Origin of the sequence: Sphingopyxis sp. JAI128 (genome assembly GCF_014207235.1) — a bacterium.
Classification (GTDB): Bacteria; Pseudomonadota; Alphaproteobacteria; order Sphingomonadales; family Sphingomonadaceae; genus Sphingopyxis.
Genome location: NZ_JACHDA010000005.1, coordinates 1 through 57671 on the forward strand (window position 1 = coordinate 1; position 57671 = coordinate 57671).

Below are 57671 nucleotides of genomic sequence, written 5' to 3' on the forward strand. Positions count from 1 at the left end.
CCACCCGCTATGACAAAACCCTGCTCTCGTTCGAGAGCTTCCTCAACCTCGCCGCAACGCGCCTATGGCTGAAGTCTTTTGTCAACACGACCTAGTCCTTAGTGAAATCGAGATCGAAGGCCTGCCTGCCAAGCATTTTGAGTGCGCGTTCGAGAAGAAAGGATGAATATGGCGCGCGGATACGGCCCTCTCTTCGCAAATGCCATGTGACGCGATCAGGCAGCGGCTGGAGAGCGTGTCCCGGACCGGGGTTGAACGGAGCCAAACGCTTGCCCACGCGAACAGAGTTCCACGTCCTTGTTTCGCTCATTGTAAGAAGAAGGCGATCGTCTAGCGGCAAGCGGGCTCCCTGCTGCGGCGGCGCGGGTACCGGTGCTTGTAATGAAACGTCAGCGGCGGCGGTGCGGTCCGCGTAAATCAGCGAGCAACCCGCCAACATTCCCACCGGAGGGCCGTGGCCAGCGTCTACTTTGATGCATCCATCCGAACGGAAGCAGGCCAAATCCAGGATGGACAGCCGGACATACGCCAGATCCCGGAGATTGAATCTGAAACGCTTGCCATTCAACCGAAACGGCAGCTCGGGCATCTTTTTTGACGCGTCCTCATCCAGCTCATCAGGATCTGGCATCGGCACAGCATTATCGGTATATTCATGCAACGGCACCAACATGCCCATATCGGATTGCCGCTCCCCCTTTGGGCGCAACATGATGTCGCAGGGTTGGCCAAGCAGCACAAACAGCTTCGACGATGGTGGCGCGGCCGGTTCCGTATCGTCAAAGCAAAACACATCGCCGTTCGCCAAGGGCGACAGTGCGGCGTTGATGACGCTTGCGCCGTCCCAAATCTCGGCATTGTGCAGTTCTGTAAGAATGGGCCCCGCATCAAGCGGCTTATTGTCCAGCGTGATGGTTTGGAGAGCGCGAAGCGACTTAACCGCTTGGTCGATTACAGCATCCGTTGCGAAAAAATTACGCATCTCTGCCGATGCGCCAGCGGTCAAAGCTCGCTCGACAACGCTCAGTTCGGACACACCTTCTTTCCGCCCTCTGTCGTAAACATACTGCTCCAGTCTTTCAGGTTCGACTTTAGAGAGCGATGTTGCTGTTATTTCATATGCTTTCGCCGCCCGTGACGCTGCAGTGCTAAGAACCTTATACAATACCTTCCGAAGACCAGCGCGCTTTAGCGCTATGGATAGAGATGCCTCAACATCTGCGGCATTCCCGGAAAGACGTTCCTTCGAGATGACAGTGATGCATGGTGAGAAATCCGCTGCCTCTTTGATCTCATCCTCTAGCGCGTTTTCGAGTTCCGCCTCATTGGCCGCGGTGCTCTCATGGGTCAGGATGAACGCTACGCCGTTTGAATTGTTCTTTCTCAACTGCGACAACACATCGAGTCCGCGCCGGCTAGAAACTTTGCCCTCCTTCAGGTCAATCAAATAGGCCGTATTTGCGTCCTGACCGTCGCCATTTTTCAGTTGCGCGTCGGCTTTCTCGAATGTCCAGCGGTCTTCGTCCAATACGCCCAGTTGTCCGCAAATATCGTCTATCATCGCCTTTTCGAGCTCAACCGCGGGAGACTTTTCCGCGTCAATTTGCAGCAAGCTTAGCTGGAGCTCTTCACGGCCCTTCGCCTCCATTTCGCTCACCACCTGCTGAAGCTCAGTATCGACGTCGCCAAACTCCCCGATTGCGAACGCAGGCGACAATTCGGGGAAAGTCTCCTGAATCTCGGGATGTTCACGCGCAAGCATCGCGAGATCGACGACGGGCTCTCCGAATACGTCATCTATCCAGATCACCCGCTCTACGCCGAGAGCATGCTTTATCTCAGCCAGAGCCATGTCCCTACCCCTGACGAACAGCCGATAAGTCGATCACAAACCGATATTTTCGACCGCCCTTGTTACGCTCGGGTAAGAGCGCGATGCTCGCACTCTCAAGAGCAAGAAGCTCGCTGGATATAAATAGCCCCAAACCTTGCCCTCCCTCTTCATGATGGCGCGAGGTTACAAATAGGTCAAAAAGCGTTTCTTCGACAATGGGGTCAACACCAGGTCCGGTGTCCGAGAAGATCAATCCAGACGACGATACTATAACCTCTATCTTTTTCTTCCTCCCTTTAGGGAGCTGACCAAGCCAAAAAATACTGTTTCTCGTGAGATTGTCGAGTGTTTGTAAAAGTCGTGCAGGGTTCATGCGGACCATCAGGCTCTGGCCGCCGACCTCCACATCAATGTCCGTAGAAGTGAAAACACCAGCACGCTGCTCAAAGTAAGAACTCACAATCTCAAGAACATCGAAATTGCTTTTGAGGTCCCGTGACCGCGGCATCATCGGATCGACTTGCGCAGCAGCTTGGGCGATGGCTGTGCAAGATCGCCTTATCGCGGTGAGATGAACAACCGCATCGCGTCCCAGCTCTCCGCTCCGTTCCAACGATGTAACCCTGTGCCGAATCTCGGCAAGATGGGCGCGCAGTTCATGCATGAGACCGCGCGACGCAAGCCCGATTGCGGCGCTCTCGACCAATGCAGCGGATCGTTCCCGTCCATCATTTATCTCGCGCTCGATCCGATCGACCAAAACGGCGGGTGTGTCGCCAGAGTCAATGCTCTGGCTCGCGACTTGGACGAGCTGGTCGGTTAGCGCCGCAACACGTTCGCGGCGCTCCGGATCTGCGTCGGCAGCATCACCTAGATTCTTCAACTCGTCGCTGAGCGCTTCTGCAAGTTTTCCAACTTCCAAGGTAGCGGCCGCCATGGAGCCCACGCGCTCGAGATCTCCACTCGATGTTTTACCTTTTGCCTCATCCTTCGGGTGCGACTTTTTATCGTACTCGTCTAAAGATCGACGCACGGCCACGATCGCACCATTTGCGAAATCTCGGCAGGTGCGCGCGAGATTTAGAAATCCGCGATAAGCCGCGTTGTCAACGAATCCTTCCCGATCAGACTTTTCGACGAGCTTGTAATTGCGTTCACCAGATAGCGCGAAATAGCCGAGCGTATTCTCAGGACGCAGGTTATACGTACTTCCTGACGTCATCCCTACGGAGAGGCCGAGCCAATCTCCACGGTTCCGCACTTGGAAACCGTCTCTGAGAATGGATATTCCTGCTAAGTCTCGGACCGCTTGAAGACTTGCGCCGGTCCCGGTTGCCGCGCCCAATTCTTCTTCTTCGTCTCCAACGAAATGGAAAAAATAAAACGCTCCGGAAAAGGGACCGGGATTCTCAAATGTTTGCTCTTGCTTCGCCATGAGCTGAGTTCCATCAAAGTGATGCTCAACTTCCGCGAACCAAGCCCCTTCAGCGTCGATGCGCGTCTCATCGTACCCCTTCAACCGCGGACTGTTCTTCAAATACTCTGCAAACGCTTTTCCGCCATCTTGGCCGAAGACGCGCGCGGTACGATCGCGCAGAGCACGCGTTCGCTGCGACGTAAGAAGACGACGACGCAATCGCGCCCGAACCGTCAGGCCAGGTTTGCCCTCGACGGTCTGCCATTTGAAAGAAAAATCGGCCATCGCACGCGACAGCAGTTCTTCAGTCACGAGAGCAAGCGATTGCTCACCAACATCGAGCTGCACGGTAACCGGAAACGTCGTAGCGGCCTCGAACGGTGAGATGAGTCGAGCCATGCTGCGGGTGATTTCGCTGAGCCGGTCCTTTCGCTTCCATTCTTGCAGATCGCGGATGCCCAAGACAGATACGCGGGTGCCTTTGAATCCTTGGCTATTTGGGTTGCGCGAGAGCTTCACCGGAATTTCGTCGACGGTCCTTGCTTTTTCGCAATCCGCCCATCGAAACCATGCCGAAGATATTTCTGCTGTCGCCGCGGTGGCCGATTCCACGAGCAAAATATCGCCCAGCTTCATCGTTCCCAAGCGGCCCAGTCCCTTATCGCCAAGAGGGGTCCGCCCCAACAAGGTCTTCTTCTTAGGTCCGTCTTCATCGCCGCGCTTCAACGATGCACTTATTACCAACCAAGATTTGCTCAAGTTTTCGAAAGGAATTCCTACGCCCGTGTCTTCGATGGAAATTCGACCCCGATATTCCAAGGTCCGGCGCACAAGTTCATCGTCGGCGTGGTCTTTCCGAAGCTGGCGCCCTTCTTCCGTTTCGAAGCGGACAGCAACATTTTCGGCCGGCACGTTGAATTTCAATAACTCACTTGCTGGTGCTGTCTCGTCCAATGCTCCCGTCGCTTCGGTGTCGATGACGATTCGGCAACCAGGTGAGTCGGCGTCATAGGCGTTCTTCACGCATTCCAGCAGCGCCTGCTCGACGTCTGTCACGAGTTCGCTGCCAAGCTGGACAAGAACATGCGCTCCGACGCGCAGTTCGCCGCGCTGATCAGTCACTCAACATCATTTCTTGATCATTCATGGCTGTTAACTAGCCACGCAATATCGGATCCGCAACGATTCAACCAAAGAGAGATTGCTCTCGATCGTCCCGACGCCGGGACCGTGGCAACATTGCCTTAGAAGTTTGCGCGCTCTTTTGGAGAGATTGCGCATGTCCCGACGCAACGCCTCCAGGAAATCGACGCGTTCTGGAGGCGAGCAACGTATCCTCCACGACCCAATCCACGTCCATTTTCGACAAATGCGAACGGCGGGTTTGAGGAGCCTATATTGCGCTCGCCTATGACGTATATCGGGCGCGTAGCAGCCGACGATCGCCAGCAAATCCAACGTCCGCTTTCGGGTGCTAACCGGCGCTGGTCGCAATGGCCGACATCAGGCGCTTTGCGGCCTGTTTCTATCTCTCATTCAACCTCTGTTCTGCGATCGCCTTCACCTCGGCCTGGAGCAGCTCGATGCGCTCGACGAGCCATTCGAGTTCGGGGCCGGTGATCTTGTAGTGCGGCGAGTAGCGGGCGTTGACATAGGCCTGCTGCAGTAGCTCGAAGCAGCGGCGGCCGAACTTGCTGTCGCGGGGCCATACCGGGATCAGGTCGCGCGCGATGTCCTCGGATTTGTCGCGCAAAAAATTGATCTTGTGCGATTTCGGTGAGTAGAGCGTGATGACGTGCAGCACGGTATGGTAGAAGTGCTCGGTTGCCTGATGGAGTTGGAACGCCGCGATATTATTGTAGCCTTGTGAGATGCCAAACTTGGCCATCTCCAAAAACTGGCTCGCGGTTACAAACCATTTGTCGAAATATACCCGCGCCTCTTCCCGCGCTTCCTGGGCCGTCAGAGGCTTCGGCGTATCGAACGCCTGCGTCCCGAGCTCGTACAGCACAATCCCGTCGCGCACGATATCGATGAAGAAGGGCCGCCCCCGCGAGAGCTGCTGGTTCACATCGGTGAGACTGTGGACAATTAGCCCTACCGGCGCCGACAGCTTCTTGGTCACGCCGTAGTCGCGCAGGAAGCGATCCTCGGCCTTGTACCAATAGTCGACCGGATCGGTCAGCCGCTCGTCGTTGACGACGACGAGGATATCGTAATCCGAGTAGTAGCCGCCGACCGGATCGGCGACCCAGTCGCCGCGAGCGTAGCTTCCGTAGAGGATGACCTTGAGGATGCGGCCCTGCTTCTTCCATTTCTGGGTCGCGAGGGATGTTGCGTCCTCGAACTCGGCGAAAAGGATTTCGACGATACGCGCGAGGTCTTGCTGCTTGCTGCTGGGAAGATGATCGAGATCGGTTTTCATGTGCATGAATCCTAGCCGAATATTACGGTGTGACAACGAAAAGGGTGAGCCCCGCGCCCGCCGAAGCGGACGCGGGGTCCGGCTGTCAGTCGGCCGGGTTCCAGATGACGGCGTAGGTGTCGTCGTCGTCCTGCCCTGCGGCGCGGCCGAGGTTGGCGTAGAGCCGGCGTGGTCCGAACTCGGGTGCCGCGAGGCTCAGCGACACATAGGTCTTGCCGGACACCTCGCCGGTGCGGACCCAGCCGGCGCCGATCTCGACGCCTTCGGAGAAGACCCGGAAATCGGGCTGGACCTCGTTGCCTTTGTTGCGGTTGGGGGTGATCTCGATGCTCGCGCGGATCGAGAGGGTCTTGAGCTGGCCAACGAAACCTTTTTCGATGGTGCCGTTCACAAAGCCGATAGCTGCCATTGTTCGTCTCCTTGATTGCTGCCGGAGACCGTCCCCGGAGCGTGAGCAGGAAAAGGACGGGCGCACGGAGACGGCGCGCACCCGCAGGGCCGGAGCGTCAGCGAAGGACGGACGGCCCAAGCTTTTTTGGACGCGGCACGCGTCGGCGCGAGGAGCCCACGCAGCGGGCGGGGAAAAAAGCGAAGGGCCGGCCGTTGCGCGGTGTATCGCGCCCGGCCACACGGCTCACTCCAGCACCGGGACTATCGCCGGCGGGGCCAGGTGACGCATGGCGGCGGAGGGTGAACGCACAGGCCATCGAAACGGACATGGCCGGCACCGCCCCGCGCCCGTCGCAAAGCGCTTGAAGTTTCTTCCTCTCGCATAGGCAGCGGCCCAGTCTATGCGGAAGACCGACGGAGGCGCGATCGGAAACCGGTGTATCTGCCCATGCGGTCGGCACGCGCTCCAAGTCGCATGCGGGCACCGCGGCTCGAACCTGTTCCGGCGGGGCAGCGCTCCGACCGATCGCGATCGATATCAGGAAGGCGCGACTCGCTCCGTCATCTTCTGATTGTCGGCAGTAGGTCAGCCCACTGTTCGGATCGATCGACGTACGCGAGCGCCCGGTTTCGCGTCATCAAAATAGTCCATTTCGGACGCTTCATTGATATCAGGCCATGAATAGGCGCCGATCTTCATTGTCGGATTTCGAAGGCGCACGTATCTCTATGGCAAAAGGGCAAAGATCGCGTGCGATCCAAAGGAGGCGATGAATAGACGGGTCGGCCAGCCGAAACGACCAGAAGGGCTTTATCTCGATCGAATGGTGGCGAGACGATTTTCTGGCCATACGCCGCGCGGTGAAGCGCGGGATCATCGTGGTGGAGGCGGCCGGGAACGGCGCCGAGAATCTCGACGACGCGCTATATGACGTGCCTGGCCCCCGTTTCCCGGGCGATTGGGAAAATCCTTTCAAACCCGGCGCAGATTCGGGAGCGATCATCGTCGGAGCGGGCGCGCCGCCGCGTGGAAATCATGGCCCTGCCCGCTCGCGGCTCGGCTTTTCGAACTACGGTCAGCGGGTCGATTGTCAGGGATGGGGCCGCGAGGTGGCGACAACCGGCTATGGCAACCTTTATGCCGGTTCGAGCGAAGACGAGTGGTACACCGACAGCTTCAGCGGCACCTCCAGTGCGTCGCCGATCGTGACGGGCGCGATTGCGGTTCTTCAAGGGATCGCGAAGGAAGCAGGTACGCTTCTTACGCCGGACAGCGCACGCACCAAACTGAGGTCGACCGGCACACCGCAACAGGCGAGCCCGACCGCCCCTGTCAGTCAAAGAATAGGATCGCTGCCCGATCTGGAGGCGCTTATCGCGACCTTGTAGCGGCGCCGATCAGGAGCAGCCAAGTTTGCCCCGCGAACGGTTGAGCTCGAAACGCGCTAGCTGACGAGCCCATGATTTACACGCGCGAGCGACAATGACGTCATACGGACGTCAGGCGAATGGCGGACCGCAGTCAGTTTCATAGCCAGCCCGCTTCACCCGTACAGACTGATATCTGTCGATAAAGCGCTAAAGCGATTTCGTGAATTGCTTATAGGCATTGGTGTCCACGCCGAGCGCGTCCGCGACGTCGCTGATCTGGCGATGGTCCAGCGTCGAGCGGCCCCGGCCGTAGGTCTGATCATTGTCTTCGATAGCGGCGAGGAGCTCGGCCATGGTCACAGGCGTGAAATGGGGCAGAGCCGGCTCGATGAAGCGACCGAAACGCGCGTCTGCCGTGTCGTAGCTACGGCTTCCCGTATAGGCCTTGATGCAAGGCGAACTGCCCCGTCGGCTTCGCCCTCGCCGCTCGCGTCGGCCAGGAGGCGACGCCATACATGATCGTCGAGCTTGCCCAGTTCATCATGCTCCTCGGCCAATAGTGCGGCCAGATGCGCAGCCATGTCGGGGCTCTTGAAGCGGCCTCGCGCCCGGTTGTTGATGTCGGCCGCGAGCCGGCCGTCGACCTGAATCTGGGCGGCGGGGTCGAGGAGGCCGAACAGATCGCCATGATCCGCCAGGAAGGCGACCAGCGCGTCGAGCGGTTCGGCGTCCGGGCCGACATTACTGAATACGGGACGCTCCGCGCCGATCATGGCCCTCACCGCCGCCGGATCCCGGCTGAACAGGATTGCGAGCGTGTCCGCGTTGATCGCGCGGTTCGCCTCGGTGTCGGCGTTATTGAGTCTGAAGCAGAATTTCCAGAGGACGCGGAAAAGTTCGCGTTCGATCGCCGAGGGCATGTTCGGGAGATAGCGGGCCTCCAGATAGGTTTTCAATTTCTCGCGCGAGATCAGGAGCGCCTTGTTCGCGGCTATGTCCTCGACGAGCGTGTCGATCACCCGCTTCGAGAACAAGGCGGGCTTGAGCAGCACCGCTTCGAGCGCCATGCGGATTTGCGCGCGCGTGTCCTCTTTGGTTGGCCGAAAGAGCAGGTCCGCTGCCGTCAGGACGGGATGCGCCGACAAATGCCTCAACTTCTGCAGGTTCTGGAGCTGAACGAACTCGGATGTCTCGAGCATCTTCGTGCGCTTCGATATCTCGTCGAGAAGGTAGATCTCCCAGTCCGGACTGTTCGGATTGGCGACGCGCTTGATCTCGACATCGTCGAGCAGCTTGCCGGCGGCCGCATCGTTGTAAGGTCTCGCAGCGTCTGGAGCTTGTACACGAGATCGCACACGACCACGGTCCACAGCATGACCAGCGCGCTGCGGAAGCATTCGTTCGCATAAGACCGTGCGACTTCTTCGAAGTAGCTGCGGGTGCGAGGGTCGACGATGCGGTCGGCTGCGAGGTCGATGGAAAATGCTGACATATTAGTTCCCGTCTAGCGCTCGGCGTGCGCATAGGCCGATCGGCGGAGGGACGTCGTCATTGACGCATCTCTCGCGGCACCTTTGCCGGGCAAGCTTCAATACGTAAAGCCATTCGGACACTCTAAGATATCGCTGCCAGCGCTTCAGGCCATGCGTAGATCTCGTTCCGCCCCCGGTACCGGCGCCGTGATCATGAGGAGAGATATGGCCTATAAAGAAATCTTGTCGCACGATTCATCGAAATTGGCATGGTCAGACGAGCCCGGCCGTAGCAAGGCGTGAAAGATCACTGACCGGATTCGCGGACGGGCGGCCCGCGACCTCGGCTCGTTAACCGCGCCAGAAGAACGCGCACCAGGGGAATATGCAATGGACGGCAGGGCCGAGCTACTGATCGCGCGCGAGCCTGGCGATCTTACGGACCTTGCCGCGCGCAGCGCCGGTATCTGGATCGGGCTGTCGATCGACGACGCCGCGCACGCCGCGCTTCGACGCGATGGGTTCGATCCCGCCTCGGTCCGGCTGACGGGCCTCCATCCCTTCGAGTTCGCAGCCGCCCCCGATGGTGGCCTCGAGATCGTTGCGCACGCGAGCGATAGCGAGACGGCCGAAGCACTGCTCGATCTCTTCCGCATCTATTTCCTGCGAAGGTTGTTCGCCTAAGATCGGACGCCTCGGGCCCGGCAACTCACTGGCCTCCCTTCGAAACAGCCGACATTCGCCAGAATCACGGGAGGAGAACGTACAGCGACCAAGTGTCACCGCAGGCGGTCCGGACCAGCGACACCGACACCGCCTTGGCCGATCTACCGGCGTACCTCCGTCGCCATGCGGACGGCCAAGCCAGCGAGTACCGTCCCCATCAGCCACCGCTGCACAAGTGCAACCGTCGGGCGTCTTGCGAGGAGCAGCGCAATCGATGCGGCAGAAACGACGATCAAGGCGTTTACAATCAGACTAATGACGATCTGTACCGTTCCGAATATAACAGCCTGCCCAAGCACGCTGCTGCTTGCCGGATCAATGAACTGCGGCAACAGGGACAGGTACATGACAGCGATTTTCGGGTTCAGCAGATTGGTCAGGAACCCCATGAGGAAGAGTTTTCGCGGACTATCCTCTGGGAGGTCTTTGACCTGAAAAGCAGAGCGCCCGCCAGGTCTGATCGCCTGCCATGCAAGCCACAACAGATAGAGAGAACCTGCGATGCGCACGGCGTCATAAGCGAACGGTACCGCCAGCAGCAGGGCGGTAATACCGAACGCGGCACATAGCATGTAGAAGATGAAGCCGAGCGCAACCCCGCCGAGCGAGATAAGACCGGCAGTTCTGCCTTGGCAGATCGACCGCGAAATAAGATAGACCATGTTAGGCCCCGGAGTCAGGACCATCCCGAGGGCTATAGCGGCGAAGGCAAACAAGCTGGTCATATCTGGCATCTGCTTTCTCCATTTCGAGAAGGATGCCCAGACGCGCGACCAAATATTCTCGCGCTTCCCGATGGGTGCCCATCTTTCAGCGTCAGTCGCGCGACGCCGGCGGCAATAAGCGAATCCATCACTTATTGTAAAGAGGGCAGGACGCGAGCCCATGCGCGTTCTTTCCCATGCAACTGACCGTCGATCTCGCCCAGCAGGAAATCTTCATCCGACATCGCTGCTGGTACGGCAGTTTACCACTACACCTCTCCGATAGCATGCTGCCCGGTTTCGAGATCGAATTCGAAGGAGCGGACGCCCCCAAAAGTCAGGATCTGATGGCTGCGGATGCCTTCTGCCATTTGTCAGACCGGGACCCATGCCACACCTCAGACATTGGCCAGGGCCACGGGCCTGCGAAGCGGCGTCGAGATGCATCGCCTGATATGCAGGCTAGACCGGGAAGAAAAATCCGGACGTTCGGCGGGCGCGATCGACACTTCACCGGCAAAGCTTCCAGATCGGACCGATAGTATCTTGCTTTCGGTGTACCCGCACGCGAAGCATATCGGTTACGGGACCGGGGGCATCGGTAACGATGTCGGCGAAGACAGCTGAGCGGGTCAGCGGCGAGCCTGACGAGAAATGGGGGGATCGATGGCGCGCCGAGAGCTGCCGGTGAATTGTGGCCGTCATGGGAGAAATGCGGGCGCATGACCGGGCAGAATGGTTCGGATCAGAAGCTCGGCGGCCGCTATGTCCTCACCGACGTGGCGCGCAGCGGCGCGCAGGCCACCGTGGTCAAAGCGTTCGATTCCAGGAGCGCAGCGCTCGTTGCAATCAAGCGGGTCCGTTTCGGCCCCGACGATCAACGCGCGCAAGAGGGGTTCCAACGTGAAGTCCGGGTTCTTCAGACGCTAGCGCACGACCATATCGTCGAGCTTATCGATGTCGACCGCGATGCCGAGGGCCATTGGTATATCGTGCTCGAATGGATCGAGGAAAATCTCGAAGACGTGATCGAACGCGAAGGTGCGCTGCCTTGGCCCATCTTCTGGGATCGCTATGGCCTCCCGATCATCGACGCGATCATTTTCGGGCAGAAGAAGCGGATCGCGCACCGCGATATCAAGCCCAAGAATATTCTCGTCACGAGCGCAGGTGTACCCAAGCTCGCAGATTATGGCATCGCCAAGCTTCTGGATAATGGCGGCAGCTGGGCGCCCGTTGCGGGCTATACGTTCCGCTTCGATCACACGCCCGGATACACGCCCGCTCAGCCCGACGAGGAGGCCTATCTTTACAGTCGCGACTGCTTCGCCTTTGCTGCGGTTGCGGTGTCGTGCGTAGCAGGCCGGGTCATATCGGATAATGACGACATTGCGACGGCGCTCGAAGAAGCCGCGTTTCCGGCCGCTATTCGGCCGATCATCGAACAATGTCTGAGCGATAATCCGCAGGCGCGGCCTCGCTTGGCCTCGCTGCTGAAAGAGCAGATCGATCAAGCGCAGAACCAGGCGGATGAAGGTGACGCGGCCCTGGTTCACCTCGTCCTTACCTCCCAAGTGCAGAGTTTCCTGTCGACCCGTCTGAGTCTTTCCGGCCTGGCAGCGATCGAAACCTTCGTTCACGACGAGCTTGATGAAGTTTGCTGCATCCTCGCCAAGGAAGAAGAGGGCGAGTTCGCGAAGGCCGAGGTCATCGGCGCCACATGGCGCTTCGATGTTCTGGTAGCGGGAAAGAACCGTGAATCCTTGCATATCACGAAGGCCGCCGAGATCGGGGCCGGCCACGCTTCCGATCTGCGCGAAACCGGAAACCGGCGGCGCATCCAGATCAGTTTCAAGCGCCCGGCGGACCCCGAGCAGGCCGGCCGAAATTTGACGTCGGTCCTGATCGAGGCGCGTTCGGCACAACGCGCGCATGCTGCTGAACGCGAAGCGCGGGCGACGCAACGTATCTTCCGCATCTGGCGGAGCTATTTACGTGACCGAGCCGATCTCGAGGCGAAGCGCGCGAGCGCGATACAATATGTCGATCGCCACATTCGCGGGGACCAGGTCGTCTTTACGACCGAGCTTGCACAGCAAGAGGAATTGATCGGCCAAGAGCGAATGGTGCAAGCCGCGACGAGCCGGATCGGCGGACCGATCAGTGCCGTTTCCTTCACGCAGGTGACGATGGACGTCAATTTCGGCGATCCGAAGAATTTGCGGCGACGCGGCGAGATTCTCATCAACACCATTGCGGCGCAGCGAGCGCTCACGCATCAATCGCAAGCGCTCGATGCGGTAGTGTTCGGAAGAAGCGTCAGCGATCGGCTGAAAACACTCGCGCTCGACCCGCGGAACGCCTCTCCCGCAATGCCCGTCGAAGCCGTCACGCCGACGGACGAGCATTTCGACGACGAGAAGATCGATATCTTGTCGAGGGCGCTCGGCGTCGAAGATATCCTCGCGATCGAAGGCCCGCCGGGAACAGGGAAGACGAAGCTCATCACGGAGATCGTCGTTCAGTGGCTGAGGCGCAATCCCGATGACCGCATCATGCTGTCGTCGCAGACGCACATCGCGCTCGACAATGTTCTCGAACGGGTGGCCGAGCTCGATCCCGACGTCGAGCTCATCCGGATCGGCCGCGCCGACGAACCCAAAATCTCCGAGGCGAGCAAGAAGCTGCTGCTCGAGAAGCGCGTCGAGGCGTGGATCGCCGACGTCCGCAAACGCTCGGAAATCGAGATGAACGAATGGGCCGAGCGCAATGGCGTCGACCGCGCGACGGTCGAAGTCGGGATGAAGGTCGAGCGCCTCCTTCAGCTTCTGCGGCGGCAATCCGAAGTCGCGTCGCAAATTGCCGCGATCAAGGCCGAGCGCGACGGGGTCGGCGCGGCCGCGGGAGAGGATGCGATCTTCGACGAGGAAGAAATTGCCGAAGAGACGACACAACTCGATAGCGAAATCGGTGGCTTCGAGCGCGAGCTTCAGGCGCTTCGGGTCGATGAACGCAAGCTTCGGGACGAAATGCGCGAAGCAGGCTCTTATGCGGCAGAACTCGCAAACTCGAACGACGTCGACGATCTCACGGATTGGGCAGTGCATTTTCTCCAGCCAGGCTCGGCGGAGGACGCCTGCCGCGAAAGATTGGCCTTGCTAGAAGAATGGAATCTTCGCGTAGGCCGGTCGGCGGATTTCAACGCAGCGCTTCTCTCCTCCGCGCAGGTCATTGCGGGCACCTGTGTCGGTGTCGCGAGCGTTCGCGGCATGGAGGAAGTCGCGTACGATCTTTGTATCATCGATGAAGCGTCGAAAGCGACGGCGACGGAAATGCTGATCCCGATGGTACGGAGCCGGCGGTGGATCATCGTCGGTGATCCGAAGCAGCTTCCGCCGTTCTTCGAGGATCTCGGACAGGAATTGCGTTCGGAGTTCGACGATGACGAAGTGAAAGCCACGCTTCTGGACCGGATGCTCGATCCGCAGGACGGGCTTCCAGCGGGATGTCGTGCCGTATTGCGCAACCAGTATCGGATGATCGAACCGATCGGCAATCTCGTCAGCGCATGTTTTTACGAAAGCCGCCTCAACAGCCCTGTGAAAACACATGGGCTCAAGCTGGCAATGGCGATCCCGATGCCGATCACCTGGTACAGCACGCACGACTTGCCCAATCGCAGCGAGCGAAGCCAGGGTCAGACATTCGACAATCCCGCTGAGGTGGCGATCATTCGCGACCGGCTCAAAAGTCTTCAGTTCGTCGCCAAGGCTCAGAAGCGGCGCATATCCGTTGCTGTCATTGCGGGATATACCGCGCAAGTCACATTGCTGAAGGACATGGAATCGCAAGGCGTTGCCGAATGGCCGGATCTCGACGTGGTGTGCAACAGCGTCGACGCGTTCCAGGGCCGCCAGGCAGACGTGTGCATTTATTCGGTCGTACGCTCCAACCCCAAGGGTAATCTCGGATTCTTGCGAGAGCAGCCTCGGCTCAACGTCGCGCTATCTCGCGGAAAGAGCGCGCTCGTGATCGTCGGCGATCAGATGTTCTGTCGTTCGGCGGACGGCCGCAACCCGTTCAAACCGGTCATCGACTATATTGACGGGCATCACCAGTTTTGCGCGACGGAGGTTTTGCAATGACCCCCGAAGAGGTGGCCCGCCTGCATCAGTTTCGAGACGGCTTCACCCTCGTCGATTACGGCGAGGTCGGTCTGCCGGTATTCCGTCTGACGATCGAGGCGATTACGACCGCGCAGCGCGCGATTCCGACGATACAGGAATTTGTCATGCGCTGCTTCGCGCTTGGAATCGAGCGTGAAGCCGAGGTCGCGCGCATGCTCGGTCTCAAGCTCGAAGTCGTGCAGGCCGCAACGAATCTGCTCGTGAGTGATGCCTATGCGCTCCGATATGCCAGCGCACTGGATCTCGACAATTTTCGGCTGACCGAGGCGGGTGAGGCTCGTCTGAGAGAAGAAAAGCTCGAAGTTCCTCAAGAGGAAATGCTCGTGATCGATTATGACGGCATCCGGCGTTTGCCGATCCGGCTGGCGAGCGCGAACGTCCATCGTGCGGCCGAACTTCGAGCGCATGGTGCGATCGAGATTCGCCCCTACCCTGCCGACGCGCCGCCTATATCCGAGCTTTCTATTCCCGATGTCACGCGGGTGATCCGACGTCAAAGCGGCGAGGATTTTCGGCGGACCGTTCTCGCCCTCAAGCGGATCGTCCGCCGAAACAACCTATTCCGCGAGGCCGTCGCGCTCGTATTCGCAGCGGACAGGGGAAGCGAAATCCAGATCGGCTTCGCGATCGACGGCAAGCTTTCCGACCAGCATGAACGCGCGTTCGCAGAGAATGGCGGCCCCCGGAAGATGGGCTTCGTGAAGTCGGTTGGGGAAGGCGATGTGCGGAGACGTCTCGAGCGCCTCGTCGGAAAGGAGATCATCCGGTCCCTTCCGCCCCGCGCGCAAATGCTGGAAATGCGTTCGGAGCAGATGTTGGCCGAGGGCGAGGTGCGGGCGCTGGCGGGGGCTGCGAGCGCTGGAGGGCGAAATTCTCCGGCCGCGCAGGCGCTGACCGCGGCGCAAGAGCGCCTCGGCCTGGCCGAACATGCGATCGAATCGATGCCGATGCGTCCGCTTGCCTGCTATGAGCAGAGCCAACTTCTCGAGGAAGCGATCGGCGCGGCGCGCAAATCGCTCATCGTGACGAGTGCGGGACTTCAGCCGGCGATCGTCAACAGCTATGTCGTCAGGGCTTTCGACAGGTTGCTCGAAAAGGGCGCGGCAATTCGCATCGAGACCGTCCTCACACCGACGACCAAGCCGCGGAACGGCGACTATTTCGACCCGCTGGCCGAGCTCGGCAGGCGAATGGATAATAACGCCCTCACCCTGGTCAAGGTCGCAAGCCGGGAACTGTATTTCCTCGTTCAGGACGATGACCTCGCGGTCGTTTCCAATCGGCCATTCCTCGGGGAGGTAAGCCGCAAAAATGGATTCATAAAGGTCGAAGGGCTTGTCACGCGCGATCCACACTATGTACGGATGATCCGCGAGACGCTGCTTGCTTCGACCGAGAGTCGCCGTGAAAAGAAATAGGACTGCATGGATTGCGACCGACACCGGGGCGGTGCGCGCCGTAAACGAGGATCGCTGCTTCGTCGGATCCTGGACGAGCGACGGCCGTGACGGCGTAGCGAGCGTCACTCTTGCCGAGGATTTTTGGAGCGCTGCGATCGCGGATGGGATGGGTGGTCACGACGCGGGGGAATTGGCGAGCGAGACCGCAATTGCCGCGCTGCAGCCCCTCCTCTCGCGCATGATAGGCGACGCGGAAGTCGGCGCGATCGTCAACGCAGTGAACGAGCAGGTTTTCGAGGCGATGTATTCGCCTCGGGGCCGGCCCGGCATGGGCTCGACAATCGCGGCTATCGTCGGAGGTCGGGACCGCACACTTCTTTTCAATGTCGGTGATAGCCGCATCTATCTGTTGCGTAACGACAAACTGGAGCAGCTCAGCACGGACGATACTTTGGATCGGCGACACCCCGCTGGACCGCGCAATCATGCCCTGACCCAATCGCTGGGCGGGACCGTCAGCCGCTTATCGGTGGTCCCTCATACCAAGAGCCTGGCTCTCGATACGTCGGACCGTATTCTCCTATGCTCGGACGGTCTGACCGATATGCTCTCGGATGCGGACATCTTCACGGTCCTTTCCGCGCGGCCGGAGCACCCTGCCCAAGCCCTGGTCTCGGCGGCGCTGCGAGCAGGTGGACGGGACAATGTTACGGTCGTTCTGATCGACAAGCTGATGCCTGCATCAGCGTGATCGGCCTCGAACCGTCGACGATGGCGATTCCGGTCAGAGTTGACGGCCGCGCTTCTTCCAGCCGACATCGAGCAGACGGCCGTCGGCAAGGGATAGTCCGTCCGCCGAACGCGCCTGACCGCCTTGACTCTGCGACGAAGCCGAGCCGTCGGCTCCAGCTGCCGGGCGGCAGTGACGACGACCCCGGTTCTACGACTGTCCCGACAGTATTCGATCTCGACCGACGTCACCTCCTGCTCGGACAGGATGAACAAAACGCTGGCCACAATCTCAGGGCCGTTAAATGCCTCGACATGCAGTCTGATGGAATGTTCGCGCAGGATATTGCAGCCATTCGGCGGGCCACTGCCTGAGAGCGGACCAGCCGCTGTCATAGCCGATCGCCCGAAAGCTGTCTGGGAGGATCGACAGGCCGACAGGCTGGCGGGGTGCATCTTTGCGGCGGAGCGGCTGGCCCACCACAAAGAGCTAAGGGCGGATCGCGATCGAGACAGCTGCCGATCTCATCTGCCCCCTCACGTCCTCGTCGCTCTGGGACGTTTTGGTCGGCAAGCGCGGATAGCGAGCGGACGCTTGCAGGCGTCATCTCGAAACGCTTCTCGAAGGCATTCTTGCAGTTCCGCCGGACGTCGTTCCCAACCAGAAATCCGAAACCGGCTGAACAGACTTGTGCACAGGCTTCGCGGCGTCGGCGAGGAAGTGCTGACCCGCCGGAGTAGCGGCGACGCCGCGGGGTAGCCGGTCGAAGATCAGCGCGCCCAGCCCAATGCTCCAGCTGCGCTAACCGGCGGCTGACCGAGCCGTGAGTGAGCGACAGCCGCTCCGCGGGGCTCCAGAAACTGCCCTCCTCGGCGGCAACGAGTACCGCGACAATCGCGTCGAACGGCGGCAGATTGTCCAAGCTGTGCGTCATATGCACATAAAACTACCAACCTGCTCTCTATGTCAACAAGCAGCGTCGCATCAGAACCGGGGAATGAGATACGATCCTTCTGCAACGTCATGCTCGTTCGCCGTACGGCCGTCCGACCGCGGTGAGTGCGCTTCATCCGCTCGACCCGCGGCTTGCCTGCACCGCGTCGCTCGCCCCCCCATCGGTGAAGCCACTCTTCGATGAGCGGGGCCGTACGCGCTGCGCCGATCGGCGCAGCCATCGCCACGATCTTCCTCTGGGCCGGGTCGTTCCTTGCCATCCGCTACGCAGTGGATAGCATTGCCCCAATGCCTCTCGCTGCTGCCCGGTTCGCGATCGCCGGGCTCGCGGGCTCCGTCTGGCTTGCAATGGCGCCGCGCGTCCGTCCGGTACGCGCTGATCTGCCCCGCATCCTGCTTTGTGGTCTGGTCGGCATCGCGCTTTATAACATACTGCTGGGCGCCGGCGAACAGCATGTCGGCGCCGGCGTCGCCGCTTTCGTCGTTGCCACGCAGTCGCTATTTGCCGCCCTCGCCTCGTGGCTTCTTGAAGGCAAGCGTCCCAACCTTCGCTTCGTCGCGGGCTGTTGCATTTCGGCCGCCGGGCTGGCTTTGGTGGCAGCGCTCCCCGATGTCGCGGGAAGCGCATCTGGCATGCTATATTGCATAACTGCCGCCTCCCTGTCGGGCATCTACTTCGTGATTCAGCGCCCGCTTGTGGCTCGGCTTGGCCCGCTTTCGGCCGCATTGTCGACCATGGTAGCCGGCGGGCTGATTCTTTTTCCGTGGGCGCCCGGCGCGTTGGGCGACGTCGTGAGACATCCGGATCTACTCGTACCACTCGCTTATCTCGCGATTTTTGCCAGCGTTCTCGCCTACTTCCTGTGGATGGTCGCGCTGGCCGATCTCGGCGCGGCCCGCGCGTCGCAGTTCCTCTTCCTGATGGCGCCGGTGGCGGCGATCATGGAATGGTCGGCCGGTCTCGAACCCTTCCGTCCAGCTGTCGTGGTGGGTGGTGTGCTTGCTGTTGCAGGTCTGGTGGTTGCATCAAAAAGTGCGGAATAGGGAGACGGAGGCTCGGCGTCATTCCGCATCAGCCGCCCGCCGTCGCCGTTTCCGGTCCAGCAGTATTTAACGTCGAAGTTCAGGGAGCGATCGTTAGCGCGGTGCTGAAACGGGATTGCGCGTCGCGACAATGATCAATGTTCGGTCCCGCCATACCGAAGAGAAAGGCCGAGGCGGCGGCCCCGGCCTTTCCATTTCCGACGCTATCTTCGATCAAAAGACTGTGGCTTTGATCCCGACGAAGAAGGACCGGCCTTCGGCGCTGATCGGATAGGCAACGGCGCCGACATCCGGCTTGCGGTCCCAAAGATTGTTGATGCCGCCGTAGATCTGAAAGCGGTCGCCGACCTCCAGGCTGGCGTAGAGCCGCTGGTTCAGCTTGTCGCTGTACCAGAAATAGCCCGGTTCGATGTAGTCGGGATTTGCCGCTTCCTGCTCGCGCGTGACGCGGCGCGTCTTCGAGAACCAGTCCACGCCGTAGTTGATCGTTACCGGCCCCTTCGTCCAGCTCAGGTCGAACGTACCGCTATACCGGGGCGCCGGGTAGACAGCCAATTGCATCTCATTCTCCGGTTCCGCGCCAAGGCTCGGCACGAAGGAGAGCTTGTGGAGATAATTTCCCGCGACACGGAGGTTGAACTTCCCGGCATTGTCGAACGGCTCGAATCCATAGTTGACAACGACGTCCAGTCCGGACGTCCGGAACGATGCCACATTTGCGGGAATCACCGAAAAGTCGAAAACATATCCGGTCGTGGGGCTGCGCTCGATTGCACTGCAGTAGACGTTGTCGAGCGTCGGCTGGTCGTAACAGAGATCGACGATGTCCTGGGCGGTCGAATACTGGATCGCCTGCTTCAAGCGGATGTCGTACCAGTCTGCCGTGATTGAAAGGCCGGGAACGAAGCCCGGCCGGATAACGAGACCAGCCGTCCAGGTTTTCGCCGTCTCTTCGTTGAGATAGCGGTTGCCGCCCTGCGTGCCGAGAAGGCTGCTGTTCTGCGGTGAGGTCTGATCGCCTGCCGGGTTGAACGTCGCAGGATTGATGCCGACCGCAGTCAGGGCAGCCGAACAGTTGGCCGCCCGATATTCGGTTCCTTCCGCCAGCCGATCGGTTCCGCACGGGTCGGTGATGAACTCGTAGGTTCCCGACGTCGCCGCGAACAATTCGGTGATATTGGGCGCGCGGACCGCCTGCGAGTAGGTGGCACGGAACAAGATGTCGCGGACCGGCGACCAGGTCCCGTCCACCTTCCAGGTGGTGGTGGTGCCCACCGTCGAATAGTCTGAAAGGCGGACCGCGCCGCCGACAGACAGATCGTGCGCGAAAGGCACGTCCCTCAGCAGCGGCAGGTTGATTTCGCCGAAAACTTCCTTGACGTCGAAGCTGCCCCGATCGACGAACGCCTGCGAGCTGTCCATCAACTGGCCAGCTTGCGTAAAATCGGACGGGATCGAATGGCTGCTTTCCTTGCGATACTCGGCGCCGATCGCAAAGCCCACAGGTCCGCCAGGCAGCCGGAAGAAAGACCCGGTGTCGCCCGACAAGGATGCCGACACGACGTGCTGCCGGATACGAGCCCAGTCGCTATGGTCGACGGTCACGAAATCGAGCGCGGCCTGCGAGGGCGCGCCTTGGCCCAGAATATTGAGGGGAACACACTCGCCCGGGCGGAACGTCACGGGAGCACCGTTGAACGTCGGCTGCCCACCGTAGTTGCCACCGTAGATTTCTGTCTCACCTGGAAGGTTGATCCGGCAGGTAACATTGCCGTTTGCATCGGTGACCGCGTCGAGCGCAGCATAGTAACGATCGGTCAGGCGATCATTGCGATTGGTCGCCTTCTGGGTCGACTGACCGAAGACGTAAGAAATATCATATCTGAGGCCCGAACCAATGTCTCCGGTGGCACCGACCACCGTGCGCCACAACTCGCGGTCCATCTCTGACTGGCGAACCCCGAAATCGAAATTGTCGCGGCTGAAAAGCGCCCCATCGGCGCCCGCGGCGCCGAAACGCTCGATCAGAAAGGGATTGCCCGGCAGCAACTCGGTATAAAAGTCATATGTCGGCTGTGCGAAAGTGTTCGCTGTCGACCGGACATATTTGCCCTCGGCATAGAATTCGAGCGCAGGGCTGACTTCGTAGCGCGCCATCAGATTGGCGATATGCCGACGAGAGTAAGGGATATAATCGCCATAATAGATTTCGCGCGGGGTATTGGTCCCGCCAATGGCGAGGCCGCCACCGCCCGGGAGGGCGATGCCGCGATCATAAACGCCCCCTTCGCCGGTGCGATCGGGAACCCCGTCGAAATCCAGGTCGATCGCCCCGCCCATCCAGCTGTCGGCCCAGGTCAGATTGCTGTAGAGGACGCGGTCCGGGACGTTGGGATCGTCGGGGAAGTCCTGATTGTTCCGGACAAACGCATAGGACGGTCCGGTGCGACCGTAGTTCAGCCGCTGACTCTGGCTGAAACGGTCCGTTTCGTTGAACTCATAGGCGAGAGTGACATTGCCTCGCCCCTCGGCGAAATTCTTCCCGAAGGTCGCCGCGACGTAGCGGTCACCCGCATCGCCGCGCTGCGAAATTCCGGTTTGCGCGCGCACGCGCAAGCCCTCGAAATCCTTCTTCAGAATGAAATTCACGACCCCTGTGACGCCATCGGCACCGTAGATGGCCGAGGCGCCCCCGGTCAGCACGTCGACGCGCTCGACCAGGTCGGTCGGGATGGTGTTGATATCGACGGCGGCATTGCCGGGAATACCGGCGACGTGGCGCCGTCCATCGACGAGCACCAGCGTGCGGCTGCTGCCGAGATTGCGAAGATCGAGGGTATTGACCCCGACAAGCTGGGCATTCGGAAGATTCGAACCCGCAACGTCGATATTGGTCGTCGAACCCAGCAACGCGGGATTTTCGACCAGATAGTCGGTCAGATTGACATTGCCGGTCCGCTGGATCGTCTCGGCACTGATGACCTGCACCGGGTTGGGCGACGACAATTCGGGGCGAGCGATGCGCGAGCCGGTAACGACGATGACATCGCTTTCGTCCACCGCGTCTGCCACCGGTTGATCCTGCGCGAGGACGGGAACGGACGCGAACATCGCAGCAATGGCCAACGGCGCTGCGCCAAGCCGCAGACTCCGGTCGAAGGTATTTTTCACGGTAAAGTTTCCCTAGCTATTAGAAAGAAGGCGAAGAATACGCCGGGCGGTCAAAGGCATGGATCATCGAGGATCGTCCGAATACCGAGCCGGCGCGCGTCCGGATGCACGATCAGCCGGGCAGTCTCGGGCGGGTCGGCAGATTGGGAGGCATCGCAAAAGCGAGCTGGGCAGTATCAAGCGGCCCCCGCTCATTGCTGGCGCCAGGAAGCAGGCGGTATCCCGTACTTTCCCCGCGCATGTCGGGGTTTATGATCCGACAGATATAGGAGGCACCGTCAGCCGAGCAGTTTGATGGAGCTTCCAACGCTGCCGCCGGGGTCACGACGCCATGAATAGACGAGGCGAGAGCAGCGGCGTGCAGGGAAGCGATCATTCTCATCGCGTCGGTATAGATCGCCGCAAACGTCGCGCGAAGGCCGCCGGACAGCGTCATTCGACCATTTGCCGCATACTCTCCGAAACATCCTGGACCTGTGCACGCGCCGACAACCGACCACTCGCCAGGCAGGCAAGCGATGCCCGCGTCCGCCGCTATTTCGAGGTTGGAGCCTCCGGACGCGCCAGCGACGCCAGCCAGGGTTGACATGGGCCGCCTGGCTGGATTTCCGACGACTGGGCCGAAATCTCTGCATGGTCTTACCGAGGCGGCCGCCTTTATGGCTTTCTTGACGCGGAAAAACTCCTGCCGAGAACCGCGCCATAATCCCCGACGCCATATTCGGCGCCGTCCCGGAAGCGCATCATGATGCGTTGCACGGGCCAGACAATGCTTCCATCCGAAAGCTTCAGGCTGATGTTGATCTCGCCCTCGGGATCGCGGTCGTCGCCGACCCACTCCCCTCCAAGCTCACGCAGAAGCGTCAGCCCGACATAGCCTCCGAGCGCGAACAGGCTGAAACCGACATTCTCGGAGAACAGTCCCCCGGGGCGCGCCACGCCAGCAGGCGCATCGCGATCGAACAGCCGGTCGATTTCATAGAGGCTGCAAAGCGTGAAGTCGGTTCGGAAGCCCACGTCCCGCAGCCGGTCGGCGATGTCCTTCCCGGCCGACACGGCCTCTGCGACGATGCGCGGCGTGGATGACAGATTTGCCGATCCCGATTCCCCCGTTCGAGACCAGGTCGCAACCCGTCTCACGATGCGCGAGAAGACGCCGCCTTTCATGCTGTTTCCCTTCCCGCGATAGATGACGAGCGACAGGCTGCGACTGGCGGTCCGCTCACCATGTGGACGCAGTCGAGCAAGGCATGCGCCCGCCGTTGTTCGGCATGCCCAGTTTCCAGCGGGTGGTGTTGAACCGCTGCGCGGTCGACGTCGCGCAGATCTTCGCCCATTTCGCGGCGTTGTAATTCTTGTACTCGGCGATGAAGACCGCCTTGTTCTGCTCGACGTAGCGCTGGAGACCGACGACGAACTCGCCGGTGACGGAATCCCACGGATCGGTGCATTCGTCGTACTGGAAGCATTCCTCGTTCAGCATGAAGTCGAAATAATCGGCGAGCTGGCGCGTCTGGGCAATATCGCCCTTCTGTCCGATCGACAGGCCGAGATCATGCGCCCAGCCGGCGAGTGCACGATTGTAGGCAAGCTGGTCGTCGAAGGTTAGCGGAAAGCCGGAGTCATTTTCCCAGCCATTGATCTCGTCGGGATCGACGGCATCGAACCCCTTGTCCTTGCACATCTGCATGCGCGCTTTCATGATCGGTTCGAGTTCCGAAATGCGACGAATGTCGAGCCAGTAGCTGCCCGGCCAGCCCAAGTCGTCCTTGCCCCATATCTGCGGCGTGAGGGCCTGGAACTTATAGGCGTCCTGCCGATAGGTTTCGTAGACGCCGGCATCGAAGTAGCAGATGACCTTCTTGCCGCGGTTGTGAAGGAAGCGAACGGTTTCTCCGGTGTTGGCCTCGCCGTCGATGTCGTAGATATCGGGCTCGGGAAGCGGGTTCCCGGCAAAGTCCCGCAAGCCCATCTGTTTCGGATTGTCGATGTTGAGCGGGCCGCCCAAGACCCAGTGGAGCGCGAGAGGCTTCTCGGCGGTCGGCTGCCACCATTCCGCTGTTTGCGGCGTGCCGCCCGAGACGGCGACAAAGAACAGGAAGGCCTGGAAGATACCCAGACAATATTGCGCTGACGTATCGAGCATTGTCACTCACCTCCGATGTAAAATCTCCGGTCCATCCCCCCGACGGGCTCACCGCCGTCCCGGCCCTTGAGACCTTTGCGAGACCCTTCGGCCACCAAATCGCCCTGATGAAGGCGAGGCCGCCCGACACACGCTGCCCGTCCGCTCACGCCGCGGTGCGCCGCCAACGCTCCTTGCGCGCAAAAAGCCATCACTCAGGCTCATGACCGGCTGACCGTCCCCTCACCTTTTCAGAGCCTCGAGACGAGATGCCCGCTCGCTCGAACGTGCGTCGTGCTCGCGGTCTGCTCACTTTATCGGCGGGCCATGATGACGCGACAGGCGCGCGGCGGATGGTCAAACCATACCGTCCGACAGATGCGTCGCCGGCGAAGGGGGCGGGAGTTGTCCGATATTGTGCCAACTTTGCCGCGCGCCGGCGAGCTACATCCGCAAGCGGGAGCTGGTTACTCTTCCGGGATACCCCGCGCGCGCGTCGCAGGCCGGACTGCCGCCCAGCCAGTTGGAAAGCTCCATGTCCGCGCTTCGGCCTCGCCGGACATTGCCGCGGCGCGCCTGGACGGTTACAAACGCGGCCATGAAGTCCGCCCCCTGTACCATCTGACCGCGTCCCGCGCGTGAAGCGCGAGGACCAGCAACGGCGCCGACAAGCAGCGGCGCCGGCAGAATGATGCATGGCTTGAATGCCGCATGGCTTGAATGCCGCCGGCGCCCGGCGCCGGTCTTCCGGACGAATATCATGACCAATTATTTCGAAAGCCCCTTCAAGGGCATCACGCTCGACCGCCAGGTCACCCATCCCAACATCGAGGTGGGGCGGTACAGCTATTATTCGGGCTATTATCACGGCCACGGATTCGAGGACTGCGCCCGCTTTCTCCTGCCGGACGAGGGCGCCGACAAGCTGATCATCGGCAGCTTCTGCTCGATCGGCTCGGGCGCGGCGTTCATCATGGCCGGCAACCAGGGGCATGGGCAAGACTGGATCAGCACCTTCCCCTTCTACCGGATGCCCGACGTGCCGGCCTTCGAGGGTGCATCCAACGGCTACAGGGCCGCCGGCAACACGGTCGTCGGCAACGACGTCTGGATCGGCTCGGAGGCGATCGTCATGCCCGGCATCACGATCGGCGACGGCGCGGTGATCGCCACCCGGGCGGTGGTGACACGCGACGTCGCATCCTACGCAGTTGTCGGCGGCAATCCCGCACGCCTCATCCGGCAGCGCTTCGACGATGAGCTGGTCGCGCACCTGCTCGAGCTCAGATGGTGGGACTGGTCCGATGCGCAATTGAGGGCCGCCATGCCCATCCTCTGCAGCGGGGACGTGGAGCGCTTGCGCGAACTGCGCGCGCCTTCGGCGTCGGACTGACGGGGCGATGGGCCAGCGCCAAGCGCGCTGGTCCATCGACCGCGGTTCGGCTGGCAACCGTCCGTCAGCTCTCTCAGTCGAAGCGGCGATCTGCCTGCGCAAGCGTGGCGGAACGGGCTACATGTCAACGACCAGCCGCGCCGTCAGGCGGCGGCTCTGGATGTAGGCGAATGCATTATTGCCTTCGACATCCCATCCGTAGACGTCGAACAGGTTCGTCGCCTGGAGGCGGACGACGGCGGGAAGCTTCGCGACGCGGAAGCGATACCGAATTCCGACGTCGACAAGCGTCCGCGACGGCACGCGGACGTCGTTCGCAGCGTCGGCGTAGCGCCGTCCGGCGTGCTGGAGTGCGACATCGACCGACAGCGAGGGAACGGCCGGAAGGCGATAGTCGACATTGGCTGCCAGGGTCCGCGACGGGGTGCCGATGGGCCGCTGGCCGATCGCGCCGGCGGCCACCTCAGTGCCCGCGATCGTCGCGTCGAGCAGCATGCCGCCCGCGACGAGCGTGAGCCCGTCGGCCGGCGAGCCGCTCAACGACACTTCGGCACCACGATGGTTGACGCTCCCGAGCCGGCGGAAGACGTTCGCCGTGTCGAGCCCGTAATAGGGCTTTCGGATGTCGAACGCCCCCGCGATCAGCGTCATCCCGCCAAGGCGCCACCGCAGCCCGCCATCGAACTGCCGCGTCCGGATCGCAGGCGGCGCCTCGTCACGGTTCACCGCCGTCTCGGGCGCCACGTCGCTTTCCTCGAGCCCGCGTGTCATCCCCCCGTAAAGCGCGAGCGACGGGGTGATCTCGAACGCCGCCGCGGCATTGAAAAGCCATGGGCGCGCGCGCGACACCGGAAGCACCCCGTCCGGCACTGTCACGGCTTTTTCATAGCCGGTGCGCTGGATCCCGAGATTGAGCTGACCCACGCCAGCGAGCAGCCCCTGATAGGCAAGTCCCGCGGTCCACTGCCGGACCTGATCGCTGGTGCGCTCGGAGAAGTTGAAGCCGGGCCGCGCGACCGGCAGAGCCTCGTCGAAGGGTGCCGGGCCGATATCGACCCGGTCCGAACCGCCATAATATCGCGCCTGGCGCCGCGCCCGCACCGAGAGGCGAAGCTCGTGCCGGCTTCTTCCGATCGCGAACGGTCGCGCCAGCGAGATTTCGCCGCTCGTCGAGGCGTTGCTGCGGCGCGGGCTCGCGATCACGCTGCGCGCCGCGAGCATCCCCGGCGCTGCCGCGTCGAGCAGGACCGTGTGCCCCTCGTCGGCGATATTGGCCGACCGGAACGCCCCGGCACGAAGGACGAGGGAGCCCTGCTGCGTGCGCCCCACGGCGCCATAGGTGATGCGCTCGACTTCATAGTCGGCCCAATCCTGACCGAGGAACCGCCGCCGGCTCATCCGCTCGGGCAGTTCGCGGCCGTTCCCGATCACGATCGGATAGCTTTCCTCGTCGTCGACCTGGATACGGCTCCAGAAGGGCTTGATCTCGGTTTGCGATCCCGGCCGCCACGCAAGCGAGGCGGCAATCGAGGTCACCTTGTTGCTGTTGCCGTACTGAAAGGCGTTGCTGTAAAAGCCGGCCCCCGCGGCAAGCCCGAGGCGGCGACCGTCGAGCGGGACGAGGGCATCGGCCTCGACCTCCCATCCGCCGAAGCTGGTGACCTTGGCCGCTGTGCTCAGCACCAGATCGTCGCCCGCGGCGCGCAGACGATAGTCGGCAACCCCCGACGGTGCCGGGAACGCATATCCTAAGGCCGACGGACCGATGCGGATGCGGTTGCCGGCCACGAGACGGCTCGTCAGCTCGGTCTGCCGGTCGATGTAGAGCCCCTCGATGCGGACGTTGCCCGCGTCGGTCGGCGAGAAGCCGCGCACCTCGGAAGGACTGTAGATACCGAGCGTCTCGCCGCCGATGTTCGAACCGAAGGCATCCTCGGCATCCGACACGGCATTCTCGTCCACGCGTTGCGCGTGGGCTGGTGCCAGGGTTGCGAGCGGGATCGGGAGAAGAAGCGCCGTTGCGGCGCGCAGGGACAGATTTGACATGCCTCCCGATGGCATTTGCCGGAGTCCCGAGACAGCCATGGGATCGAAGGCCACCTGTGCATCGAGCGCACGGGTCGGGCCAAGACGGCCGCAAAGCAGTGATTCCTGGCTAGACGATCGAAGCCATGCGCGACGCGGTCCCTCTGCCCTCCGGCGCAGCCCGCGTCGGCTGTCGCCTTCAGTCGGGAAAATCGGTGACGTCGGACGGCAGAAGCGGGCGCATGAAGCTGCGTTCGTATCGCAGGACACAGCCGCTCTCGTCGCGAAGCCGATCGGCTCTTATGAACAGGGGATCCTTCCCGAACAGACCGCGGTAGATTTCATACGCGGCGAAACTCTCGAAGCTGAAAAGCGCGATCGCGCGGTCGCTCGCGCCCTCGCCCGGCAGGAAATAGCCGTGATGCACGCCGCCATTCTTTCCCACGAGATAGATCCAGGCGCGTGCGAATGTCTCGAAGGCGGCGATCTTGGCGGGGTCCACCTGATATTCAACGACACATGTGATCATCGGATGTTTCCTTGCTTCCAGCGATGAGAAGTCGAATCCCGGTCGGACTTCATGGCGGCGGTGCCTGCGTCAATTCGAGATGGAGAAACTGGTTGAATGCGCTCTGCTCATAATCCGCGAAAGGCGCGCCATTCGCGAATCCGTTGCGTCGGTACAAGCCAAGCGCGGCATCGAATGCCGGGCCGCTTCCGGTTTCCAGGCTGAGCCGCAAAGCGCCCGATTCCTTTGCCGCCGCTATGATCCGGTCGAGGAGAAGCTGGGCGGCACCGCGCCGGGCAAAGTCGGGATGGGTGCGCATCGATTTCACCTCGGCGGTGCCATCCGCGAGCCGCTTCATCGCGCCGATACTTGCGATACGCTCGCCTTCCCATGCCGACCAGACGGTAACCGCCGGCGCCTTGAGACCCGTCAGATCGAGGGCAAAGACACTGCCGGGCGGCGAGCTCTTCCGCATTCCTTCGAGGTGGAGTTCGAGGAGCTCCCGGGTCTGGTCGCTCGACAGGTCGTCCTCGCGTAATTCGAACATGCACAGTTCCTTACTGCTATGGCGCGGCGGCGCGGAAGGAGGGGAGCCGAAGAAATCGGACAGCGCGATACCGCGGGTTGGAACGGCGCACCAACCGGAAGAGGCCCGCGTTACGGTTTGATACGGTTATCACGCTTCTTTCGGCGCACGGACATCACTCCGAACGGGGCCCTGCCGGCGGCTCAACGCTCGAACAGCCGGCGAATACGCGTCCTGGCTTCCAGCACATGCCCACGGACCTCGCTCTCGCGCGAAACCATGTAATGTGCGAGGGGATTGTCGATCGTGTCTTCCGATATCGGCAAGAGGATCTCCTCGCCGTAGCGGTCGCGTGCGGTCGGAATGCGCAGCATCGCCAGCCCAAGTCCCGCCGCGGCGGCCTGGAGCACGAGGTCATAATCTTCGAACCGACGATCCTGCGCGCGGGGACGATAGTCGATCCCCTGAGTCCGCAGCCAGCTTCGCCAATGGTCGGGATTGGAGTCGTGGATCAGCGGATGAGCGAGCAGGGACGAGGGGTCGGCCCGGTCGATCCTCGCCGCCAGACCGGGACTGGCGCACGGTACCAGACGCTCGCGCAGGAGCAATTCGCTCGTGACACCCTCGTACCGCCCTCTCCCGTACCGGATCGCGATATCGGATTCCTTTGCCTCGACATCACTCGGACGATGCTCGACGATGAGCTCGATCGAGAGGTCGTCACCCTGAAGGTCGGCGAGCGCAGGAAGCAGAACAAGGCGTGCGATCGATGGTACGACGCTAAGCCTGACGACCGAACGGCCCTTTCTCGGGCGCCAGCGTTCGCCGCTCCGTTGCAGCATTGCCACCGCCCGCGACGCATCGGCGAGGAAACGCTGGCCAGCCGGCGTAGGCGCAACGCCGCGCGGAAGGCGCTCGAAGACCGGGGCGCCCAGCCAATGCTCGAGCTGCGCGATCCGGCGGCTCACCGAGCCATGCGTCAGCGCCAGCCTCTCCGCCGCGCCGGAGAAACTTCTCTCCTCTGCGGCCGCAAGCGCAGCGACGATGGCATCGAAGGGCGGAAGATTGTCAAAGCTGTGCATTGATTGCGCATTTCATGCCCTAGATGTCGCATTTGTCAACGTCACCACACAAGCCGATGCTTTTGCAATTCCGCGTTTTGGAAGTTCGGGAACAATAGCGGTCGGTGACGATCGACCTCCCGCACCAATCTCTGGCAACCGGCCGGCAGTCCGGTCCGGCCCACCCAATGGATGGCCACGTTCCAAGGCATGTGCGGTCCCAACGATGTCGGCGGGCCGAGCTGACGAAGGTCGCGAGCGGCGGCTTGATCAAAGCGCCTGTCCGGAAGACAGGCGATCCGGATGTCGCCAATCATCGCGTCACCGACCATTCCAGCGACGAGTCACGCCCTTGCGTTCGGCAGCTTCGCGGGCGGCCGAATGACAAGACGCCAGCGAACGCCCGAAGCGACATGGGTCAGGTGCCAGAGTCCGGCATTTTGCTCCGAATGAGCGAGAAGGACAGACGCAGCTTCTCGAAACACGTCCGCCAGCCGACATCGCTTGACGAACGCGACGGCTCCGTGAAGCGGCCCGATTGCTCGAACCTCATACGCGTTCCGCCACGTTCCGGAGCAATGGTCACGCGTACGACTGTCTCGGATGGGTCCGGGCCCAATCCGGTCTGCCGCAGGGTCATTTCGAGAAGCGAAAAGGGTTCCGCGCGCTCCACCTCGCCTTCTTCGACATATCGGCCCCCGTCGGGGTGCGCAAATTCGATCCGCCAGGACGAACCGGCAGCCGGCACGAACTCGGCGTCCACGACCTCCCAGTCGTGCGCAGCGAACCATTGGGCGAGGAGGCGGGGTTCGGTCCATGCCGCGTAAACCCGCGCGGGCACCGCCGCGAACCAAAGATCAATCTGAAGGTTCTCCCGAAACTTCATTCTGCCTCCTTTTTGGCGAGATGCCGCGACAGATTGTCGAACCGGTCGAGCCAGCCGCTGCGCCAATCCTCGATCCATGACTGTGCGTTTTTCATGGCGCCCAGACGCAGGCTTGCGATCGTTCGCCGGCCGAGGCGCCGTCGGTCGACGAGGCCTGCCTTATGAAGAACATCGATATGCTTCGCGACCGCGCGTGGCGTCATGGCGAAGGGCTGCGCGAGTTCGCCGACCGTGGCTTCGCCGTGTGTCAGGGCGATGAGAATCGCGCGCCGGGTCGGGTCGGCGAGCGCGGCGAAGACATCGTCCAGAGAATGCATAATAGGGAACCAAATAGTTCCCAATCCTGTTATTGTCGAGTGCCACGCGGTAATGGCTCCTGGGACGGGATCGTCGCCCAGTCTCGCGATTTTACTCCGATGCGAAGAGAGGAACAGTGAACATGCTAAGCAAGCCCCGGATCATCAAACGCGCCGACGAGCCGTATGTCTATCTGGCTCGTACCGTTTCGATGGCGGATCTTGAGGACGTGTCGTCCGAGTTTTCCCGGCTGCGCGACCTTCTGGGGAAAAATGAGCCCGACGAGGCCGGTGTTTCGATTATCCGGTATCGCCGCATCGACATGGAACGGACGCTCGATGTGGAATTCGGTGCCCTCGTCGCCATCGCCGATGACCCTGTCGACGATCTCGAAAGAGGAGTCCTGCCGGCGGGCGACTACGCTTCTGCCGTCTGGACCGGTGACTACGGTGGCTTGGTCGACGCCAACGCGGCACTTCTGAAGTGGGTGGAGCAAAGTGAGCGGGCAATTGACGTGCAGGGCACCCCGACCGGCGACCGGTTCGGTTGCCGGCTCGAAATTTATCGCGTCGGGCCCGACGATAACACCGATGCTGCGCGGTGGCAGACCGAGATCCTGTTCAAGCTGATTTGAGAACGGCGCTACTCACGCGGGGTGCGGCGAGTGCCCGACGCATCAAGTGCCGGGCCAACAACGCCAGATTTTGTGTCGGCTCGCGCAGAGGAATCTGCGTCGCACACACCGTGCTTATCAGACCTCGCCCGCGCTGTCTTTCGGTTGTCGTCCCCGCTCCGCCAGCGACGTCGATACGCGGAATTTCCCCTCGCGCAGCGTCTTTCCTTCTGCATGTCCCCCCGGAATCTCCCCCGCAGTATGCGGGCGAATCTGGCTTCTCCGCTCAAGTTGCGATCAGCGCCACCAGGGTGCCCGCGGGTCATCCATGAATAGAATGGCGACGCGACAGGCCAGTTCGCCGAAGAGCGTCGTCTTTCGCCGGGCACCCTCCAATTGTTGCCGATAAGCATGTCCCTCGGGTGGACGGCTCGCATGGTCTTGCTCGGCGCGCCTTTCCGTTGCAACTTCAATACCGGGTCAGGATATGGGGGCAGCCGATGCGTCTGTGGTCGATTCTGTTCTTTCTGGCGGCGGTCCTCGCTGGCCCGGCACGCGCGCAGACTCCCGAGATCTACTACGCCGTCAAACCAAATCCCGACATCGCGGCGATCTGTGCCGCCGAGGATGGTCTTGCCGCGATGTGGGCGCGCGAGCCGAGCTGGAACCAGGCCGACATCCGCTTCCAATATGAGGGGTTGAAGGCGCAGGCCGATGCGGCTGCGAAGGCGCCGTCTGCCGATCCGGACGGCACCGTGCCACCGATCCCGCCGGTGCCGCTGACATTCGAGGAATATCGCGACGCGGCGATGGCGCAACAGTGCAAGATCGCGCGCGACGGGCTCGTCGAGACGTTCGAGACGGCAATGCCCTTCTTCGGCTACAGCTTCTGGGAATGCGATGCGGACTGGGACGAGGATTGCGACGATCCCAAGGTCATTCGCGCGCCCAACAACTACCAGATCTGCAACGTCTCCTACCGGACCGCGAAGCAGCGCGGCGACAGCGATTTCGACATCAGCGCTGGCGGCTTTCTTGTCGATCAGCCGAACCGGGTCGCGCGCTTCACCGAATATCGGGCCAAGCTCTATGCCCACGGCAGCTTCTCGATCTTCGACAAGGAGGGCGCGCGGATCCGGCTGGAAAATTTCCTGGTGACGATCATCCCGCGCGACTGGCCCGACGACGCGCGGCGCAAGCTCAAATGCGCGATGCCCGGCCGTCCCGCACCGCCGCGGCCAACGCCGACGACGGGTCCGCCGCCGAAACCCGTTCCGCCGATGTTCGGTGAAGGAACGGCCGACGAGGGGCGATCGTATCGCTTCTCGCTCGCCAATGTCGGCAAGGTGCCGGTGCGCGTCGAATATCTGGTCGAACGCCAGGACCGCGGCGACCAGACGTGGAAGCGCGCGGGGTGGGGTACGGTGCAGGTCGAGCCCGGCACCACCTATTTCAGCGATGGCTATCATGGCTGGGACGCCGTCAAGTGGCGGACCCGCTATGCGATGATTCAATAGGAGACGATGATGAGTGAAATGGCGCGCGTGACTTTCAAACCTTCAATGCTCGGCAACAAGGCCGGCCGCCCCGCCGACGATGCGGTCGGCTCGCTGATCGAGCGGGCCCTCGCCGGCCTAGACGGGCCGACGCGCGCCAGGATCGAGGCGTCGGACCAGTGCACCGTCGTTTATCATGGCTGCGGCACGTGCGCGAATGGCGGCGCTCTCGTCGAATATTTCTGCGGGAGCGGCGGGAGCGAGCCCGATTACACCCGCTGCGAGAGCTGCGATTGAGCATAGGCCGGCGCCTGCGCGTCAAGCCCGATTACCCGAGACAATAGGGACGGCCACGCCGGCTGCCGAAGGTTCGGACGATAGGAACCCAGGGCGCCAGCGCGCAAAGCTTGGGTTCGGCGCAGCAATGCCGGAGCCAGCGCAGCGTTTGAAGCGCATCAGCGCAAATGGCGCCGGGACACTGCGGATGAAGGGAGTGCCTTACGACCGCGGCGCGATCACAGATGGGAGGCGGAAGGGAACAGCCCCTGCCCCCACGAACATGACTGCCCTGATCGCCGGTGTCGATCGCCACGCTCCCATAAGAGCGGCGCTGTCACGGCACCGGCGTTTCGTGTTGCCGGGCGCGTTCGGTCGCTCACTGCATCCAAGCGCGTCATCTGCATGATGGCGGGGCTGGCAAGCGCTCAGACGGACCTAAATATCTCCTCGCGCGCCGCCCGCGCCTATTTTTATCCGGGTATATATTGACCTTATTTTTACCCGGATTAAAAGTCGACGCGATCCACAGACGGACGGAGAAGAGAAACGCATGACGAGCGGGCAGAACTGGACGGCATTTCTCGGCACGCGCTGCATCGCGGCAGGCGCCCGCGAGATGGTTGCCCGGGCGGTCAAGCAGGCGCATGATGAAGGCGTCGACCGGCCCGTGATCATAATCGACGATGCGACCGGGCGGCAGCTCGATCTCGATCTGCGCGGATCAGCCGACGACGTCGTCTCCCGTATCGCGCAAGACGCGGACACCCATGTCGATACCGCTCCCCGGGGGCGCGGACGCCCGAGGCTCGGCGTAACGGCGCGCGAAATCACCCTGCTCCCCCGTCACTGGGACTGGCTCGACCAGCAGCCGGGCGGCGCCTCCGGCTCGCTGCGCCGACTTATCGATGAAGCGCGCACGTCCCGGCCCTACGTGCGACGGCAGGCGCAGGCCGTCACCGACCGTTTCATGACCGTGTTCGCGGGTGACCTCCCCCATTTCGAGGATGCTACGCGCGCACTCTATGCGGGCGAGGCGGCCCAATTCGAGGGACTGATCGCCGATTGGCCGCACGATATCCGGGTCCACACCAGGCGACTGGCGAGCGCGGCATTCGAAGAGGAAGACGGCGATGCGTGAAATCGTGAACCGTCAGCTCCTCCTCGTCGCCCGGCCGGAAAGGGCGGTAGAGACGCGGCATTTCGCGATGCGCGAGCTACCGGTCCCCGAGCCCGCGGAGGGCCAGGCGCTGGTACGAGTGCAATGGCTCGGGATCGACCCGACCCAGAGGACCTGGCTGAACGCGCAGGAGACCTATATTCCTCCCGTCCCGCTCGGAACCGTCATGCGCGGGACCGGGGTCGGACAGGTCATCGCGAGCAGGAGCCAGCTCTTCGACCCCGGCGACTGGCTGGTGGGTCCGACCGGATGGCAGGACTTCGTGCTCGCCGATGGCGACGGGGTGCGCGGGTTCACGAAGATCCCGGACGGGATCGAACCCCGGGCCATGCTGAGCGTCTTTGGCGTCAACGGTCTGACGGCTTATTTCGGGATGATCGAAATAGGCAGACCCGAACCCGGTCAGACCGTGTTCGTGACCGGCGCGGCGGGCGGCGTCGGATCGATTGCCGGACAGATTGCGCGGCTGAACGGGTGCCGTGTGGTCGGCTCTGCGGGCGACGAGAGAAAATGCACCTGGGTCCGCGAGATTGCGAAGTTCGATGCCTGCGTCGATTATCGCCGGGAGAGGCTGGGCGAACGGCTGCGCGAGCTCGCACCCGGCGGTCTCGATATCGTGTTCGACAATGTCGGCGGCGAGGCGCTGGAGGCGGCTCTCCATCACATCGCTCACGGGGCGCGTGTCGTTCTGAGCGGAAGCATCTCGTCGGGCTACCGCGATGCGGCCTACGGCCAAGGCCCGGCGAACTATATGCAGCTCGCCTTCAAACGGGCCCGGATGGAGGGTTTTGTCTTCTTCGACTATGCGGCACAGTTTCCTGCGGCGCTTCACCAGATGCTGGCCTGGGTCCGTTCAGGCGACATCCGCTACGAGGAGACGATCAGCACAGGTCTCGAAACGGCTCCTGCGGCGCTTGCCGGCCTCTTCCATGGACGCAATCTCGGAAAGCAGCTTGTGCGCCTGTTCTGACGCTGCATTGGGTCGCCGGGCAAGACATCCCAAAGCCGCACACCTATCTGGTCCTTGCATTGACGACGCTGGCGCCGCGCGCGTCTCATAGCGGCGCGACCCAAGCCGCAGAGACCGCGACTATCGCGCGTCCACCGCAAGCCCCCGGCACGAACCGACGCATCGCCGATCATTCAGCGAAAAAGGAGGCAGATCAGCATTTGTGCAGCGGACGGCCGTTAGGACGGTCCGCTAGACGCCTATTCGTCGCGCGGACCTTTGACCGCAAGAAGCGGATATTTCGCAAGCGCTTCGACTGCCAAGCAGCGCACCTCGACAGGAGGACACCGAATGCGCCCATTATTTCCGCTCGCGATCATGACCCTGATGCCCGCCCCGGCGTTGGCACAGGCCGACGCCAATCCCGTCAGATCGGCCGGCGACGCCTTCGGGCACAAGCAGGGCGACGAAGCGATCGGGCTTTATGACGAACGTTCGGTCCGCGGCTTCAGTCTCGAAGCGGCGGGCAACTACCGGCTGAACGGGACCTATTTCGTGAAGAATGCCGGGGTGAGCAATTTCTTCATCGACAGCAGCACCGTCCGCATCGGCTATAATGTCATCGGCACCTTGCTGCCCGGACCTTCGGGCGTCGTCGACTATCGCCTGCGCGATCCCGCGCCGGGTGAGAAGAGCCTCGCGACCGTCACCTACGATGTCTATGGCCAGCCGATCGCCGAACTGAACTTTCGTCATGGCGCGTCCTCGGGCCGCTCGAGTTACTCGCTCGGGATCTCCCGCAATTTCGACGTCCGCAGCGCGCAAGGCGGGCGGGGCGGCGAGGACCTGCTGGTCGGCGGCATCGCGCGCGTGTCGATCGCCTCGACCCGCGCGCAACTGTTCTTCGGTGAGTATCAGTACCGCCGACGCGGGGAGTTTCGCGTGGCGCCGGTGGACGGCACCCTCCCTCCGCGGATAGCGCGCGGCCGGTACTTGGGACAGGACTGGGCCTTCGACCAGGGGCAGCGACGCATTGGCGGCCTTCTGCTCGACCATGAGCTGAGTTCGCGCAGCGGGATCGGCGCCACGCTTGCGTTCGGCCAAGAGGACCCGACGCTTGCGTTCGCGCAATTCTTCCGCAGCCAGGAGAGCGGCGCTTCGACCGGCTATGTCCTGGCGGTGCCGCAGCAGCGCTCGACCGCCTGGTCTTCGGAGCTACGCTCTTATCTGGAACTGCCGCCCTCCGGATCTACCCACCGGCTGGACGCCACGATCCGCTATCGACGTTCGACGGCGCTGTTCGGGGGCGCGCAGACATTGGCGCTCGATCCTTTGGCCCTGGGAGACTGCCCGTCCGACATCGCCGAGCCCGATCTCGACCTGCTATCGGCGGACCAGCATATCGAGGTCTCACAGCTCGGGCTCGGGATGGGCTACCGCGGAACGATCGGCGACAGGGTGCGCCTCAACGCCGGCGTGCTGAAGTCGTTTTACGCCAAGCGCGTGGGCAGTGAGGCCGGTTCCGACAAGGTCACCACTGCGCCTTTTCTCTACAATCTGGGCGGCAGCATTGCGATCGCCCCCAGGTTGGAGATATTCGCAAGCTACTCGCGGGGCCTCGAAGAGGCGGGCGTCGCGCCGAGCTCGGCGGCGAACCGGAACGAGATACTGAGCACCATCGTGGTGAAGCAGGCCGAGCTCGGCTTGCGCTGGTCGATCGCAAGCAAACTCAATCTCTTTCTGTCGGTGTTCGACACTCGCAAGCCTTACGCCGGGGTCGATGCGCGCGATAACGTCTACCGGTTCCTAGGAGATGTGCGCCACAGGGGTATCGAATTCTCACTTTCGGGCAGGGTTCTCCCCGGCCTGCAGATCGTGGCCGGGACGGTGCTTCTCGACCCCGAGCTTGTCCGAAGCGGCGAAGGTGCGAGCGACGGGCTTCGTCCGGTTGCGGTTCCCCGTATCCGCGCCATCCTGAACGCGGATCTTGCGATCCCGGGCGTGAAGGGTCTCAGCGTCGATGCCGGCTTGCTGCATGTCGGCGCGCGCGCTGCGCAGAGTCGCACATCACGCGACGGTTCGCAGCTCTTCGTCCAGCCGCTGACGACGGTGAATGCGGGCTTGAGGTTCGGCTTCAGGCTAGGGCGGCACGATGCTGTCATCCGGGCTCAGGTTCTGAACCTGTTCAACCGTTTCGCCTGGGACGTCAACGGCTCGGAAACCCTCGCCTATAACGAGCCGCGACGTGCGCGCATCCTGCTGACGATCCGGTACTGAAAGTCGGCAGATGGAAGGGAGGCGCGGTGCGCCCGGCGCTCGCAGGTCGGGAGAGAGGCGGGGCGTTGCCGCGTCTCTGCGGGCGACGTGCATTCGGCAAAGGCGCGTGCGGCCAGATCGAGGCTGGCCAAAGGGCCCGATGCGCCCGGTGCGCATCACGAGCAGCCTCGACATGTCCCGCTTGGAAAGTCCCCGGGAGACTGACGCAACCCACGCACCGCGTCTCGTCGTTAGCGCTCGTCGCCGGCGGGAGGCTTATTGCCGCCCGCGAGGGCGCCCGACACGAATTTTTTCGTCTGGAATGCCGCATCGTCCGGGTGGACCTGCCCCGCCTCATCGGCAAGTTCGGCCCATCGCGCAAGCAAGGCCTCCGGAGTCTGGTCCTGCGCTTCAAGACGGATCCCTTGCGTCTCGAACATCTGCGCCAGGGCGAAGCCGCCAGCGCCGCAGCACAGGATGGCTCGCCGCGGGGCATCTTCGGCGCAGAGGGCCAGCATCGCGGTCGCGATGTGCTCGGGTGCCAGGAGCTCGGACACGGCGGGGTCGATCAGCCCGTCGGTCATGCGCGTCGCGGCGGCAGGCGCAAGGGCGTTGACGCGGATGCCGTATCGCTCGCCTTCGAGCTGAAGGGTGTTCATCAGCCCGACGACCGCCATTTTCGCGGCGCCGTAATTGGACTGGCCGAAGTTGCCATAGAGGCCGCTCGACGACGTCGTGACGACGATCCGACCCCATTCCTGCGCCTTCATTCTCTCCCAGACCGCGTAGCAGCAGTTGGCCGTACCCATCAGATGAACTTCCACCACCGCGCGGAAATCGGTCATCGAGAGTTTGGAGAATGTGCGGTCCCGCAGAAAGCCGGCATTGTTGACAAGGATATCGATCCGTCCCCACCGGCGAAGTGTTTCATTGGCCATCTGCTCGACCGCGTCGAGATCGCAGATATCGGTGGTATCGGCGACGGCCTCGCCTCCTTGCCGCGCGATTTCCGCAGCCACTGCCGACGCGGTGTCTTCATCCTCGCCCGCACCGCTACGCGATACCCCGAGGTCATTGACGATAACCCTGGCGCCACGCCGTGCCAGCGCGAGTGCATGGGCGCGGCCGATTCCGCGGCCGGCGCCCGTGACAATGGCCACCCGGCCGGCGAGCGAGTTCATCGTCATCTCCCTGGTTCCTTTCGAAGACCGAGTGCGGCGCGGACATGCGATGTCCATAGCGCGTAGCCTGCCGCGTTCATGTGGAGGCCGTCGGGGCCGAAAAGCTCAGCCCGGACAGTTTGGTCAGGTCCGACCATGGACGAGAAGATGTCGACCATATGAACGTCGGGCCGGCGCTCTGCGAGGGCAGCGAGCAAGGCATTGTAGCGACGTTGCCTGGGAAGGAGCGTTACGCGTACAGGCGAGGGCTTCACCGTCAGCACATAGACCGGCACATCGCCAAGATGGCGGGTCTTCAGGTCGAGAAATCGGCCGAGTTCCGAAAATACCGCTTCGGGGGACGCCGAGACGAGGTCGTTGTCGCCGCTGTATAACAGAATGGCGGACGGTCGACGCGGCCCGAGCAGCCGCGCGAAGTTCCGATTGATGTCGGCGATCCGGCTTCCGCCAAATCCCCTGTTGACCGCTTTGAGCGGCGCCAGATCCTCCCGCATCGAAACCCAGAATTTGATGGACGAACTGCCAAGGACAAGCAGCCCGCCGGCCGCGGCCGACTCGGCCGCGTCTTCGCGTTCGAAGGCGGCCAGTTCGGCTTCGAAGACCTCGCCGGCGTCGGGCGGGGCTGCGCTGGCGGAGACCGACACCAGCGAAGCGGCGGCTGCCAGGACGTGAAGCAGCTTCATGCCCGCCCGCCGGACATATCACGTTTTGTCGCCAATACGGCGAGATTGGCTTCATGTTGCCCCCGGTCGATGCGGTACCGCGTGACGCACAGGAGAGCACATCCGTAGAGAGCGAGAACGATGGGCACGATAAGAAATCCCAAGGCGTCGACCGTGTAGGGGGAGACACCGGCGCCTGAATTCTGCGGGAAGCCGATGAATTCGAGAAGCAACCCCGCCACGAAGACGCCGAGCCCGCTCATCGTCTTTTGCGTAAAGCTCCGGCTCGCGAAAAAAAGACCTTCACTGCGCCGTCCCGTCCGGATCTCGCTGCTTTCGACCAGATCGGCGGTCATCGAGGATATGAGGATCCCTACGCTGATCCCGACCTTCGTGTCGATCGCGGCGTGCCCGATCAGCAAGGGGACGAGCCAGGGATCCCCATTCTCTGGAAAGTAGTCCAGCAGCCGCGCGAGAATCGGGATGGGGCTCCACAGAAGCGCAAAGACCATCAGCCGGATTGCCGCCTTCTTCTTGTCGAGCCGGCGGGCGAAGCGCGGCGCAAAGATCAGCGCCGCGCCGGCAGATGCGAAGTTGACGATCGGAAAAAGTGCGATTTCGCTCGCGGCGAGCCCCCAGAAGAATGTCGCGACGTAGAAGAACAGGGCCGAGGTCAGGCCGACGATCAGAAAGAGAAAGATCGATGCCAGGAAAATCGGCAGGAAGGAGCGATCGCGGAAAGTTTCGAAGACTTCACGCGGGACTTGCCGCCAACGCAGTTTCCGGGCGGGAGGCAGGGCGAAGGCGCGTGCCGCCCGCTGGGTTCCGAGCGAGGAAATCAGCATCGATGCGACGATCAGCACGACTGCGGTCGCCCCGTAGATCCCGTATCCATCGGGGTTCAAGATCCCGATGGGATGCTCGCGGGTCGGCCTGAAGATCAGGAGCAGTGCAATGCAGCTCATCGCGAGCCCGCCGCACCAGCCGAAGAAATAACGGTATCCGAGCATCGAGGTGCGTTCGTCGTAATCGGCGGTGAGCTCGCCAATCAACGCGGTACTGGGGATTTCGTAGACGCTGATCGAGATGCGCACGGCGATCGTGCACAGCAGCAGGTAGAAAAACAGTCCGGTCTCTCCGAGGCCGGTCGGCGGCAGCCAGATCATGAAGTAGAAAATCGCCACCGGAACCACGGCGGCGTAAAGGAACGGGTGCCGCCGTCCGAGCTTCGAGCGCCAGTTGTCGGACGCGTAGCCGATGGCGGGATCGGTGATCGCATCGACGACGAGCGACGTCATCAGGACGAGCGAGGCAAGCGCCGGGCTGAGACCGAGCACCTGATTGTAGAAAATCAGAAGGAAATAGGAGAACCCATTGTCCTTGACCCCGAAAGCTGCCGATCCATATCCGTAAAGCAGCTGGGTGCGCCTGGGCACAATTGCGTCAGCGGCCATCTCAGATTCTCCCTCCCTCGCGCCGGTCAGGCGTCATTTGCTTTTTCCCAGTATGGAGCGCGCAGGACGCGCTTGAGTATTTTCCCCAGCGCATTGCGCGGCAGCTCCGGGCGGATCTCGACGCCGGCCAAACGCTGCATCTTTCCAAGACGGGGATTGATCGCGTCGAGAATCATCTGCGGGCTGTCGCTCGCCCCCTGTTTCAAAACGACCAGAGCGAGTGGCGTCTCGCCCCAGCGTTCCGAGGGAATTCCGATCACGGCCACGTCCTCGATAGCCTCGTGCCGGCGCAGCTCGGCCTCAAGGTCGGCGGCATAGATGTTGAAGCCGCCCGAGATGATCATGTCCTTGCGCCGGTCGAGCAAAGTGAGGAAGCCTTCGTCGTCGACCCGGCCGAGATCGCCCGTGCGCTGCCACCGCGCCCCTTGCGCGTCGATCCACGACGCTTCGGCCGTGGCCTCGGCGCGCCGATGATAGCCATCCATCATCACCGCGGAACGGCCGACGATTTCGCCGACTTCTCCTGCGGGCAGCTCCTTTCCGTTCTCGTCGATGATCCTGAGTTCGCCGCCGGGCAGCGGCTGGCCGACTGTCGCGAGTTTGTCCGGCCGGCTTCCGATGTCGAGCGCGCATACGACACCGCCCTCGGTCATGCCGTAGAATTCGAAGAATCCGCCGGGCCAGCGCTCGCGCATCGCCTGCTTCAGCCCTGTAGACAGCGGGGCGCTCGTGCACATTTTCATCTGGAACGCCGAAAGGTCGAACTGGTCGAAATCCTCCTGCGCCAGGAGCCGCTGGATCTGGACGGGCACGATCATCGCATGGGTGACGTGGTGGCGTTCTGCGAGCCGAAGGAATTCGCGCGCATCGAAGCGCCGCATGATGATGAGCGTCCCGCCGAATGCGAGAGTCGGCAGGAGCCCGGCAAAGGTCGTGTTCGAATAAAAGGGTGTCGACACGAGCGTCACGCTCGACGCCGAGAATCCGAGCCCCCACGATCCCGAATATTCGCGGAACCGGGTCCGCCGTGAGTGCACGATCCCCTTCGGCGCGCCTGTCGTGCCCGAGCTGTAGATGATGTCGAAACGGCTATCGGGATCGATGATCGGGCTCTCCAACGGCTCGTTTGCGTCTTCGATCTCGGCGATCGACGTCCAGCCCGGGGCTTCGAAATCGAGGGCCAGGCGAATGCCGGGCAGACGGGCCGGATCCAGGTCCGGTCGGGCGCTGTCGGCGATGCCGATGGCCATCGCGCCGCTGTCGTCGATCATCCTCGACAGCGCGCCGGGCCCGGCCTGCGACGGTAACGGAACGATCGCGGCGCCGCAGCGGAGTGCCGCGCACAACAGCAGCAGATGTTCGATGCTGTTGTCGCTGACGGTCGCGACGCAGGAATCGGGACCGATGCCGCGTCTCGACAGCCAGGCCGCTATCCCGCCGATCCGCGCATCGAAGGCACGCCAGGTCAGCGTTCGGTCTCCCTCCACGACCGCGATCGCGGCGCCGCGGCGGCGAGCCTGTATCGCGATATATTCGGAAAGGTCGCGTTCGACCTCGACGGTTCGCCGGGCTTCTGTCCGGACGCTAGCGTCATGGATCTCGTTCGCGATCGTCTCGATCGCGGCCACCGCCTCGGGGAAGAGACGTCCGAAGACGGGCCAGGCATGAAAGACACCGGGGACTCGGACAAGTTTGAATGGAACGGCCGCGGCGGCAGCCCGCTCGGCCAACAGAAGACTGTCGTCGAGCAGCATTTCCTCTTCGGCGACCAGACAGAGAGTCGGTGGGAGCCCGGCGATATCGGCCAGCAGCGGGGAAACCAGCGGATCATCGACAGGGTGGCCGGCAAGATAGGGATGGTCGGACGGCGAGACGCGTCCGGCGGCGATGGCGCGGCAAAGACGACCAAGCGAAGACCCGAGCAGAAAATCCTCCGACTCCAGTTCCGCGTGGCTGGGCAAGCCCATCGCGAGATCGTTCCATGGCGAAATCAGCACCAGGCCGTCTGCCGCCGCGAGCCCCTCGTCACGCGTGCGCAGGGCGGTAGCGAGGGCAAGATTGCCCCCGGCGGAATCCCCCACCACATAGAGTTGACTGGCCGGAGTTGCGCCCGCGATATCATTCTCCCACAGCCAGGCCTGTGCGCGCATGCAGTCGTCGAGCGCAGCGGGATAGGGATCCTGCGGGGCAAGCCGGTAGTCGATCACGAGCACCGGCCGGTTCAGGACCTCGGCCAGCGTGACTGCGAAATGGCGGTGGCTGCCGAGCCCCCCCTCCACGAACCCCCCACCGTGAAGAAGGAGAACGCGGACGGACCGGTCGCATCCGCGGGGTTCGATCCATTCGCAGGGCATTGCGCCGATCGCCATGCGGGTCACGGTCAGACCGGGTGGCAGCACCGATCGCGGAAAGCGCAGATACTCGCTCCATGCGCCGCCATCGGTCCGGGCGGCCGCGATGGCCGACCGGATGTGCGCGATCGCCGCCTCGAGCTCGGGGGACCGCGCTCCGGTCACCGGGCATACCTTGTCTTGCCGCCGGTCGACATGCCGCCATCGACGACGAGATCGTGACAATTGACGAAGCGTCCTTCGTCGGAGGCGAGGTAGAGTGCGGCGCGCGCGATCTCTTCGGGGCCGCCGGCGCGCAGCAGCGGGGTGCCCTTGCCGATCGCGGCTGCGACCTCTTCCATCATCGCCTCGGTTTCGGCCGCGGGCAAGGTGTCGGAGCGCCCCGCGCCCCCGATAAAGATAGGGGTGACGATCCCGCCGGGCGAGATGCTGTTGACGGTTACCCCATAGCGGCCGAGTTCCATTCCCGCCATGCGCGTCAGATGGGTAACGGCGGCCTTGGCAGCGCTGTAGAGATAACCTCCCATATGGCAGCGCAGTCCGGCGACGCTGGAATTGTTGATGATCGCGCCGCGGCCCTTGGCCTTGAGGTGCGGCGCGGCGTGCTTGATGCCCCAGAGCACGCTCCCGAAAAGGAGATCCATCGCGGCCCGATAATCGGCCTGCGTCACCGTCTCCACGTCACCCGCGGTCGGACCGCCGGCATTGTTGAAGAGGATGTCGATGTCACCGAAGCGGGTGATCGTCGCCTCGATGGCGCCCGCGACGCCGCTTTCGTCCGCGAGATCGCCGATCGCGAAGCCCGCACCTGCTCCCAGCTCCTCGACGATCGCTTGGGCCCGCGCGCGGCTGCGGCCCGCGATCATGACCTTGGCGCCTTCCGCATGAAACAGGCGCGCCGTGGCTGCGCCAATTCCGCTGGTGCCGCCCGTTATCAGGGCAACCCGCCCCTCCAGTCGCCCCATCTTGCTCTCCCTCGTGATCATCCCCGGCCTCGAAAGCCGTGATTGGCGGGTGCGCCGCGGCAGGAACAGGAAGCAGAAGGTAAAGTTCGCGATTTTTTCCGACTTTACCTTCTGCTTCGTGGAGTCGCCCGCGCGGGACGGGCAGGCCTTGTGGGAGGCGGCATTCCCGCCGATAGAGTCCAGGGAGGAAGAATGGGGAACGGCATGATCGTGGGGATGTCGCGATCTCGCTGGCTGCGCAGCGCGGCCCTGGCTGTCATTGTCGCAGGGTTCGGACTGGGAAGCTGCCAGGCCGACCGTCACGCCGAACCGGTGGATCCGGGCCCTGCGGGATGGTCTTCCTATGGCGGCGATCCCGGCGGCAACCGTTACTCGCCCGCGGCGCAGATCGACGCAGAGAATGTCGGCACCCTTCGCGAGGCGTGGCGCTACAGCACCGGCGACATGGAGCGGCGCCCGAAAGGCATCGCGAACAGCGGCTTCGAGGCGACACCGATCCTGGTCGATGACAGCCTCGTCTTCTGTTCCCCGTTCAATGAGGTGATCGCGCTCGACCCAGCCACCGGAAAACAGAAGTGGCGCTTCGATCCCGGCCTCAGACCCGACCTGCAACCTGCCAGTGCTTTCGTGTGCCGGGGCGTATCCGCGTGGCATGACCGCCGGGATCGATCGCCGGGGGCCGTCTGCAGAACCCGCATCCTGACCGGCACGCTCGACGGACGGGTCATCGCGCTCGATGCCCGGACCGGAAAGCCATGCCGCGATTTCGGCAACGGCGGCGAGGTCAGGGTCGACCCTGGCCGTCCTCTCGAATGGCAAGGCGAATTCGGCATCAACTCCGCCCCCGCGATCATCGGCGATACCGTGATCGTCGGCACTGCGATCAGCGACAATCGCCGTGTCCAGGCGCCACTCGGCACCGTTCGCGCCTATGACGTGCGCACGGGCGCCGAGCGCTGGACCTATGATCCCGTCCCGCAAAGCACCAGCGATCCGGCTGCCGGCAGTTGGCCCGAGAAGCTGCCCGGCGCCGGCCACGGCAATGTGTGGTCCACGATCTCGGTCGATGCCGCGCGCGGTCTGGTCTTCCTTCCGACGTCTTCGCCGGCGGTCGACTTTTACGGCGGAGACCGTGAGGGAGACAATCGCGACACCTCGTCGATCGTGGCCGTCCGTGCCGACACCGGAAAGATGCTCTGGAGCTTCCAGACGGTCCGCCATAATCTGTGGGACTATGACGTGGCTGGGCAGCCCGGGCTCTACAGCATCAAGGTGGACGGAAAGCTTCGGGACGTCGTGGTTTCGGTCACCAAGACCGGGATCATGTTCGTGCTCGATCGCGACACGGGAGAGCCGGTCTTTCCGGTTGTCGATCGGCCCGTCCCGCAGGCGGGCGTGCCCGGCGAAAAGCCGGCAGCGACCCAGCCCTTCGCCCCGAAGCCGGGTTTCCTCGGGCGGACCGCGCTGAAGCCCGAGGACGCATTCGGTCTAACGCCGTATGACCGCGCCATCTGTCGCAAGAAGGTCGCCAGCCACAGGAACGAAGGCATTTTCACCCCACCCTCGCTACAGGGCTCGCTACAGCTCCCGTTCAGCGGCGGCGGCGCCAACTGGGGTTCGACAGCCTATCACCCTGACGAGAATGTCGTCATCGTCAACATCAACAATCTGGCCGGCAGCCTCACTCTCCGGCGCCGGGAGGACCGGAAACAGCTCGAGGCAGAGATACCGCCGGGGCAGGAAATCTACGACATGGCCGGGACGCCGTATGTTGCGACCCGCTCCTTGCTGATGTCGCCCTGGGGGATTCCGTGCAGCCCTCCGCCCTGGGGGGAGCTGATCGCGATCGACATGGCGACGGCGACGGTGAAATGGCGGCGCAATCTCGGATCGACCAAGGACATTGCGCCCTTGGGCATCGCGCGCGACTGGGGAGTGCCGAACCTCGGGGGACCTATCGTGTCTGCCGGCGGCCTCGTGTTCATCGCGGCCACGGTCGACGATTATCTGCGTGCGTTCGACATCCGGACCGGGCAGGAATTGTGGAAAGGCCGTCTGCCCGCCGGCGGGCAGGCGACGCCGATGACCTATAGCTGGCGCGGTCGCCAATATGTCGTCGTTGCGGCAGGCGGAAATGCTCGCTCGCGTACCCGGCTCGGTGACGAGATCATCGCATTCGCCTTGCCGTGATCACGCACCACGGGCAGGATGGAGCGCGGTCTGATGCGAGTGTAACGAATGACCTTTAACGTCCGCGGCCCGGTATCGGCAGAAAATTCGAGCCATTTCGGCCGACTTCTGCGCTTCTGGCGCGCGACCTTCGACCTCAGCCAGGAAGATCTTGCGGGTCTGGTCGACGTCTCGGTCCGTCACTTGTCCTTCCTCGAGACGGGAAAGGCGCACCCTAGCCGAATGCTGATCGACCGGATCGCGCGCGAACTGAAGCTGGGCCGCCGCGGTGCCGGCAACCTGTTGCAGGCCGCCGGCTACCTCCCGGCGGTCGAGGTCGCGGACCTCGACAGTCCCGGCAATGAGGAGGTCCGGCGCGGTCTGGTTGCGACATTGCGTTGCTTCGATCCCTTTCCGGCGGCGGCGATCGATCCATTCGCCAACGTCAAGATGGTCAACCGCGCCTGGGTGCATGCCCATCGGGAAATGCTCGGCGAAGCGGTGATGGGAGATGACATCAACACGATCCGGCTGCTGGTCGCCGAAAATGGCTGGCGGCGATACATGCCGGACTGGGCGAACGCCGCCTGCCTGTACCTGGTAATCCTTCAGCAGGAAGCGATATTGCGCGACAGCGCCGAGGCGCAGCGACTGCTCGACGAGATGGTCGCGATGGAAGGCATTCCGCACGACTGGGCCCGGCGCGGCGCAGGCGCCACGTCCGATGGCCACAATCACGACCAGCGTCGGAGGGCGACGACTGCGCGCCCCGCGCGGACCTATATCAACGTTCATCATACCGTCGGATCGACGCCCTATGTGTCCGAACCGAGGCTGATCCTTCACGCGATTCTGCCGGAGGACGGCATTCCCGACCGGTCGCTCGAGACATTGACGTCCGACCGCTCGCTCAGCCATCCCCTTCTGGCCTACTGACCCGCGTGGGCCCAAGCCCCAAAAAAGGCGAGCCCGCCCGGTTTCCCGGACGGGCTCCAGGGAGTGCCGGGCCGATCTAGAAGGCCAGGCGGACCTCGACGTCGAACGTGCGCGGTGCCCGGGGAACGACTGAACGGACGGCGCCGAGGGCAAAGCTGCTCGACGATACATAGCTGTAGGATGTGGTGTCGAAGATGTTTGATGCGCTTGCGACCAGACGAAGTCGCGAGCTCGCATCCCAGACGATGCGCGCGCTCGTGGTACGATAGGAGGGGGCGCGGTATCGGTCGGTGTTGAAGACGCTGAAATATTGGCTGGCCACAAAACTCTGGGTCAGGCTCACGCTCACGTCCCCGAGCGTCGCCAGCGCGTTCAAGGTGAGTTTATGGCGCGGCGATTGTGGCAGCCTGTCGCCTTCGAGGTCCTGCGGCGCGGACGACGCGCTGGCCGGATCCACGACGCCGGCGAAACGGTCGAAACGCGCGTCGAGATAGCCGTATATCGCCCTGAGCATCAGCTGGGGAACCGGGCGGTAGCTCAGCTCGGTCTCGGCGCCGAACGCGTGCGAGCGCGGGGCATTGGTGAAGATCGACTGGACGATGCCCGGCGCCACTTCGAAGCTGACCGGGACTTGCAGGTCATGATAGTCGTAATAAAAAAGCGCGGAGTTCCACTGAAGCGCACCGATGCGCTGCTTGAGTCCGAGTTCATAGGCGGTGATCGTCTCTTTTTCGACGATCGGGCGCGGGATGAATCCGCCGAGCTTGAAGCCGCCCGATTTATAGCCCTGGCTGACGTTCGCATAGAGGAGCGTATTGTCGCTAGGCTCGAAACCCACGCCGAGATTGCCGGTGAAGCCGCCCCACTGGTCTCGCATGGGGCGGCCGCGGTTCGAGATGCCGTAGGTATTTCCAGGATCGACCGCTACGTCGTAGAAGATCTGGAACTGCTCCTCGTGGCCCGATTTATGGTCGAACGTGTAGCGCGCGCCGCCTGTAAGCGACCAACCGGGCGAGAAGCGCCAGGTGAGCTGGCCAAAGCCCGCCAGCGCCTCGCTGCGAACCTCACCCCGCTGGTAATAATAGGCCCGCTGCGGATTCGTGATGGGAGCGACCCCTGCCAGTTCCACCGGATTATCGAACAGGGCGACGTCGGGGACTGTGATAGAATAGGGCTGGTCGATGTGTTCCCAATAATAATAGGCCCCCAGAATCCAGTCGAACCGCCCCCCCGGCGAGGACAGGATGTTGAGCTCGTGGCTCGTCCAGCGCTTCTTTTCCTCGACCACCTCGACATAATTGGTCGATACGGGGAACACCGTTCCGAACGCGGCCCGACCGAAACTGGTCCGCGCCGTCCGGTCGAAGTCGCGATCCTGAAAATACTCATATTGGGAATAACCACCGATGTAGCGCATGCTCACCGCATCGGTATCTAGGGACAGCTGGGTGGTGGCGCCGAACTGGTTGCGCAGCCTTTGCCGCCCCCCGTAATTATAGGCCACTTGATACGGATCCTCGAGCCCGGGGTTCAGCAACGGATCGAGGCCGAAGGTCGGGTTGGCGACCAGTCCACCGTGATACGGCGTGGTTCGCCATGGATCGATCGCGACATCGGGGCGCGGCGCCCGGTCGTAGGCCGAATGACCGAGCTTGAGCCACCAGTTCAGCGTCGGCGTGATATCGGCCTCGACCTGACCTTCGACCGCATAGCTCCCTTGTGTCCACTGGTCGGGCCCGGCGAGATTCTCGACGAACCCCCGCTCTTGTTTGACGCGTGTTCCGCTTAGGCGGACCCGGATGCCGGGGGTGATCGGGCCGCTGACCGCACCGGCGATGCTCCAGCGCTCGTAGTCGCTGAGGCCGGCGCGCAGATCGAAGCGCCAGTCGGCGGTGGGCCGCTTCGTTATCACGTTGACGGCGCCGCCGATCGAGTTCCGCCCGTAGAGAGTTCCCTGCGGCCCGCGCAGGACCTCGACGCGCTCGACGGAGAAGTCGGAACCACCGATGACGTCGGACTCCGAGGTGTAGAACCCGTCGACGTAGTTGGCGACGCCGGGATCGCTTCCAAGTTCATTGGTGACGCGGCCGATCCCGCGGATGCTGACCCGGTTCGGGGTATCCGAGATCGCCAGGCCCGGCGTGAAGTTTGCGATATCCTGGGTCGTCTCAATCCCCGTGCGGGTCCGATCCTCGGCCGTGAAGACCGAAACGGCCGCCTCGACCTCGTTCACGCCCTCGGCCCGCTTCGTCGCGGTCACGACGATATCCTGATCCGCGACGCCCTTGCTCTGCTGGGCCGCCGCCGCAGTCGGAGCCAGCACGCCTGCTGCAAGAGCCATGGCGCAAATCGGTCCGCCCCCAATCGCATTCTTCATAACACCCTCCCGATTGTCTCACTATGTTGCGAGCTCATGTGCGATGATGGCGGAAGCGGCCGGCCGAACCATAACCAAAGTGGTCAAGGGCTGTATGGAGCAAATTGTCGTTTGCGGGAAAAGTGATGCCCACAGGACAGCAAGCCTATTTCGTCGCCGACGGGGTTCGAGACGCACGTGAGGCGGGTCCCGCGCATCGCGCAAGGATGCGTTCAGTCCCCATGCCATACGGCGGTCTCCCTCGGCGCTCTACCGCATAGATAGTGCCACGCTGCATCGGGCGGATGCTAGACCGGCGACCCAATGCGACCTCCACCGGTCGATCAGCCACCGCGAGGAAAGACGTTTGCATGGGACGCAAAGCGCCGCGGTGCGAACGCCTACAGCTGGTAGAAGCGGCAAGCAAATGACGACATGGACGGACTGGATCGAGCAGCTGCCGGAAAGCGCAACCCTCGCAATATCATCCGGCGCCGCAACAAGGCGGTTGAATGGACCGGATAATAAGTTGAAATTCAAGGAGAACATGACAGTGCAGGATGAGATGCGGGGCCGCTGTCTTTGCGGTTCGATTTCCTTCACGCTTGGTTCCGCACCGCACGCGACGAGAGCATGCTGGTGTCGCGACTGCCAATATCTGAGTTCGGGAAACGCGTCGCTGAGCCTGTTCTTCGACAGCGACGCGCTTTCGGTCGCGGGCGAGCCAGCGGCTTATATTCGCAAGTCGGACGGCGGCCGAGAAATCCAGACCGAGTTTTGCAGCACGTGTGGAACACCGCTTTTCGCCCGGGACTTGGGCGACAGGGCGTTTGTGGCCGTGCGTCTGGGAAGCCTCGATGACCGCGAAACGGGCGAGCCTTCCAGTACTATCTGGACCAAATCCGCACCCAGCTGGGCGCGTATCGATGTTACGCGGCCGCGATCTGCGGGACAGCCGCCAATGTCGCAGTCGGACCAGTAGTCCCGAAACGGCTGACGACGCTATCGCAACGCTTGTTCGAACGGCGACACAACAAGAGGGTGGAAGCCGGAATCACTTGTCACCGATCCCTCCATCGCGCGTCTCGGCAGGAAGATCGAGACCAGAATCATACTGACGGAGTTCTTCCGCGGTGGGACGCTCGAATTGTCCGGCCCAGCGGATGAGATCGTCCCGCGTCATGACGAAAGCACCTGGGTCGGCTCGAGCGTTCCGCCGGGAGACGCGCGCCCATAATTCCTCGATCGGTGCGTCGAGAAAATAGAGCGCTACCCTCGCGCCGTGCTGGCGCGCACCGGCGCGAAGCGTGTCGCGCTCGGCTCTCGACCAGATGCCCCAGTCGAGCACGACGTCCCGGCCGAGGTCGAGCGCACGCGCGGCAAGATTCCACTGGAGCTTCTCGATCCGCGCCCGATAGGGCCCGAACTCGGCCTCCTGCGTGGTCATTTGCGGGAAAAGGGCCTTCAGCCACTCATCGCCCGTGAGACGCAGCGCCGGCGCCTCCCCCTCGATGCGTCTGGCAAGGGTGGTCTTTCCCGCACCAGGGAGACCACAGGGAAGATGGAGGGTCGGTGACATTCTCACGGCCATGTCTGCCCGACCAGGTCGCCCCGGGCCCAGGCGCTGCGGCGTATATTGTCATCGGCGACAGGGCCAAAGTGTCGCGCTGGCCACTGCCCCGGGACGGCGAAACCTCGAGCCAGGGTAATGCCGATATAACTGGGCCGAGGGGCCGGCGAGATCGCGGGAAGTCGCGGCGCGCTATGGCCTGGTGTCATCGTTCGAGCGACACCTCGGTGGTCTTATCCGCGCGCTCGATCCTGATCTGCAACGGGCCTTGAGTGCGCCGGATGAGTTCGCCGATTTCCAGCGTGGACAAGCCTTGAAGCGACTGTCCGTTGATGGCGCGTATCCGGTCTCCTGCCACAATCCCGGCGCGATCGGCCGCGCCGCCGGGTTCGACCGCCACCACCGCAGCGAGGTCGGGGGAGACTTTTGCAAAGGCGGCCCCAAGCCCCAGGGGCGCTGGCGGCGTGTAATCGGCGGTCCGGAGGAGCAGTATCGTCGCATTCTGGTAGTCAAAGGTGATCGCGAAGTTTGCGAGTATGTCCGTGCCGATGTTGCCCGCCGTAGCACGCGAGGCGAATGCTCCGCTTGTGCTCTCCGAAAAACTCACGGGCAGGCCTCCGAGATCGAAGCCTCCGACTGAAAAGGCGTGCCCGCGCGTGGTCCATCGGGGAACAAGACCTCCGACGCCCATCGCCACCCCGCGTTCGCCCTGCCTGAGCATGTCCACGTCCATCTCGGACAAGGCCCACGGCGTGTGAAGCATCGTCGTGGACGCGTTGCCCGTGTCGATGAAGAACAGCCCCGGACGGCCATCGAGCGCCGCGTTGACCAATGGCGTATCGTCGATGAACTCAATGGGGAGTCGCCCGGAAGCACTGCGCGCCGTGCTTGCTGGCGGCGCGATGACGAGGCGGCGCTGCGCATAGTCGATCGTCACCGCCGCCCGCTCGAAAAGCTGGAGCCCGAGGATGCCGGCGATGGGATCGTCCTTGCCTCGCTCGATCGCGGGGTATGGCAGCGGCAAAACGAGGAACGGCTGGTTTACGAGCCTCGCCTCACCGATGTCGACGCTGTCGACCATGGCCCGGCTGCTCTCGATACGCGCGCCGCCCGCACCGCCGGTGCTTTCCCGGCCCTCGAGCGTCAATCCGAGGCTCGCCGCGACCGTCGAAGAGAGAATATTATGACCGCCGGTATCGACGATGAACGGCAGGGGGCGCGATCCGTTGATCGACGCCCGAACGACGACACGGCCATCGAACTCTATCCCGACTTCCGCGCGCGCCTTCCCCTCCGAAAAGATGACCGGATTGACCGGGATGGGCCGCGTGGTGATGCAGCCCGAAGATTCGGGAATCATTTGCGCTTTCGAAACGTGAACGACGCGGCCGCCCTCGCCCGCTCCTGTAACTTCGGAGAAGGGGACGGCGACACCTGGGGCAACCTCCCGGAAATCCGAGAGCGTCCAAGTCTCCGGTGCGAGATCTCCGGCGATGGTGACCTGCGTGCCGGCAGCGCCGCGCGAGACGGTGACGGGAAGACCCCGGGCGACTTCCTGGGTAAAAGGCTCGTCGTCGGCCGTCCCGTGCCGCTTCGAAATCAGGGCGCCATGCGCGAAGACCCAATGAAGCGATCGCAGCCTTCGCTGCGCAAAGTCGGCGTTCAGCGGATGGACGCCGCCCGACTCGTCCACCTCCCAGCCTTCGCTGCCCGACCACGTCACCCCGCCTCCCTGTAGCCGGTCCTCCGCGAACTCCGCAAAGCGACCCTGCCCAAGGTCGACGCATCGTCGCCAGGCAAGGTTTCTGCCGGCAACCTCCCTGGTGCCTTCCAACACGACCACGCGTGCATGGGCGTCTGCGAAACCGGCCCCGCCAAGAGCGACGGCGCACAGGACGACCGGCGCAATATACGCCCGCATTCGCGACATTCCCTTCATAGAAGATTCCACGATGTTCCCCTGACAGATGGCTCGACGCACAGCGTCGAGCGGCACTCCGTCGATGCCCTGCGGAATGCAAAGGCCCCAAGATGCAGATTTCGGTGCCGCCCAGCGATGTCAGCAGGCTTTGCGGCGAACGCTCGCGCGGGACCCTCGAACGGTCGACATCCCAGGCGACCACATTCAATGCGCCTTGTATGCTGAAACACGCCGATCAGGTTGGCCGGGTCTCGTGACCTTGCAGATTCATGAGCCAGTTATGGACAACCCGTCCAGTTCCTCGACGCCTGTCTTAACGTCCCAAGCCAAGAGCTCATATTGAGCCAGGTCGAGTTCGGTGAACGGGTCGTCATCACGCACGCGGTTCAGCGCAGCTGTGATTTCGTCATCACCGACGCGCAGCAATAGCGCGCCACCATGATGTGGCTTGAACGGACCCGACGCGATCAGCACGCCCTCCGATTTCAGGCGAAGCAGATAATCCCGGTGCGCCTGCCGATGTTCTTCGGCGACCTGGTCGATTGGGCATCGGTAGCGAACGATAGCAAGCGCATACATAGCGGCCTCCTTTCTCAAGGTGTTGCCTCAAATGCCGAGCTCGGGCCAGCACCCGCAAGGGGAACGACATAGGAGTGTCCGGTCTCCATCGGAGCTTACGAAGTCCGCGTGTTTCGCGCAGTGACGAGGACGCAAAGCAGCGGAAGCGCCGCAGCATAGACATATTGGGTCAGGGTTACACCGATGCCGAAGGGGAACCAGATATCAGGTGCGCCCAAAAGCTTGACTTCGGTGATAAAGAGCCCGACCGCCATCAGCCCCATGGCCGCTAGCGCCAGGCTCCGGCGCTCACCGCCGCGCCAGATGTGCACGGCGGCGTTGACGAACAGAGCAAGCGAAACGTAGCGGCCTGCCGAGCCAAGCGCCTGGACGTGGAGCACCACCCCCGCGACACGCATCGCCCATGCTGCGATGGCGCAGATGAAGACGAAGGTTCGGTTTCGCCCTGGTACCCAGACGTTCCAGGCGATGGTCCACCCCAGCATGGTCAACGGAGCGAGCAGAAGAGCGTTCAGCCAAACAAGCGGGGCGACGTCCAGCAGGCCGGTCCACGCTGCAACTGCATTGCCAAGCCGAAGGAAGGCCGTCGTTATGAGCGCTATCGCAAGCCAATGCGCGAAGCTTGGCCGGTCCTTTCTCAGGCTGCCGACCAATGCGATTACGGCGAGCAACATCATCATCCCTGCCAACGCCACTTCGACGATATAGCCTGCAATGGTCCGATTCCACTGCGCGGCATGCAGACGTTCGCCAAACGCGAGCGATGCCAATGTCGGGGCACTTCGCAAACCGCCGCTATGGTTGTCGCGCTCAAATCCGGGCTGCAGGTAAGCACGAATTGCCAGGATCCCGGTTTGGCCGCCGTCCTCGGGCAGCCGAACCAGCAGCGGGCGGGCGATAGTGACGCGGGGGCGCTGGTTGAAGTCTCCGACACCGCCGACGAGCCTGCCATTCCAGAACATCTGATAACCGTCGTCGACCATCGTCGGCCCCAGCAGAGCGAGCTCGCCATTCCATGGCAGCCGGATCTGGCGGCGATACCAGCCATACCCCTCGAGGTCGGGGTGTCCGCGTGCCCGCCAGCCATCGAGCAGACCTGGCAGTCCAACGTCGTTGTCCCGTGTCGCCGGGGTAGACAACAGGGTGACCCGTTCCCAATCTGCGTCGTCCGCTTGCGGGCTTGCCCATGCGGGGTCGTCTCCGGGGTGGAAGCGCCATTCGCCGTAGAGGGTGCGCGCGGTCCCGACCGGGTCCGGCCGGCCCCCGACCGCCAGCATCGCGACGACCGCCAGCGACGCTATCGCCGCAAGGGCCAGATAGGCACGTCGCAAAAAGCGATCCAAAACCACGCCCTCCCATGAAATACCGAGGAAAGTCGAAGGCGGCCAAGCTAGGAATGGTCGTTCATGCGCTTGTCTTCAGGACCCATTTCCCGCTATCTGCGCCATCATCAGGCAATGCGATTGCCGGCCGCTTTCCTGCAATGAACGACTGTAACGGCATCTCCATTCAGGCAACCATTTCGCGGCGGACGGTCGAGCGGTTCACCTGAAGTGTACCGTGCCGGCCCATCCTGGCCATAGGCATACGCCGCGCGCAAAACCCAAGCGCGACTGTTCATGCCCGCCAATCAATTGCTGCTCAGGGGGGGTAGCCCAAACGAACGGCTTTGATCTCTGTAAACGCCGAAACGCCTTCGAGGCCGTTTTCGCGACCATAGCCCGACAATTTCGTCCCGCCGAAAGGAAGTGTCGCCTCTCCGCCGCCGCCGTTGACGATCACCTGGCCTGCTTGGAGGCAGGCGACCATTTCCATCGCCCGGCGCAGGTCGCGCGTCCACACCTTGGCCGAGAGTCCATAGGCGCTGTCATTCGCGAGGGCAGCGACGGCGTTCGGCGCTGCCCCGTCTTCAAAGGCCGTCACAGCTATGACCGGCGCAAAGATCTCCTCGCGCCAGGCCCGTGCGCCGGGATCCACGCCCTCGAGGATCGTCGGGGGGAAGAAGTAACCGGCGCCAGGCATTGGCGTCCCGCCAGCGGATGCGCGAGCGCCTTGCTCGATTGCCTCTGCCACGATTGCCGCCGCCCGCGCTCGCTGTCGCTCGCAGATCATCGCCCCCATGTCGACATCCTGCCTGTAACCCGCCCCAACGCGGACACGCGCCATCTCGGCCCCGAGAAGGTCGATGAAGATCGAGTAGACCGTTTTCTGAACAAAAAGCCGCGAGCCGGCAGCACAATATTGGCCGCTCTTGAAGCATATCTCCGATGCAATGGCGGCCGCCGCCCGGGGCAGATCGGCATCGTCGAAAACGATCACCGGGGATTTTCCCCCAAGTTCCAGAACGGTCCGCTTGAGGTTGCTGTCCGCGGCAGCAGCGATGATCGAGCGGCCCGTGTCGACGGAGCCGGTGAAGCTGACCATGTTTACAGCCGGGTGGCGCGCCAGCGCCGCGCCCGCGATTCCGTCGCCGGTGACGATATTGATAACCCCCGGGGGGAAGCCGACCTTGCGACAGGCCTCTCCGATCCGTAATGCGGATAAAGGCGCCAGCTCGGACGGCTTGACCACAACGGTGCAGCCGGCGGCGAGCGCCGCACTCAGTTTCTGAATCGTCATGAGGAACGGCGCGTTCCAAGGTGTGATAAGTCCCACCACACCCACGGGCTCGCGCAGGTAGTAATTGGCGCCGCTTTGGCACGCCGACTGCATCGCCGTCGCACCGTTCACCTTTGTCGCCCAGCCCGCATTGTCGCGAAGGGCACGCAGTCCAAGCGGCAGGTCGCCACCGGCGATCGACGTCAGTGTGTGCCCGGCGTCCAAAGCTTCTATCAGCGCCCATTGATCGACCTCCCTCTCGATCCTATCGGCGAGCGCGAAGAGAAGCGCAGCGCGCTGCGACGCCGTCAGTAGCGGCCAGCCCCCTGATCGGAGGGCTGTTTCGGCCGCCGTCACCGCACGATCGATGTCATCGGCATTCCCCGCAGCGAACTCGGCAATCGCACGGCCGGTCGCCGGGTCTTCGGTAATAAGGGTGCTGCCGGCCGAACCTGTCCGCCACCTCCCCTCGATCAAATGGCCTGAAGTTCGTGCTTCGAGCTCGCGCAATAGACTTTCGATGTGCTCCTCTCCGAAACGGTCGGCAATGGACGGCTGGTTTCCGGAATTTTCCTGTTTCATTGGCGCTCTTCCCGGCAGATAGATATGGTCTGGACATTATGTAGATACTATCTACTAAATATTGGTAGACATTGTCAACCATTGATCGGCTGTGGGTGTGGGAGGGGTTCGCGATCGTGCAGCGGAGAGAAGAGGTCGAGGGCCTGGACAGGATCGGCAGGGTCATGGATCTGGTGAAAGCTCACCTCAGCCACGCGCTGCGCGCTGACGGGGAAGGCCTGCAACTCATGGAAGCCCATGTTCTGCGAATCATTCTCGCAGGTGGCGGCTGTTCGCAGCTCGACGTCGTGCGCGAGACGCGCCGCGACAAGGCGCAAATCGGTAAACTTGTGGCAAGCCTGGTAGCGCGGGGGCTCTTGACGAAGGGGGCCGATCCTTCCGACGGACGGCGCCAGCTCTTGGCCCTTACCTCGGCGGGCGAACGCGTCGCGCGTCAGTCCTTGCGGCAGCGAGAAATTATTGCGGACAAACTCTTTGCAGCGGTTTCGGCAGATGAACTTCAGTCGCTTCTCGGTACCCTCGCGCGGCTCGAAGCGCGCCTTTCCCAAGACCTCCCCGCCAGCTGATCCACCTTTTCGCAGGACTTAGAAAAAGCTGTCGCCGGTCGATGGTCGAGGACAGTTCACCTACACTCGGGGCGGCTTACTTCAGACCGGTGTCGCATTGGAGATCAAGCAAGCCATCAAGACCACGGGAAGGAAGACCTCGCGGCCGTGCGTCTACTCGCTCCGCAGCGCCTCGATCGGCGATAGGCGCGAGGCGCGGATCGCGGGCCACCCGCCGAAGGCCAGCCCGATCACGGCGGAAAACAGGATGGCGCCCACCGCCACGCCGAAACCGATCGGCGCCGGAAAATCGGCATAGGCGACGAACGCCAGTGCCGCGACCTTCGCGAGTGCGAGACCGACGCCGCCGCCGATGACGCACAGCA

The 57671-nt window shown here is 62.7% G+C and carries 48 protein-coding genes and 1 riboswitch (1 of these 49 running past the window's edge); of the genes, 18 read left to right on the forward strand and 30 right to left on the reverse strand.

Features of this window, described 5'->3' with window-relative positions; genetic code table 11:
* Window positions 1–91: 91 nt before the first annotated feature.
* From HDC35_RS12910 to HDC35_RS12925, 4 genes are all read right to left on the reverse strand, one after another.
* Window positions 92–1852, reverse strand: a complete 1761-nt coding sequence (locus HDC35_RS12910; protein WP_184647436.1) for a hypothetical protein — start codon at window positions 1850–1852, stop codon at window positions 92–94.
* 4 nt (window positions 1853–1856) lie between these two features.
* On the reverse strand, window positions 1857–4373 hold the full coding sequence (locus HDC35_RS12915; RefSeq protein ID WP_184647438.1) for an ATP-binding protein: 2517 nt from the start codon (window positions 4371–4373) through the stop codon (window positions 1857–1859).
* Window positions 4374–4776: 403 nt separating this feature from the next.
* Window positions 4777–5676, reverse strand: coding sequence for a HEPN domain-containing protein (locus tag HDC35_RS12920; RefSeq protein WP_184647440.1), 900 nt, complete (start codon window positions 5674–5676; stop codon window positions 4777–4779).
* A gap of 85 nt (window positions 5677–5761) precedes the next feature.
* Complete coding sequence (locus tag HDC35_RS12925; RefSeq protein WP_184647442.1) at window positions 5762–6085, reverse strand: DUF736 family protein; 324 nt, start codon at window positions 6083–6085, stop codon at window positions 5762–5764.
* An 824-nt stretch (window positions 6086–6909) separates the two neighbouring features.
* On the opposite strand from HDC35_RS12925, the gene HDC35_RS12930 reads away from it, so the two are divergent.
* Window positions 6910–7455 carry a S8 family serine peptidase gene (locus tag HDC35_RS12930; protein WP_260397749.1) on the forward strand — a complete coding sequence of 182 codons (546 nt, stop codon included), beginning with the start codon at window positions 6910–6912 and terminating at the stop codon, window positions 7453–7455.
* A 189-nt stretch (window positions 7456–7644) separates the two neighbouring features.
* Here HDC35_RS12930 and HDC35_RS12935 read toward each other — a convergent pair whose 3' ends face one another.
* Together HDC35_RS12935 and HDC35_RS12940 are read right to left on the reverse strand one after the other, a co-directional pair.
* Entirely contained in the window at window positions 7645–7791 is a 147-nt protein-coding gene (locus HDC35_RS12935) for a hypothetical protein (RefSeq protein WP_184647444.1), read from the reverse strand.
* A 2-nt stretch (window positions 7792–7793) separates the two neighbouring features.
* Window positions 7794–8834 (reverse strand): hypothetical protein, encoded by a 1041-nt coding sequence (locus HDC35_RS12940; protein ID WP_184647445.1) that lies wholly within the window; start codon window positions 8832–8834, stop codon window positions 7794–7796.
* Window positions 8835–9299: 465 nt separating this feature from the next.
* On the opposite strand from HDC35_RS12940, the gene HDC35_RS12945 reads away from it, so the two are divergent.
* Window positions 9300–9593 carry a hypothetical protein gene (locus tag HDC35_RS12945; protein WP_184647447.1) on the forward strand — a complete coding sequence of 98 codons (294 nt, stop codon included), beginning with the start codon at window positions 9300–9302 and terminating at the stop codon, window positions 9591–9593.
* 143 nt (window positions 9594–9736) lie between these two features.
* Here HDC35_RS12945 and HDC35_RS12950 read toward each other — a convergent pair whose 3' ends face one another.
* Entirely contained in the window at window positions 9737–10369 is a 633-nt protein-coding gene (locus tag HDC35_RS12950) for a LysE family translocator (protein WP_184647449.1), read from the reverse strand.
* An 18-nt stretch (window positions 10370–10387) separates the two neighbouring features.
* A riboswitch (ZMP/ZTP riboswitch) is annotated at window positions 10388–10469 on the reverse strand.
* A gap of 67 nt (window positions 10470–10536) precedes the next feature.
* On the opposite strand from HDC35_RS12950, the gene HDC35_RS12955 reads away from it, so the two are divergent.
* The 4 genes from HDC35_RS12955 to HDC35_RS12970 all read left to right on the forward strand — a co-directional run bounded on the left by HDC35_RS12955 (window position 10537) and on the right by HDC35_RS12970 (window position 16677).
* A complete protein-coding gene (locus HDC35_RS12955) occupies window positions 10537–10881 on the forward strand; it encodes a hypothetical protein (RefSeq protein ID WP_184647451.1) in 345 nt (114 codons plus the stop codon).
* Window positions 10882–11061: 180 nt separating this feature from the next.
* On the forward strand, window positions 11062–14484 hold the full coding sequence (locus HDC35_RS12960; protein ID WP_184647453.1) for a serine/threonine-protein kinase: 3423 nt from the start codon (window positions 11062–11064) through the stop codon (window positions 14482–14484).
* Window positions 14481–15944, forward strand: coding sequence for a hypothetical protein (locus tag HDC35_RS12965; protein WP_184647454.1), 1464 nt, complete (start codon window positions 14481–14483; stop codon window positions 15942–15944). Before HDC35_RS12960 ends, HDC35_RS12965 begins: the two co-directional genes overlap by 4 nt.
* A complete protein-coding gene (locus HDC35_RS12970) occupies window positions 15931–16677 on the forward strand; it encodes a protein phosphatase 2C domain-containing protein (RefSeq protein ID WP_184647456.1) in 747 nt (248 codons plus the stop codon). The genes HDC35_RS12965 and HDC35_RS12970 overlap by 14 nt, the downstream gene beginning before the upstream one ends.
* 370 nt (window positions 16678–17047) lie before the next feature.
* Here the strand turns inward: HDC35_RS12970 and HDC35_RS19950 are convergent, their stop codons facing one another.
* Complete coding sequence (locus tag HDC35_RS19950) at window positions 17048–17590, reverse strand: LysR family transcriptional regulator (protein ID WP_409437952.1); 543 nt, start codon at window positions 17588–17590, stop codon at window positions 17048–17050.
* A 200-nt stretch (window positions 17591–17790) separates the two neighbouring features.
* On the opposite strand from HDC35_RS19950, the gene HDC35_RS12975 reads away from it, so the two are divergent.
* Window positions 17791–18654 (forward strand): DMT family transporter, encoded by an 864-nt coding sequence (locus HDC35_RS12975; RefSeq protein WP_184647458.1) that lies wholly within the window; start codon window positions 17791–17793, stop codon window positions 18652–18654.
* Between the two features lie 213 nt (window positions 18655–18867).
* On the opposite strand, the gene HDC35_RS12980 is transcribed toward HDC35_RS12975, so the two are convergent.
* The 4 genes from HDC35_RS12980 to HDC35_RS12995 all read right to left on the reverse strand — a co-directional run bounded on the left by HDC35_RS12980 (window position 18868) and on the right by HDC35_RS12995 (window position 23971).
* Entirely contained in the window at window positions 18868–21825 is a 2958-nt protein-coding gene (locus tag HDC35_RS12980) for a TonB-dependent receptor domain-containing protein (protein ID WP_311770771.1), read from the reverse strand.
* Window positions 21826–21937: 112 nt separating this feature from the next.
* Entirely contained in the window at window positions 21938–22261 is a 324-nt protein-coding gene (locus HDC35_RS12985) for a hypothetical protein (protein ID WP_184647460.1), read from the reverse strand.
* A gap of 221 nt (window positions 22262–22482) precedes the next feature.
* Window positions 22483–22992, reverse strand: coding sequence for a hypothetical protein (locus HDC35_RS12990; protein ID WP_184647462.1), 510 nt, complete (start codon window positions 22990–22992; stop codon window positions 22483–22485).
* A gap of 55 nt (window positions 22993–23047) precedes the next feature.
* Entirely contained in the window at window positions 23048–23971 is a 924-nt protein-coding gene (locus HDC35_RS12995) for an endo alpha-1,4 polygalactosaminidase (protein ID WP_184647464.1), read from the reverse strand.
* Window positions 23972–24710: 739 nt separating this feature from the next.
* On the opposite strand from HDC35_RS12995, the gene catB reads away from it, so the two are divergent.
* A complete protein-coding gene (gene catB, locus HDC35_RS13000; protein WP_184647466.1) occupies window positions 24711–25343 on the forward strand; it encodes a type B chloramphenicol O-acetyltransferase in 633 nt (210 codons plus the stop codon).
* A gap of 117 nt (window positions 25344–25460) precedes the next feature.
* Here catB and HDC35_RS13005 read toward each other — a convergent pair whose 3' ends face one another.
* The 6 genes from HDC35_RS13005 to HDC35_RS13030 form a co-directional block, all read right to left on the reverse strand.
* Window positions 25461–27389 (reverse strand): TonB-dependent siderophore receptor, encoded by a 1929-nt coding sequence (locus HDC35_RS13005; RefSeq protein ID WP_184647468.1) that lies wholly within the window; start codon window positions 27387–27389, stop codon window positions 25461–25463.
* A 178-nt stretch (window positions 27390–27567) separates the two neighbouring features.
* Complete coding sequence (locus tag HDC35_RS13010; RefSeq protein WP_184647470.1) at window positions 27568–27897, reverse strand: NIPSNAP family protein; 330 nt, start codon at window positions 27895–27897, stop codon at window positions 27568–27570.
* A 49-nt stretch (window positions 27898–27946) separates the two neighbouring features.
* On the reverse strand, window positions 27947–28423 hold the full coding sequence (locus HDC35_RS13015; protein ID WP_184647472.1) for a GNAT family N-acetyltransferase: 477 nt from the start codon (window positions 28421–28423) through the stop codon (window positions 27947–27949).
* A 182-nt stretch (window positions 28424–28605) separates the two neighbouring features.
* Window positions 28606–29484, reverse strand: a complete 879-nt coding sequence (locus tag HDC35_RS13020) for a LysR substrate-binding domain-containing protein (RefSeq protein WP_184647474.1) — start codon at window positions 29482–29484, stop codon at window positions 28606–28608.
* 397 nt (window positions 29485–29881) lie between these two features.
* Window positions 29882–30349, reverse strand: coding sequence for an SRPBCC domain-containing protein (locus HDC35_RS13025; RefSeq protein WP_184647476.1), 468 nt, complete (start codon window positions 30347–30349; stop codon window positions 29882–29884).
* Window positions 30346–30666 (reverse strand): helix-turn-helix transcriptional regulator, encoded by a 321-nt coding sequence (locus HDC35_RS13030; RefSeq protein ID WP_184647478.1) that lies wholly within the window; start codon window positions 30664–30666, stop codon window positions 30346–30348. The genes HDC35_RS13025 and HDC35_RS13030 overlap by 4 nt, the downstream gene beginning before the upstream one ends.
* 122 nt (window positions 30667–30788) lie before the next feature.
* On the opposite strand from HDC35_RS13030, the gene HDC35_RS13035 reads away from it, so the two are divergent.
* From HDC35_RS13035 to HDC35_RS13060, 6 genes are all read left to right on the forward strand, one after another.
* Entirely contained in the window at window positions 30789–31280 is a 492-nt protein-coding gene (locus HDC35_RS13035; protein WP_184647480.1) for a GyrI-like domain-containing protein, read from the forward strand.
* Window positions 31281–31759: 479 nt separating this feature from the next.
* A complete protein-coding gene (locus HDC35_RS13040) occupies window positions 31760–32776 on the forward strand; it encodes a hypothetical protein (RefSeq protein ID WP_184647482.1) in 1017 nt (338 codons plus the stop codon).
* A 6-nt stretch (window positions 32777–32782) separates the two neighbouring features.
* On the forward strand, window positions 32783–33052 hold the full coding sequence (locus tag HDC35_RS13045; RefSeq protein WP_184647484.1) for a hypothetical protein: 270 nt from the start codon (window positions 32783–32785) through the stop codon (window positions 33050–33052).
* 532 nt (window positions 33053–33584) lie between these two features.
* Window positions 33585–34172 (forward strand): DUF2239 family protein, encoded by a 588-nt coding sequence (locus HDC35_RS13050; RefSeq protein WP_184647486.1) that lies wholly within the window; start codon window positions 33585–33587, stop codon window positions 34170–34172.
* Window positions 34165–35181, forward strand: coding sequence for an NADP-dependent oxidoreductase (locus tag HDC35_RS13055; RefSeq protein ID WP_184647488.1), 1017 nt, complete (start codon window positions 34165–34167; stop codon window positions 35179–35181). Before HDC35_RS13050 ends, HDC35_RS13055 begins: the two co-directional genes overlap by 8 nt.
* Before the next feature lie 357 nt (window positions 35182–35538).
* Complete coding sequence (locus tag HDC35_RS13060; RefSeq protein ID WP_184647490.1) at window positions 35539–37437, forward strand: TonB-dependent receptor domain-containing protein; 1899 nt, start codon at window positions 35539–35541, stop codon at window positions 37435–37437.
* A 230-nt stretch (window positions 37438–37667) separates the two neighbouring features.
* Here the strand turns inward: HDC35_RS13060 and HDC35_RS13065 are convergent, their stop codons facing one another.
* The 5 genes from HDC35_RS13065 to HDC35_RS13085 are packed head-to-tail and all read right to left on the reverse strand — an operon-like array spanning window position 37668 to window position 44029.
* The gene (locus HDC35_RS13065; protein ID WP_311770772.1) at window positions 37668–38597 is read right to left on the reverse strand and encodes an SDR family NAD(P)-dependent oxidoreductase; all 930 of its coding nucleotides are present in this window, start codon (window positions 38595–38597) and stop codon (window positions 37668–37670) included.
* A gap of 2 nt (window positions 38598–38599) precedes the next feature.
* On the reverse strand, window positions 38600–39280 hold the full coding sequence (locus HDC35_RS13070) for a GDSL-type esterase/lipase family protein (RefSeq protein WP_184647494.1): 681 nt from the start codon (window positions 39278–39280) through the stop codon (window positions 38600–38602).
* Window positions 39277–40713, reverse strand: a complete 1437-nt coding sequence (locus tag HDC35_RS13075) for an MFS transporter (RefSeq protein WP_184647496.1) — start codon at window positions 40711–40713, stop codon at window positions 39277–39279. Before HDC35_RS13075 ends, HDC35_RS13070 begins: the two co-directional genes overlap by 4 nt.
* A gap of 26 nt (window positions 40714–40739) precedes the next feature.
* The gene (locus tag HDC35_RS13080) at window positions 40740–43229 is read right to left on the reverse strand and encodes an AMP-binding protein (protein WP_184647498.1); all 2490 of its coding nucleotides are present in this window, start codon (window positions 43227–43229) and stop codon (window positions 40740–40742) included.
* Complete coding sequence (locus HDC35_RS13085) at window positions 43226–44029, reverse strand: SDR family NAD(P)-dependent oxidoreductase (protein WP_184647500.1); 804 nt, start codon at window positions 44027–44029, stop codon at window positions 43226–43228. The genes HDC35_RS13080 and HDC35_RS13085 overlap by 4 nt, the downstream gene beginning before the upstream one ends.
* Window positions 44030–44221: 192 nt before the next feature.
* Between HDC35_RS13085 and HDC35_RS13090 the strand changes: the two genes are divergently transcribed.
* Window positions 44222–46219, forward strand: a complete 1998-nt coding sequence (locus tag HDC35_RS13090; protein WP_221438250.1) for a pyrroloquinoline quinone-dependent dehydrogenase — start codon at window positions 44222–44224, stop codon at window positions 46217–46219.
* A 48-nt stretch (window positions 46220–46267) separates the two neighbouring features.
* Complete coding sequence (locus HDC35_RS13095) at window positions 46268–47134, forward strand: helix-turn-helix domain-containing protein (RefSeq protein WP_184647502.1); 867 nt, start codon at window positions 46268–46270, stop codon at window positions 47132–47134.
* A gap of 76 nt (window positions 47135–47210) precedes the next feature.
* On the opposite strand, the gene HDC35_RS13100 is transcribed toward HDC35_RS13095, so the two are convergent.
* Window positions 47211–49475: a TonB-dependent receptor gene (locus tag HDC35_RS13100; protein WP_184647504.1), complete on the reverse strand. Its 2265-nt coding sequence runs from the start codon at window positions 49473–49475 to the stop codon at window positions 47211–47213.
* Between the two features lie 442 nt (window positions 49476–49917).
* Here HDC35_RS13100 and HDC35_RS13105 point away from each other — a divergent pair, with 442 nt between their 5' ends.
* Complete coding sequence (locus HDC35_RS13105) at window positions 49918–50472, forward strand: GFA family protein (protein ID WP_184647506.1); 555 nt, start codon at window positions 49918–49920, stop codon at window positions 50470–50472.
* A 72-nt stretch (window positions 50473–50544) separates the two neighbouring features.
* Here the strand turns inward: HDC35_RS13105 and HDC35_RS13110 are convergent, their stop codons facing one another.
* The 5 genes from HDC35_RS13110 to HDC35_RS13130 all read right to left on the reverse strand — a co-directional run bounded on the left by HDC35_RS13110 (window position 50545) and on the right by HDC35_RS13130 (window position 56740).
* Window positions 50545–51069: an AAA family ATPase gene (locus HDC35_RS13110; protein ID WP_184647507.1), complete on the reverse strand. Its 525-nt coding sequence runs from the start codon at window positions 51067–51069 to the stop codon at window positions 50545–50547.
* Window positions 51070–51265: 196 nt separating this feature from the next.
* The gene (locus HDC35_RS19860; protein ID WP_184647509.1) at window positions 51266–53056 is read right to left on the reverse strand and encodes an aspartyl protease family protein; all 1791 of its coding nucleotides are present in this window, start codon (window positions 53054–53056) and stop codon (window positions 51266–51268) included.
* Window positions 53057–53248: 192 nt separating this feature from the next.
* Window positions 53249–53560: a YciI family protein gene (locus HDC35_RS13120; RefSeq protein ID WP_184647511.1), complete on the reverse strand. Its 312-nt coding sequence runs from the start codon at window positions 53558–53560 to the stop codon at window positions 53249–53251.
* A gap of 95 nt (window positions 53561–53655) precedes the next feature.
* Window positions 53656–54909: a glycoside hydrolase family 2 gene (locus HDC35_RS13125; RefSeq protein ID WP_184647512.1), complete on the reverse strand. Its 1254-nt coding sequence runs from the start codon at window positions 54907–54909 to the stop codon at window positions 53656–53658.
* Window positions 54910–55201: 292 nt separating this feature from the next.
* Window positions 55202–56740 carry an aldehyde dehydrogenase gene (locus tag HDC35_RS13130; protein ID WP_184647514.1) on the reverse strand — a complete coding sequence of 513 codons (1539 nt, stop codon included), beginning with the start codon at window positions 56738–56740 and terminating at the stop codon, window positions 55202–55204.
* 71 nt (window positions 56741–56811) lie between these two features.
* Here HDC35_RS13130 and HDC35_RS13135 point away from each other — a divergent pair, with 71 nt between their 5' ends.
* A complete protein-coding gene (locus HDC35_RS13135) occupies window positions 56812–57306 on the forward strand; it encodes a MarR family winged helix-turn-helix transcriptional regulator (protein ID WP_184647516.1) in 495 nt (164 codons plus the stop codon).
* Between the two features lie 153 nt (window positions 57307–57459).
* On the opposite strand, the gene HDC35_RS13140 is transcribed toward HDC35_RS13135, so the two are convergent.
* Window positions 57460–57671, reverse strand: the final stretch of a protein-coding gene (locus HDC35_RS13140; protein ID WP_184647518.1) for an ABC transporter permease. 1039 nt of this gene lie beyond the right edge of the window; only the last 212 of its 1251 coding nucleotides appear in the window; its start codon lies off the right edge, out of view; its stop codon occupies window positions 57460–57462.

What these genes read in the sequence shown, in the direction of transcription:
- HDC35_RS12945 (WP_184647447.1), top strand. Translation starts at nt 9,300, where the DNA reads ATGGACGGCAGGGCCGAGCTACTGATCGCGCGCGAGCCTGGCGATCTT.
- HDC35_RS13030 (WP_184647478.1), bottom strand. Translation starts at nt 30,666, where the DNA reads ATGCATTCTCTGGACGATGTCTTCGCCGCGCTCGCCGACCCGACCCGG.
- HDC35_RS13100 (WP_184647504.1), bottom strand. Translation starts at nt 49,475, where the DNA reads ATGGCTCTTGCAGCAGGCGTGCTGGCTCCGACTGCGGCGGCGGCCCAG.
- HDC35_RS13105 (WP_184647506.1), top strand. Translation starts at nt 49,918, where the DNA reads ATGACGACATGGACGGACTGGATCGAGCAGCTGCCGGAAAGCGCAACC.
- HDC35_RS12975 (WP_184647458.1), top strand. Translation starts at nt 17,791, where the DNA reads ATGAGCGGGGCCGTACGCGCTGCGCCGATCGGCGCAGCCATCGCCACG.
- HDC35_RS13040 (WP_184647482.1), top strand. Translation starts at nt 31,760, where the DNA reads ATGCGTCTGTGGTCGATTCTGTTCTTTCTGGCGGCGGTCCTCGCTGGC.
- HDC35_RS13085 (WP_184647500.1), bottom strand. Translation starts at nt 44,029, where the DNA reads ATGGGGCGACTGGAGGGGCGGGTTGCCCTGATAACGGGCGGCACCAGC.
- HDC35_RS12920 (WP_184647440.1), bottom strand. Translation starts at nt 5,676, where the DNA reads ATGAAAACCGATCTCGATCATCTTCCCAGCAGCAAGCAGCAAGACCTC.
- HDC35_RS13010 (WP_184647470.1), bottom strand. Translation starts at nt 27,897, where the DNA reads ATGATCACATGTGTCGTTGAATATCAGGTGGACCCCGCCAAGATCGCC.
- HDC35_RS12965 (WP_184647454.1), top strand. Translation starts at nt 14,481, where the DNA reads ATGACCCCCGAAGAGGTGGCCCGCCTGCATCAGTTTCGAGACGGCTTC.
- HDC35_RS12925 (WP_184647442.1), bottom strand. Translation starts at nt 6,085, where the DNA reads ATGGCAGCTATCGGCTTTGTGAACGGCACCATCGAAAAAGGTTTCGTT.
- HDC35_RS12935 (WP_184647444.1), bottom strand. Translation starts at nt 7,791, where the DNA reads ATGGCCGAGCTCCTCGCCGCTATCGAAGACAATGATCAGACCTACGGC.
- HDC35_RS13025 (WP_184647476.1), bottom strand. Translation starts at nt 30,349, where the DNA reads ATGAAGTTTCGGGAGAACCTTCAGATTGATCTTTGGTTCGCGGCGGTG.
- HDC35_RS13005 (WP_184647468.1), bottom strand. Translation starts at nt 27,389, where the DNA reads ATGTCAAATCTGTCCCTGCGCGCCGCAACGGCGCTTCTTCTCCCGATC.
- HDC35_RS13055 (WP_184647488.1), top strand. Translation starts at nt 34,165, where the DNA reads ATGCGTGAAATCGTGAACCGTCAGCTCCTCCTCGTCGCCCGGCCGGAA.
- HDC35_RS13015 (WP_184647472.1), bottom strand. Translation starts at nt 28,423, where the DNA reads ATGTTCGAATTACGCGAGGACGACCTGTCGAGCGACCAGACCCGGGAG.
- HDC35_RS12955 (WP_184647451.1), top strand. Translation starts at nt 10,537, where the DNA reads ATGCAACTGACCGTCGATCTCGCCCAGCAGGAAATCTTCATCCGACAT.
- HDC35_RS13070 (WP_184647494.1), bottom strand. Translation starts at nt 39,280, where the DNA reads ATGAAGCTGCTTCACGTCCTGGCAGCCGCCGCTTCGCTGGTGTCGGTC.
- HDC35_RS12960 (WP_184647453.1), top strand. Translation starts at nt 11,062, where the DNA reads ATGACCGGGCAGAATGGTTCGGATCAGAAGCTCGGCGGCCGCTATGTC.
- HDC35_RS12950 (WP_184647449.1), bottom strand. Translation starts at nt 10,369, where the DNA reads ATGCCAGATATGACCAGCTTGTTTGCCTTCGCCGCTATAGCCCTCGGG.
- HDC35_RS12995 (WP_184647464.1), bottom strand. Translation starts at nt 23,971, where the DNA reads ATGCTCGATACGTCAGCGCAATATTGTCTGGGTATCTTCCAGGCCTTC.
- HDC35_RS12940 (WP_184647445.1), bottom strand. Translation starts at nt 8,834, where the DNA reads ATGCTTCCGCAGCGCGCTGGTCATGCTGTGGACCGTGGTCGTGTGCGA.
- HDC35_RS19950 (WP_409437952.1), bottom strand. Translation starts at nt 17,590, where the DNA reads ATGACGCACAGCTTGGACAATCTGCCGCCGTTCGACGCGATTGTCGCG.
- catB (WP_184647466.1), top strand. Translation starts at nt 24,711, where the DNA reads ATGACCAATTATTTCGAAAGCCCCTTCAAGGGCATCACGCTCGACCGC.
- HDC35_RS12990 (WP_184647462.1), bottom strand. Translation starts at nt 22,992, where the DNA reads ATGAAAGGCGGCGTCTTCTCGCGCATCGTGAGACGGGTTGCGACCTGG.
- HDC35_RS13095 (WP_184647502.1), top strand. Translation starts at nt 46,268, where the DNA reads ATGACCTTTAACGTCCGCGGCCCGGTATCGGCAGAAAATTCGAGCCAT.
- HDC35_RS12985 (WP_184647460.1), bottom strand. Translation starts at nt 22,261, where the DNA reads ATGACGCTGTCCGGCGGCCTTCGCGCGACGTTTGCGGCGATCTATACC.
- HDC35_RS13110 (WP_184647507.1), bottom strand. Translation starts at nt 51,069, where the DNA reads ATGTCACCGACCCTCCATCTTCCCTGTGGTCTCCCTGGTGCGGGAAAG.
- HDC35_RS13020 (WP_184647474.1), bottom strand. Translation starts at nt 29,484, where the DNA reads ATGCACAGCTTTGACAATCTTCCGCCCTTCGATGCCATCGTCGCTGCG.
- HDC35_RS13065 (WP_311770772.1), bottom strand. Translation starts at nt 38,597, where the DNA reads ATGAACTCGCTCGCCGGCCGGGTGGCCATTGTCACGGGCGCCGGCCGC.
- HDC35_RS13075 (WP_184647496.1), bottom strand. Translation starts at nt 40,713, where the DNA reads ATGGCCGCTGACGCAATTGTGCCCAGGCGCACCCAGCTGCTTTACGGA.
- HDC35_RS13050 (WP_184647486.1), top strand. Translation starts at nt 33,585, where the DNA reads ATGACGAGCGGGCAGAACTGGACGGCATTTCTCGGCACGCGCTGCATC.
- HDC35_RS13035 (WP_184647480.1), top strand. Translation starts at nt 30,789, where the DNA reads ATGCTAAGCAAGCCCCGGATCATCAAACGCGCCGACGAGCCGTATGTC.
- HDC35_RS13090 (WP_221438250.1), top strand. Translation starts at nt 44,222, where the DNA reads ATGGGGAACGGCATGATCGTGGGGATGTCGCGATCTCGCTGGCTGCGC.
- HDC35_RS13120 (WP_184647511.1), bottom strand. Translation starts at nt 53,560, where the DNA reads ATGTATGCGCTTGCTATCGTTCGCTACCGATGCCCAATCGACCAGGTC.
- HDC35_RS13045 (WP_184647484.1), top strand. Translation starts at nt 32,783, where the DNA reads ATGATGAGTGAAATGGCGCGCGTGACTTTCAAACCTTCAATGCTCGGC.
- HDC35_RS12910 (WP_184647436.1), bottom strand. Translation starts at nt 1,852, where the DNA reads ATGGCTCTGGCTGAGATAAAGCATGCTCTCGGCGTAGAGCGGGTGATC.
- HDC35_RS13060 (WP_184647490.1), top strand. Translation starts at nt 35,539, where the DNA reads ATGACCCTGATGCCCGCCCCGGCGTTGGCACAGGCCGACGCCAATCCC.
- HDC35_RS13130 (WP_184647514.1), bottom strand. Translation starts at nt 56,740, where the DNA reads ATGAAACAGGAAAATTCCGGAAACCAGCCGTCCATTGCCGACCGTTTC.